We start from the raw sequence: 56,035 nt of genomic DNA on the forward strand, positions 1-56,035 counted from the left end.
TGGGAGAGTAGGACGCCGCCGAACTCCTTTTACAGCTCCGGCTCTTGGGCATCAGCCCGAGAGCCGGAGCTTTTTTGCGTTGGGGTAAAGTCAGGGAGCATCGTCGGCTCGTTTTCCCACAGGAGGCCCCCGGGTGGAGGTCCAGGAGACCCGTGTCCAGACAGACCGGGTCCTCACCATCCCCAACATCCTCAGCATGGCGCGGCTCGTCGGCGTGCCCCTGTTCCTGTGGCTGATCCTCAGGCCGGAGTTCGGGGGCCCCAAGAGCGACGGATGGGCCCTGCTCGTGCTCGCCTTCAGCGGAGTCAGCGACTACCTGGACGGCAAGCTCGCCCGGCGCTGGAACCAGATCAGCAGCCTGGGCCGGCTCCTCGACCCCGCGGCCGACCGGCTCTACGTACTCTCCACGCTGGTCGGTCTCACCTGGCGGGAGATCCTCCCGGTCTGGCTGACCGCCCTGCTGCTCGCCCGGGAACTGATGCTCCTGGTGATGGTGGGCATCCTCCGCCGGCACGGCTACCCGCCGCCCCAGGTCAACTTCCTCGGGAAGGCGGCCACGTTCAACCTCATGTACGCCTTCCCGCTCCTGCTCCTCAGTGACGGAAGTGGTTGGATCGCGTCACTGGCCGCTGTTTTCGGATGGGCGTTCGCAGGTTGGGGTACAACGCTCTACTGGTGGGCAGGAGTGCTCTACGTGGTGCAAGTCCGCCGATTGGTGCGTGCGGACGCCATGGCCGATTGAGCTCGGCGATTGTCCTGACGTATCGCCTCAATGGCCCGCCGTGCAAAAGTGCGGGACAATCTGGACGGGTGAAGTCGGCTAGACCGTCGTCTCTCAGAGGAGGACGCTTCCGACATGAAGGCCGTCGTGATGGCTGGAGGCGAAGGCACCCGCCTTCGCCCCATGACCTCAAGCATGCCCAAGCCGCTCCTGCCCGTGGTGAACCGCCCGATCATGGAGCATGTGCTAAGGCTGCTCAAAAGGCACGGGCTCACCGAGACCGTCGTCACCGTGCAGTTCCTTGCCTCGCTCGTCAAGAACTACTTCGGTGACGGCGAAGAACTCGGTATGGAGCTCACCTACGCCAATGAGGAGAAGCCACTCGGTACCGCCGGAAGCGTCAAGAACGCCGAAGAGGCGTTGAAGGACGATGCCTTCCTCGTCATCTCCGGTGATGCCCTGACGGACTTCGACCTCACGGAGCTGATCAATTTCCACAAGGAGAAGGGCGCGCTCGTCACGGTCTGCCTGACCCGCGTGCCCAACCCCCTGGAATTCGGCATCACCATCGTGGACGAGGAAGGCAAGGTCGAGCGCTTCCTGGAGAAGCCGACCTGGGGGCAGGTCTTCTCCGACACCGTCAACACGGGCATCTATGTGATGGAGCCCGAAGTCTTCAGCTACGTCGAACCCGATGTTCCGGTCGACTGGTCCGGTGATGTCTTCCCGCAGCTGATGAAGGAGGGCAAGCCGATCTACGGCTTCGTCGCCGAGGGCTACTGGGAGGACGTCGGCACGCACGAGAGCTACGTCAAGGCCCAGGCCGACGTCCTCGAAGGCAAGGTCAACGTCGACATCGACGGATTCGAGATCTCCCCGGGCGTATGGGTCGCGGAGGGCGCCGAGGTGCATCCCGACGCCGTACTGCGCGGACCGCTCTACATCGGCGACTACGCCAAGGTGGAGGCCGGCGCGGAGATACGCGAGGACTCCGTCGTCGGCTCGAACGTCGTCGTCAAGAGCGGCGCCTTCCTGCACAAGGCGGTCGTCCACGACAACGTCTACGTCGGCCAGCACAGCAATCTGCGCGGCTGCGTCGTCGGCAAGAACACCGACATCATGCGGGCCGCCCGGATCGAGGACGGCGCGGTCATCGGCGACGAATGCCTGATCGGAGAGGAATCGATCGTCCAGGGCAACGTGCGGGTCTACCCCTTCAAGACGATCGAGGCCGGTGCCTTCGTCAACACCTCGGTCATCTGGGAGTCCAGGGGCCAGGCGCAGCTCTTCGGCGCCCGCGGGGTGTCCGGCATCCTGAACGTGGAGATCACGCCCGAGCTGGCCGTCCGCCTCGCCGGCGCTTACGCGACCACCCTCAAGAAGGGCTCCACGGTCACCACGGCCCGTGACCACTCCCGAGGCGCCCGAGCGCTCAAGCGCGCGGTCATCTCGGCGTTGCAGGCGAGCGCCATCGACGTACGCGACCTGGAGAACGTGCCGCTGCCCGTGGCCCGGCAGCAGACCGCGCGGGGCAGCGCCGGCGGCATCATGATCCGAACCACGCCCGGCGTCCCCGACTCGGTCGACATCATGTTCTTCGACGGACAGGGCGCCGACCTGTCCCAGGGCGGGCAGCGGAAGCTGGACCGGGTGTTCGCGCGCCAGGAGTACCGGCGGGCCTTCCCCGGCGAGATCGGTGACCTGTACTTCCCCTCCAGCGTCTTCGACTCCTACACCGGTTCGCTGCTGCGCAACGTCGACACCACCGGGATCCCGGACTCCGGCATGAAGGTCGTCGTGGACGCCTCCAACGGCAGCGCCGGCCTGGTTCTGCCCAGCCTGCTGGGCAAGCTCGGAGTGGACTCCCTGACCATCAACCCGGGTCTCGACGAGTCCAGGCCCACCGAGACCGCCGAGATGCGGCGCAGCGGTCTGGTGCGCCTCGGTGAGATCGTCGCGTCCTCGGGCGCCGCGTTCGGCGTCCGCTTCGACCCAGTGGGCGAGCGGCTGTCGCTCGTGGACGAGAAGGGCCGGATCATCGAGGACGACCGGGCGCTGCTGGTGATGCTGGACCTGGTGGCCGCGGAGCGGCGCAGCGGCCGGGTGGCGCTGCCGGTCACCACGACCCGCATAGCCGAACAGGTGGCCGCCTACCACGGGACCCAGGTCGAGTGGACGACGACCTCGCCCGACGACCTCACTCGTGTGGGTGGTGAAGAGGGCACGATCTTCGGCGGTGACGGCAAGGGCGGCTTCATCATCCCCGAGTTCGGCAGCGTGTTCGACGGAACGGCCGCGTTCGTCCGGCTGATCGGGCTCGTAGCACGCACCCAGCTCACCCTGAGCCAGATCGACGCGCGGATCCCGCGGGCGCATGTGCTCAAGCGGGACCTGGCGACGCCGTGGGCCGTCAAGGGGCTCGTGATGCGCCGTGTGGTGGAGGCGGCCGGCGACCGCTCGGTCGACACCACCGACGGCGTGCGGGTCGTGGAGACCGACGGGCGCTGGGTGATGGTGCTGCCGGACCCGGCCGAGGCGGTCACCCATCTGTGGGCGGAGGGTCCGGACGACGCCTCGGCGCAGGCCCTGCTCGACGAGTGGTCGGGCATCGTGGACAGCGCCGGGCGGTAGGCCTACGACGGCTGTTCCCACCGCCGCTCCGGAGCCGCCCCCGAGGCCGCCGACGGGCTCCCCATGCCCGCCGCGGACCTTCGGGGCGCTCCGGGGCGGCGCCGTCCTGACTGGTCAGAGCCGTTGAACCGGTGTTCGCGGGGGTGCCGCACCAGTGCCCGCCAGGGGGGTGCGTCCGGCGCGCCGGTGGGGCCATTCGGAGTATCGCGCGCGGCATGCGACGATGTGCGGCATGCCGCAGCAACCCCCCGTTCGGAGCAGCGCCGCGCGGCCGCGCCGTCCGGACGCCTCCATGTCGTTGATCACCAACGTCATGGACCACAGCCTCGACGACGGGTACGCCGAGGCCGCCGCCCGGAAGAAGTCCTGGAGCGAGGGCGGCCTGCCGAAGACCCTCAGGGCGAAGCTGGGCCTCGCGGGCGGACTCGTCCTCGCGGCGCTGGTCGTGACCGTCGGGGCGGCACAGGCGCGGGTGGCGGCGCCCGTGGTGGCCAAGGAGCGCCAGGAGCTGATCGACCGCGTCGACAAGGAGACCGCCGACGCGGACAAGCTCCAGGGGAGCGTCGACAAGCTGCGCGACGACGTCAGCGCGCGCCAGCGGGCCGCCCTGAGGTCGAGCGGCGGCAGCGCCGAGGCGGACCTGGTGGGCATGCTGTCGGGCGCCACCGAGGTGCACGGTCCGGGCGTCAAGCTCGTGGTGAACGACGCCAAGGAGGCCAGTACCGGCGGTGACGGCACCAATCCGCGGGAGACCGCGGGGTTCTCCGACACCGGCCGGGTGCGCGACCGTGACCTCCAGCGCGTGGTCAACGGGCTGTGGGCGTCCGGCGCCGAGGCCGTCTCCGTCAACGGGCAGCGGCTGACCGCCCTGTCCGCCATCAGGGCCGCCGGAGACGCGATCCTGGTCGACAACAGGCCGCTCGTGCCGCCGTACACCGTGCTGGCGGTGGGGGACGGTCCCAGGCTGAGCAGCGACTTCCAGAACAGCGGCGACGGGCTCTACCTGCACGCCCTTGAGCAGAACTACGGCATCCGCGCCACCATCTCCACCGAGCACGACGTCCGGTTGCCCGCCGCGCCGACCGTGATCGTACGCACGGCGCGGCCGGTCCCCGGCGGTGCCGACGCCAAGAGCGGCGAGAACAGCAAGAACACCGAGAACAGCAAGAGCACCGAGAAGACGGAGAAGGGCACATCGTGATCGCCGTACTGGGCCTCGTCGTGGGAGTCGTGGCCGGCCTGTTGGTCCGGCCCGAGGTTCCGGCGGTCGTGGAGCCGTATCTGCCGATCGCCGTCGTGGCGGCGCTGGACGCCGTCTTCGGTGGTCTGCGGGCCATGCTGGACGGAATCTTCGACGACAAGGTCTTCGTCGTGTCGTTCCTGTCGAACGTGGTCGTGGCGGCCCTGATCGTTTTCCTCGGCGACAAGTTGGGCGTGGGCGCCCAGCTGTCCACCGGCGTCGTGGTCGTCCTCGGTATCCGCATCTTCTCCAACGCCGCGGCGATCCGGCGGCACGTCTTCCGGGCATGAGGCGATGAGCGACAACCAGCACAACGACGACCACCAGGATTCCGCGCACGGCGAGCACGCGGCCCGGCCGGGCGACGGGCTGCGCAAGGAACTGCCGGCCGAGGTGCCCGCACCGGCGCCCGGGGCCGGGCAGCCGCCCGCGCCGCGGCCCGACGAGTCGCTGACCGGCCGTCAGCGGCTGGTCAAGGGGCTGTGGCCGCCACGTGTGACCCGGCCCCAACTCATCGTCGCCCTGCTCCTGTTCGGCCTCGGTTTCGGCCTGGCCGTCCAGGTGGCGTCCAACAGCGACACCGACAGCGCGTTGCGCGGCGCACGTCAAGAAGATCTTGTTCGCATCCTGGATGAACTGGATTCGCGTACTCAGCGTCTTGAGGACGAGAAGCAGGGACTCGAAAAGCAGCGGTCGGAGCTGCAGAGCAGCTCCGACCAGGCCGCGGAGGCACGCAAGCAGACCGCCGAGAAGGAACGGCAACTCGGCATCCTCGCGGGCACCGTGGCGGCTCAGGGTCCCGGCATCACCATGACGGTCGAGGACACGAAGGGGACGGTCCAGTCGGACATGCTGCTCGACACCATCCAGGAGCTGCGCGCGGCCGGCGCGGAGGCGATCCAGGTCAACGGCGTGCGCGTGGTGGCGAACACCTACTTCGCGGACGCGGGCAAGAGCGTGAGCGTGGACGGGAACAAGATCAACGCCCCGTATCGTTTCAAGGTCATCGGCAAACCGCAGGATCTCGAGCCGGCGCTGAACATCCCGGGAGGCGTGGTGCAGACTCTGGAGAAGGAGCAGGCCACGGTATCCGTCGCACAGTCGGACAAGATCGTCGTGGACGCCTTGCGACAGGCGAAGCAGCCTGACTACGCTCGGTCGTCCTCCCGGTGAACCGGCGGTGCATGGGGTCGGTCCGGCAAGGGCATGAGGTTGCGGGGGGTCGGCGCACCGACGAGGTGACGCGTGGTGGAAACTGTCTGGCGGGCACGGACGTTGTGAGAGTGTCCGGGTCGGCCGGTGTCGGCAATCAGGGTTCGTCCTGCCCCACGGGCGGGTCTGTTTCGGTCAAGGGGAATCGCCCGTGAAGTTGTTTGGGAAGTGGTTCGGCAAGAGCGCGCGAGAGGGCGGCGACAACGCGACCGCTCGTCATCGCGCACAGCCTGACGCACAGGGTCAGAGGCCGCTGTTCCGGGACCAGGTGGCTGGTCCGGGCGGTGACATTTCGGGAGGCCAGGGCGCGCCGTCAGTTGACCCTGCCCAGTCCCGCGGCATAGGTTTCGGGCAACCGTCAACCTCAAGTACGGGTGGAGACTTTGCTCCCGACCCGTACGCGTCCAACGCCCCGGCGGGGCAGCCGCGGCAGGAGGATCCGTCCATGTCGGTCCTGGTGTGTACGAGGTGCGGTAACCGCAACGCGGAGAACGCCCGCTTCTGTTCCAACTGTGGTGCGCCGCTGCGTCCCGGAGCCGTGCCCGAGCGCGCGTCCGAGACGACGTCCACGATCTCGATCTCCGGTCTCGAGGCCTACGACGCGGAGGTGACCGGCCAGACGCCGATGCCGCTGCTGTCGCCCGAGGCGCAGGCCGCGGTGGACGCGCTGCCGGCGGGCTCGGCCCTGCTGGTGGTGCGCCGGGGACCGAACTCGGGCAGCCGCTTCCTGCTCGACGGCGACCTGACCACGGCCGGCCGTCATCCGCAGAGCGACATCTTCCTGGACGACGTGACCGTCTCGCGTCGCCATGTGGAGTTCCGCCGCTCGCCGGACGGTTCGTTCACCGTCGCCGACGTCGGCAGCCTGAACGGCACGTACGTCAACCGTGAGCCGATCGACCAGGTCGCCCTGCACACCGGTGACGAGGTGCAGATCGGCAAGTACCGGCTGGTGTTCTACCCGAGCCGGCACGGCATCTGACCCGCCCCCGGACGCGTTCCGGGGGTAACCCAGGGAAGGTCCATGCTTCACACACCGAGCGGCGGTGCCGGAAGCGGTACCGCCGCCAGGGACAGCGGGTTGATGAGCATCGGCACGGTGCTGAACGCGCTGCGCGAGGAGTTCCCCGAAGTCACCATCTCCAAGATCCGTTTCCTGGAGGCGGAGGGGCTCATCGAGCCGCAGCGGACCCCTTCGGGGTACCGCAAGTTCAGCCCCGGTGACCTGGAGCGGCTCGGACACGTCCTGAGGATGCAGCGGGACCACTACCTGCCGCTCAAGGTGATCCGTGAGCATCTGGACGCCATGGAGCGGGGCGAGGCCGTCCCGCTGCCCCTGGTCGGGCGCCAGCGCACCGGGGACGACGTCCTGGAGGTGCAGGAAGGGCCCACCGTGGCCCGGGTCGGCCGGTCCGAGCTGCTGGCCGCCGCGGACATCGGCGAGGCCGAACTGGAGGAGTGGGAGTCGTACGGACTCCTGGTGCCGCTCGCCGACGGGACGTACGACGCGGAGGCGGTCACCGTCGCCTCCCTCGTCGCCGAACTGGGGCGTTTCGGGATCGAGCCCCGTCACCTGCGGGTGATGAAGGCGGCCGCCGACCGGGAGGCCGGACTGGTCGAGCAGGTGGTGGCCCCGCTCAAGCGCCACCGCAATCCGCAGACCAGAGCGCTCGCCGAGGCCCGTACGAAGGAGCTGGCGGCGCTCACCATGAAGCTGCACGCGGCCCTTGTGAAAACCGCTCTCGGGGTACGTCTTCCCTGATCCGGGGGTGGGCCGCCGGGGGGAGGACCGGGCGGCCGCTCGGGGCCCCGACTACCCAAACGTCCCGGGCACGGCCTAGGGTTGCTGTGTGAACGAGCTCGATGTCGTAGGTGTCCGGGTCGAAATGCCCTCCAACCAACCGATCGTGCTCCTGCGCGAAGTGGGAGGCGACCGCTACCTCCCCATCTGGATCGGGCCGGGGGAGGCGACGGCGATCGCCTTCGCACAGCAGGGCATGGCCCCGGCCAGGCCGCTGACCCATGACCTGTTCAAGGACGTGCTGGAGGCCGTCGGCCAGGAGCTGACCGAAGTGCGCATCACCGACCTGCGGGAAGGCGTCTTCTACGCGGAGCTGGTCTTCGCCAGCGGGGTCGAGGTCAGCGCCCGTCCCTCCGACGCCATAGCGCTGGCCCTGCGCACCGGCACGCCGATCTACGGCAGCGACACGGTGCTGGACGACGCGGGGATCGCCATCCCGGACGAGCAGGAGGACGAGGTGGAGAAGTTCCGCGAGTTCCTCGACCAGATCTCGCCCGAGGACTTCGGCACCAGCAGTCAGTGAGACGGTCGGCGCGTACGAGCGGTTCACAGGGCCCCGGCCTGCGCGGCCGGGGTTCAGGGGGTCGGTTTCCGCGGCTTGTCGCGGCTGGTTCCCGGGGCATTTGCCAACGGCGATTGAGAGCGTCCCAGGGGTCCCCGCGAGGTCATTCGGCTAGCCTTTCCCCGCGGTGGGACACGGGAAACCACTCCTTGGGTGATTATCACTCGGCGTGCCGAGTGTGGCGATCGTTGACGCACCCCTGGTGACTGCCTACCGTCGAGAAGGCAGGTCAAGGACGGAGGTCGGCGTGAGAACCAGCGGCGACGGTACGGCTGGGGGTGCTCCCGTGCGCGGTTTCGGGGAGAGCGGTCCGTACCCGGTTCACGGCAGCGCGGTGGATCACGTTCCGCAGCGGCCGACGGCGGTGCCGGGCGGCGACGGGGCGGCTTCCACGACGTCCGAGGAGATCGGCTACCGGGGGCCCACGGCCTGCGCGGCGGCCGGCATCACCTATCGGCAGCTCGACTACTGGGCGCGTACGGGCCTGGTCGAGCCGAGCGTGCGGCCCGCGTACGGATCGGGCACCCAGCGGTTGTACAGCTTCCGGGACGTCGTCGTCCTGAAGATCGTCAAGCGGTTCCTGGACACCGGGGTCTCGCTCCAGAACATCCGGTCGGCCGTGCAGCACCTCCGGGAGCGCGGATTCAGCGATCTGGAGCGCATGACGCTCATGAGCGACGGCGCGACCGTGTACGAGTGCACCTCGCCGGACGAGGTGCACGCGCTTCTCCAGGGCGGCCAGGGCGTCTTCGGGATCGCGGTCGGCGTGGTGTGGCGGGACGTGGAGAACGCCCTGTCCCAGCTGCACGGCGAGCGCGTCGACACGGGCGAGACGCTGGTCGGGCACAACCCGGCGGACGAGCTGGCGCGGCGCCGCAACCGGGCGGTCTGAACCGGCCCTGACCCGAAGGTCCGCCGGGCACCGTCGGATTGTCAGTGCCGTGGTGCAGCATCGGAGATGTGAGAAACGCGCCCACGATCCTGCATCTCGACATGGATGCCTTCTACGCCTCGGCGGAGCAGGCGTCCAAGCCGAGCCTGCGCGGGAAGGCGGTCGTGGTGGGCGGGCTCGGACCACGCGGAGTGGTGGCCACGGCGTCGTACGAGGCGCGGGCCCTCGGGGTGCACTCGGCGATGCCCATGGCCCAGGCGCGGCGACTGGCGCCCAACGCGGCGTACCTGGTGCCGCGCTTCAGTCTGTACCGGGCGGTCAGCGAGCAGGTGATGACCCTGCTCCGGGAGCTGTCGCCGCTGGTGGAGCCGCTGAGCCTGGACGAGGCGTTCGTGGATCTGGCGGCCTCGGGGACCGCGGAGGACGCGGAGTCGGCGCGGCGGACGGGTGTGCGGCTGCGCGCGGACATCCGCACCGCCACCGGGCTCACCGGATCGGTGGGACTCGCCGCGTCCAAGATGCTCGCGAAGATCGCCTCCGAGCGGGCCAAGCCCGACGGCCTGGTGCTCATCGAGCCGGGAACCGAGCGGGCTCTGCTGGGGCCGCTGCCGGTGCGGACCCTGCCGGGGGTGGGGCCGGCGACGGGCGACCATCTGCGGCGCGCCGGGATCACGACGGTCGAGGAACTGGCCGAGGCGGGCGAGGACGAACTCGTCCGGCTCCTCGGCAAGGCCCACGGGCAGGCGCTGTACGCCATGGCGCTGGCGCGGGACGAGCGGCCGGTGGTGGCCGAGCGGGAGGCCAAGTCCGTGTCGGTCGAGGACACGTACGACGTGGACATCCACGACCGGCCGCGGATCGGACTGGAGGTACGGCGGCTGGCGGACCGGTGCGTGCGGCGGCTGCGCGAGGCGGGACTGTCCGGGCGGACGATCGTACTGAAGGTGCGGAGGTACGACTTCTCGACGCTGACCCGCTCCGAGACGCTGCGCGGGCCCACGGACGATCCGGCGGTCGTGCGGGAGGCCGCCGAGCGGCTGCTGGAGTCCGTGGACACCACGGGCGGGGTGCGGCTGCTGGGTGTCGGTGTCTCCGGGCTCGCCGACTACACCCAGGAGGACCTGTTCGCGCAGGCGTCCTCACGGGCGGAGCCGGTGCCCGAGGAGGCCGTGGCCGCACCGGTCGTGGTGGCCCGGGAGCCGGTCCCGCCGCACTGGCGGGCCGGCCAGGACGTCCGGCACGCCGAGCACGGGCACGGGTGGGTGCAGGGCAGCGGCGTGGGCCGGGTGACGGTGCGCTTCGAGACCCCGCAGTCGCCCCCTGGGCGGATACGGACCTTCCTGGTCACGGATCCCGCCCTGGAGCCGGCGGAACCCCTGCCCCTGGTCGCCACGGCACCCGCCGCCCCCTCGCCCGCCCCGGGGCCGCCCGCCGCGCCGTGACCACCGGACGGCGCCGGCCCCCCGGCTACGTCTCCTCCGAGCCCGCCAGCCTGCCGAAGTTGTGGTCCGGAGCGGCGTCCGGGGTCACGTCGAGGCCGTAGTGGTGGTAGAGCTGCAGTTCCTGTTCGGGGGAGAGGTGGCGGCCCACGCCGAAGTCGGGGGCGTCCTTGATCAGAGAGCGGTCGAAGGGGACATGGAGGGTGCCCTCGACGAGCTCGCTCGGTTCCAGGGGGACGAACGCGTCGCGGGAGAAGAGGCCGGTGCGTATGGCCGCCCACTCGGGGACACCGGTGGCGTCGTCCAGGTACACCTCGTCGATCGTGCCGATCTTGGTGCCATTGCGGTCGAACGCCTTGCGGCCGATCAGGTTGCGCGGATCGATGTCGGTCTGCACGGTCCCTCTCCCTCCAATTGGTCGCAACTCATCCGTAAGCACTACGAAAGAGCACATTCACCGTGGCGGCCACTTGAGAAATCCGGCCGTTGACCTCGCTGGTAGTCTGATTGCGGCTGCTGACCCCGTGCGGGAGAGTCCTCCGACCCACCTCGGAGGCGCCGAAGGAGCAAATCCTCCCCGGAATCTCTCAGGCTCACGTACCGCACGGACGAGGTCACTCTGGAAAGCAGGGCGGGTGTCGACGGCTTCCGCCCTCACCGACGGTGAAAGCCGGTGCCGCGAGGTGCCCGGTGAAGCTCTCAGGTTGAGATGACAGAGGGGGAGGCCGTCCGGGCACCCGCGCCGTGGTGCCCTTCGAAGGTCGTCAGACCAGGAGGCCTCCGCAATGACCGCCCATCGCATTCCGCTCTCCGAGCTCGAAGCGGGCATCCCCTTCGAACAGCGCCACATCGGGCCCGACCAGGAGGCGCGGGCCAAGATGCTCGCCCAGGTCGGCTACGGCTCCCTGGACGAGCTGACCGCCGCCGCGGTCCCGGATGTGATCAAGAACGCCGACGCCCTCGACCTGCCGGACGCCCGTACCGAGGCCGAGGTGCTGGCCGAGCTGCGTTCGCTCGCGGACCGCAACCAGGTCCTCGGCTCCATGATCGGCCTGGGCTACTACGGCACCTTCACCCCGCCGGTCATCCTGCGCAACGTCCTGGAGAACCCGGCCTGGTACACGGCCTACACGCCCTACCAGCCGGAGATCTCCCAGGGCCGTCTGGAGGCCCTGCTGAACTTCCAGACCATGGTCGCGGAGCTCACCGGTCTGCCCACCTCCGGTGCCTCCCTCCTGGACGAGGGCACGGCCGCCGCCGAGGCCATGGCGCTGTCCCGGCGCATGGGCAAGAACAAGAAGGGCCTCTTCCTGGTCGACGCGGACGCCCTGCCGCAGACCATCGCCGTCATCCGGACCCGCGCCGAGCCGACCGGCGTCGAGGTCGTCGTCGCCGACCTGAGCGCGGGCATCCCGGCCGACATCGCCGCCCGGGACATCAACGGCGTGCTGGTCCAGTACCCCGGTGCCTCCGGCGCCGTACGCGACCTCAAGCCGGTGATCGAGCAGGCGCACGGGCTGGGCGCGCTCGTCACCGTCGCCGCCGATCTGCTCGCCCTCACCCTGCTGACGTCCCCGGGCGAGCTGGGCGCCGACATCGCCGTCGGCACCACCCAGCGCTTCGGCGTCCCGATGGGCTTCGGCGGTCCGCACGCCGGCTACATGGCGGTGCACGAGAAGTTCGCCCGCAGCCTGCCCGGCCGCCTGGTCGGCGTGTCCGTCGACGCCGACGGCGACAAGGCGTACCGCCTGGCCCTCCAGACCCGCGAGCAGCACATCCGCCGTGAGAAGGCCACCAGCAACATCTGCACCGCGCAGGTGCTGCTCGCCGTCATGGCCGGCATGTACGCCGTCTACCACGGCCCCGAGGGCCTCAGGACCATCGCCCGGCGCACCCACCGGTACGCGGCGCTCCTCGCCGAGGGCCTGAAGGCCGGCGGCGTCGAGATCACCCACGGCGCCTTCTTCGACACCGTCACCGCGCGCGTGCCCGGCAAGGCCGCCGAGATCGTCGCCGCCGCCCGGGACAAGGGCGTCAACCTGCACCTGGCCGACGCCGACCACGTCTCCCTGGCCTGCGACGAGACCACCACGCGGGCGCAGCTGGAGGGCGTCTGGTCCGCCTTCGGCGTGGCGGCCGACCTGGAGGCGCTGGACGCGGCCACCGGTGAGTCGCTGCCCGAGGCGCTGCTGCGCGGCGACGACTTCCTCGCCCACCCGGTCTTCCACCAGCACCGCTCCGAGACCGCGATGCTGCGCTACCTGCGCAAGCTGTCCGACCGTGACTACGCGCTCGACCGCGGCATGATCCCGCTGGGCTCCTGCACCATGAAGCTCAACGCGACCACCGAGATGGAGCCCGTCACCTGGCCCGAGTTCGGCGCGCTGCACCCCTTCGCGCCCGCCGAGCAGGCCGCCGGCTTCCTCCAGCTCATCCATGAGCTGGAGGACCGCCTCGCCGAGGTCACCGGTTACGACAAGGTCTCCCTCCAGCCGAACGCCGGCTCCCAGGGCGAGCTGGCCGGTCTGCTGGCCGTCCGCGGCTACCACCGCGCGAACGGCGACGAGCAGCGCACCGTCTGCCTCATCCCGTCCTCCGCGCACGGCACCAACGCGGCCAGCGCCGTGATGGCCGGCATGAAGGTCGTCGTCGTCAAGACGTCCGACGACGGCGAGATCGACGTCGAGGACCTGCGGGCCAAGATCGAGCAGCACCGCGACCAGCTGGCCGTGCTGATGATCACCTACCCGTCCACGCACGGTGTGTTCGAGGAGCACGTCGCCGACATCTGCGCCCAGGTGCACGAGGCCGGCGGGCAGGTGTACGTCGACGGCGCCAACCTCAACGCCCTGGTCGGCCTCGCCAAGCCGGGTCACTTCGGCGGCGACGTCTCGCACCTGAACCTGCACAAGACCTTCTGCATCCCGCACGGCGGCGGCGGCCCCGGCGTCGGCCCGGTCGCGGTGCGCTCGCACCTCGCGCCGTACCTGCCCAACCACCCGCTCCAGCCGGCGGCCGGCCCGGAGACGGGCGTCGGCCCGATCTCCGCGGCGCCGTGGGGCTCGGCGGGCATCCTGCCGATCTCGTGGGCGTACGTCCGGCTGATGGGCGGCGAGGGTCTCAAGCGGGCCACCCAGGTGGCCGTGCTCTCCGCGAACTACATCGCCAAGCGGCTGGAGCCGCACTTCCCGGTGCTCTACACCGGGCCCGGCGGTCTGGTCGCGCACGAGTGCATCATCGACCTGCGCCCGCTGACCAAGGCGACCGGCGTCAGCGTGGACGACGTGGCCAAGCGCCTGATCGACTACGGCTTCCACGCTCCGACCATGTCGTTCCCGGTGGCCGGCACGCTGATGATCGAGCCGACCGAGTCGGAGGACATCATCGAGCTGGACCGGTTCTGCGACGCGATGATCGCCATCCGCGCGGAGATCGAGAAGGTCGGCTCCGGCGAGTGGCCCGCCGAGGACAACCCGCTGTACAACGCCCCGCACACCGCGGGCGCGCTCGGCGGCGAGTGGACGCACGCCTACAGCCGCGAGGAGGCCGTCTTCCCGGCCGGGGTCTCGGTGGCCGACAAGTACTGGCCGCCGGTGCGCCGCATCGACCAGGCGTTCGGCGACCGCAACCTGGTCTGCTCCTGCCCCCCGCTGGACGCGTACGAGGACTGACCGCGCCGCAGCCGTGCCCCGAGGGCCTCGTCCGGACAATCCGGGCGGGGCCCTCGGCCGTGTCGCCGTCGCGGCCGGCCCGGCGGGCGCGGCCCGGTCACCCGGGCCGCCGTCGGGGCCGCAGGGACAGCCGACCGTCTACACCGTCTCCAGCGCCACCTCGGTCGACTTGATCAGGGCGATCACGTCGGAGCCCACGAACAGGCCCAGCTGGATGGCCGCGTCCCGGGTGATGGCGGCGGTCAGCTCGCCGCCCGGGACGGAGACCCGCACGCTCGCCATGGCGGCGCCGGTGGTCAGCCCGACCACCGTGCCGGGCAGCTGGTTGCGGATCGACAGGCCCTCGACACGGCGCGTGGCGACGGAGACCTCGGTCGACTTCACCAGGGCGCGCACCGGCGTGCCCGGGGCGAGGGCCAGGTCCTCGGCGGCCGCCAGGGTGATGGCCGCGGTGAGTTTCTGGCCGCCGTCCAGACGGACCTCGACGGTGGCCATGGCCTCGCCCGGGTGGACCGCGGTGACGCTGCCGGGGAGCTGGTTGCGGATGCTCAGGGTCATGGACACCCACCGTAGGGCGCCCGGCGGCTCAGGCGGGGTATGCGTGGGTCTGGGTCGCTTTGACTGTCGCCCAGACCGGTGCGCCGGGCTGGAGCTCCAGATCGGCGGCCGCCACCGTGGTGAGGTCGGCGGCGAGCGGGAGCTCACCGGTGAGATCGGCGCGGATCTGGTCGCCGTGCGTCTCCAGACCGGCCACCTCGCAGCGCCACAGGTTGCGGGCGCTGGCCCCGGTGGGCCGGTCCCGGAAGAGGGTCACGGCCGAGGGCGGGAAGGCCACGAAGGCCGGTCCGGACAGCTCCTCGGTGGTGGTGATCGAGGGCCCGGCGTCCAGCCGTACCGTGTGGCCCTCGGCCTCGCCCCGGTAGAGGTTGAGGCCGACCAGCTGGGCGATGTAGTCCGTGCGCGGCCGGCGAGCGATGTCGGCGGGGGCGCCCTCCTGGACGACCCGGCCGTGCTCCACCACCACCAGGCGGTCCGCGAGCACCATGGCGTCCAGCGGATCGTGCGTGACGAGGACGGCGACCGCCTCGAACTCGGCCAGGTGGCGGCGGAGCTGGGCGCGGACCTCCAGGCGGGTACGGGCGTCCAGCGCGGCCAGCGGCTCGTCCAGGAGGAGCAGCCGGGGCCGGGTGGCCAGGGCGCGGGCCAGGGCCACGCGCTGGGCCTGGCCGCCGGACAGCCGGCGCGGCTTGACGCCCGCGTGCTCGGCGAGCCCCATCCGCTCCAGCCAGGCCGCGGCCAGCGCACGGGCCTCCGTCTTGCCCCGGCCCTGGCAGCGCGGCCCGAAGGCCACGTTGTCCAGCGCGGACAGGTGCGGGAAGAGGAGGTAGTCCTGGAAGACGACACCGACCGGGCGGGACTCCGGCGGTACCCGCTCCAGCGGGGTGCCGTCGAGCCGGAGATGGCCTTCGCCGAGCGGCACCAGACCGGCGAGGGCGCGCAGCGCGGTGGTCTTGCCCGCGCCGTTGGGGCCCAGCAGCGCGACCACGTCGCCGGGCGCCGCGGTCAGGGCCACGTCCAGCCGGAACCCGCCCCGGTCCACGACCAGCCGGGCGTCGAGGCCCTGCGGGGCCCCCCCTTCCGGGGCCTGGGCGTCGAGGTCCGGGGTGTCCGTCATGAGTGCGGGGTCCTTCGGCCGGGGCTGCTCGGTGGGTGTCGTGCGCCGTCCTCCCGTCATGTCACACCCCTGTCAGCCAGCGGTCGCGCAGTCCCGCCAGCACCGCGATGGAGACGGCCAGCAGGACCAGGCTCAGCGAGATCGCGGCCTCGGGGTCGTTCTGGAGGGCGAGGTAGACCGCGAGGGGCATGGTCTGGGTGCGGCCGGGGAAGTTCCCCGCGAAGGTGATCGTGGCGCCGAACTCGCCGAGCGCCCGCGCCCAGGCCAGTACGGCGCCCGCCGCGACGCCGGGCGCGATCAGCGGCAGCGTGACCCGGCGGAACGCGGTGAAGCGGGAGGCGCCGAGCGTGGTGGCCGCCTCCTCGAAGCGCGGGTCGGCGGCGCGCAAGGTGCCTTCCACGCTGATGACCAGGAACGGCATCGCGACGAATGCCTCCGCGAGCACCACCGCGGTGGTGGTGAAGGGCAGGGTGATCCCGAACCAGGCGTCGAGCCACTTGCCGATGACGCCGTTGCGGCCCAGCGCGAGCAGCAGGGCCACACCGCCGACGACCGGCGGCAGCACCAGCGGCAGGGTCACCAGGGCGCGCACCAGACCCCGCCCGGGGAAGTCCGTGCGGGCCAGCAGCCAGGCCAGCGGCACGCCGAGGACGAGGCTGACGGCCGTCGCCAGGGTGGCGCTGACCAGCGAGAGCTGGAGCGCCTGCCACACCTCGGTGCTGGTCAGCTGGTGCGGCAGGCTCCGCCAGGGCGCGCGGACGAGCAGCGCGAGCAGGGGCAGCAGGAGGAAGGCGAGGGCCAGGACGCCGGGCAACAGGAGGGGCAGGGGGACGCCGCGGCGGCCGGCCGCGCGGATGCGGCGGGGCGCCGTGCCCCCGCCCGTGCCGGAGTCCGCGCCGGTGCGGACTCCCGTACCGGCACGGCGGCGCCGCGGCCGGTCCGTGCGGGGACCGGTCGCGGCGCCGGGCTCGTCGGGCGAGGTCACGGCTTGAGGAACCCGGCCTGGCCCAGCACCCGCTGGCCCTCGGCGGACCGGACCAGGGCGATGAACGCCTTGGCGGTCTCGGCGTGCCCGGCGTTCTTCAGCAGGGCGATCGGGTAGTCGTTGACGGCCTCGGCGGACTCCGGGAACTCCACACCCTCCACCTTGTCACCGGCGGCGTGCACATCGGTCTTGTACACCACCGCCGCGTCGGCCTCCTTCAGCTCGACCTTGTTCAGAGCGGCCTTGACGTCCTGCTCGTAGGAGACCGGGGTGAGCTTGAGGTGACTCGCGTCCAGCGCCTTCTGCGCGGCGGCGCCGCACGGCACCGTCCTGTCGCACAGGACGACCTTCAGACCGGGCTCGGTGAGGTCCTTCAGGGAGGCGACCTTGCCGGGGTTGCCGGGCAGCGTGGCGATCTCCAGCTGGTTGCGCACGAAGGTGACCGGGGCGCCGGCCGTGTCCTTGGCGTTCGTCACGGTGGCCATCGTCCTGGGGCTGGCGGCGGCGAAGACGTCGGCCGGGGCGCCGCCGGTGATGCTCGCGGCGAGGGTGTCGCTGCCGCCGAAGCTGAAGGTGACCTTGGTGCCCGGGTGCTGCTGCTCGAACTCCTTGCCGAGCGCGGTGAAGCTCTCCTGGAGCGAAGCGGCGGCGAACACGGTGACGGTGCCGGACAGCTCGGGTGAGGCGGAACCCGACGTGCCCGACGCCGTGTCCGAGGAGCCGGAGGACGAGGAGCAGGCGCTGAGGGTCAACAGGGCGGCGGCGCCCGCGCCGGCCAGCTCGAGCATCCGCCGGGTCCGGCGCACGGAAGGGGTCATCACGGTTCTGCTCCTCGTGTTGTGCGGTACGACTGTCGCGCCCTGGCACGGTTGTACGAACCTGCCGTGCCGCGATGATACTGCCGCATCTGCCAGCTGTAAGTCCCTTGTCGCATCGCATGAGCTGCGATCTTGCGCAAGGTGGCTGGCATGTGCGTTTGTACGGTGCTCCACCGCGGGTACCGTCCTGCCGGAGGTGGTCGCAGGTGACACTCGCCCGTCTCGCCCTGAGCGGAGATCTCGTACGTCCTTCCCGGCTGACCGTCCCGGACCTGCTGCGCTGGCCGCAGCACCGGGTGGCCGTCGGCTTCGAGTGCGCGACCAGCGGCACGCGGCGCCACCGCTTCACGGGGCCGCGGTTGTACGACGTCCTCGCCGACGCCGGACCCGGCTTCGACCCGCTGCGCCGCAAGGACCGGCTGCGCTTCCTGATCGCCGTCACCGGCACCGACGGCCACCACGCGCTGCTGTCCTGGGCCGAGATCGACCCGGACTTCGCCGACGCGCCCGTCCTGCTGGGCGTGAGTATCGACGGAACCCCCCTGGACGCGAGCGGCCCCCAACTGGTGCTGCCCCAGGACCGGTGCGGGGCCCGGCACATCAGCGGGATCACGGCGATCCGGGTGGACGGCGGCTACCGGTGCGTGCCCCTGGCAGCGGCGGTGGTTCCCTGAGGGGTGGCCCGGCCTGTGGCCGGGGCGGAGCGGGCCGAGGAGGCGGCGCCGGCCGGCCCGGAGGCGGGGCGGCCCCGGGCCTGGAGGCCGGCCAGGAGGGGGGAGCCGGTCAGACGCGGTCGATGTGGACGTTCGTCGACTTCACCCGGGCCGTGGCCTCGACCCCGACCTCCAGGCCGAGTTCCTCCACCGCCTCGCGGGTCAGCAGAGAGACCAGCCGGTGCGGGCCCGCCTGGATCTCCACCTGGGCGGCGACGTCGCCGAGCTTGATGGCGGTGACGATGCCCGGAAAGGCGTTGCGCACGGAGGTGTGGGAGGTCTCCTCCTCGCCGCTGCCGCCCTTGGCCAGCTCGACGGAGAACGCGGCGAGGGCCCGGCCGTCGATCAGCCGCCGCCCCGCCTCGTCGCGATGGGTGGCCACCCGGCCCGCGTCGGCCCAGCGGCGGGCGGTGTCCGGGCTGACGCCGAGCAGCCGCGCCGCCTGGCCGATCGTGTAGGACTGCATGCCGAGAACGATAGGGCGCCGCTCAGCCCGTGTGCACACGCGGCCTGCGGTCCCGGTCGGGCTCGGCCTCGCGCAGCACCTCGCGGGTGACCGGCGCGACCTCGCCCTGCCCGAACAGGAAGAACCGCAGGAAGTTGGCCAGCGGGCTGCCCTCGGTCCACTCGAAGTAGATGTGCGGGGTGCAGCCGGTGACGTCGCGGACATGGAGCAGCAGCGCCGCCAGGGCGTTGGGGATGGATGCGGACTCCAGGGTCAGCACCCGGTAGCGCCCGTGCAGGACCTCGCCGCGCACCGTCAGGCTCGCCTCGAACTCGGACGGGTCGGTGACCGTGACCTCGACGAAGACGAAGTCCTCCTGCTCCGGCATGTCGTTGTCGGCGCGGATCTGATCGACCTTTTCGCGGTACTCGGCCTTGTCCCGGTGGCCGGGCTCGTTCGCGATGAACCGCATCTTGCGGCTGGCCATGTCCCTGATGAATCGTTCCGCCAATGGATCGAGCGTCACACTGGTCACGCGCAGCTCGAAGGCACGGGCCAGCCGGGACAGCAGCGAGACCAGGATGATGCCGACGATGAAGCAGGCGCCGATCTTCACACCGTCGGGACGCTCGATCACGTTGACGACCGTCGTGTACAGGAACACCAGCGAGATCACCGCGAAGCCGATGGTCCAGCGGCGTTGTCCCGCCTTGCGCGCGGCGATGGTCACCGCGATCGCCGCGGAGCTGATCAGCACCAGCACACCGGTGGCGTAGGCGCCGCCCTGCTTGTCCACGTTGGCGTCGAAGATCCAGGTCACCAGGAACGCGATCAGCGTGAAGACCAGGACCATCGGGCGCACCGCGCGCGCCCAGTGCGGGGCCATGCCGTACCGGGGCAGGTAGCGCGGCATCAGATTGAGCAGGCCCGCCATGGCGGACGCGCCGGCGAACCACAGGATGGCGATGGTCGAGACGTCGTAGATCGTGCCGAAGGCGCCGCCGAGGTACTGGTGCGCGAGATAGGCGAGCGCGCGGCCGTTGGCCGGGCCGCCCGGCTTGAAGTCCTTCTCCGGGATCAGCAGCGTGGTGATGAAACTACTGGTGATCAGGAAGCAGCTCATGATGACGGCGGCGGTCGTCAGCAGCTTCTTGGCGTCCCGGATCCGGCCGGTGGGGTGCTCCTCGGTGTCACCCGGGTCGCCCTTGACGTGTGGCATGACCGCGACGCCGGTCTCGAATCCGGACAGACCGAGGGCGAGTTTCGGGAAGACGACCAGGGCCACGCCGATCATCACGAAGACGTTCCCGTGTTGCGTGGTCAGGGCGTTGGCCCAGTCCGTGACCAGGTGCTCGGCGGTGATGACGTGGTACAGGCCGACGATCACCACGACCAGGTTGAGCGCGAGGTAGACACCCACCAGGGCGAAGGCGACACCGATGGCCTCCAGGAAGCCCTTGAGGAACACCGCGCCGAGCAGTGCCACCAGCAGCAGCGTGATCAGCATCTGCTTGCCCTGGAGAGCACTCGTCAGATGCGGGTTCTCCACCAGGTGGGTGGAGGCGTCGGCGGCGGACAGGGTGATGGTGATCAGGAAGTCGGTCGCCGCGAACCCGAGCAGGGTCAGCACGAACAGCTTGCCCTTCCAGAAGGACAGCAGCCGTTCCAGCATCGCGATGGAGCCCTCGCCGTGCGGGCTCTCCTCGGCCACCCGCCGGTAGACCGGCAGCGCGCCCGCCAGGGTGACGAGCACCAGCACGACGGTCGCGATGGGGGAGACCAGGCCGGCCGCGAGCGCCGCGATGCCCGGCTGGTAGCCGAGGGTGGAGAAGTAGTCGACACCCGTCAGACACATCACCCGCCACCAGCTCTGCCCCTTGTGCGGGGGCTCGGGCTGGGCGTGTGGTCCGGTGTGGCCGCCGCTCTTGCCCATGTCGGACAGCCCCTCCAGCATCCAGGCGCGCAGGCGACCGGTACTGGGAGGGTGTTCGGTCGTGGCCATCGGTGTGCTCCTGATGTGGGGCTCAGCTCTTTTCGGCCATCACACGGACGGCGGCACCAGCGTATGCAGAGCGTGACGCCTGGGCCTCCGTATCAGGGGCGGGGAGGCGTCAATCCTGCGTTAAGAATGGCGCGGTGCCATCAATGGCGCATCAAGAAGCCGAGGCAGGAGCGGGTCACCAGGAGCTGGGCCGAACGAGTGGCGGGGTCACCTTGCGGGAGCCGGTGGCCACCGGGTGTCATCGTTCGAGGAGCTCAGGGGGCAGTTCAGGGGCCCTCCGGAACAAGGCCATCACTCCATTCCGGACGCCCGGAAGACCGCCAGGGCCGTCTCCCGGTCGAGACGGCGGGCGAGCTGGTCGAGGGCGGCGGTGCCGCAGCGCAGGGTGCCGCCGGCCCGGGAGCGGCGGGCGCCGTCGTCGAGCCGGTGCCACAGGGCGGGGTTGCGCACCAGCACCTCCGGGTCGATCTCCACCCGGTTCCCCAGGAGGTCGCGCAGCACCAGCCGCTGGTCGACGCCCTCCAGCGGGCGGACCGCGACCAGCAGATCGGTGTGGACCCGGCGGGTGCGCAGCAGCCGCCTGCTGGCCAGCCAGCCGTCACCGGCCGACACCATGGCCGGGAACAGCACGAGGAGCAGGAGCAGGGCCAGGGCGGACCACAGCAGGCCCCGCCACCAGGTGAGGGAGCCGGCCGCGCCGTCGATGCACAGCAGCAGCGCGAGCAGGGCGGCGGCGCAGCGCGCGGCGGTCCGCACCTCGCCGGCCCACTCGCGGTCGTACGCGACGGTGGTGGCGGTGGGCGGCTGCGGGCTCGCAACCCGGCGCCGTGTGTCGTCGCTGTGCTCCATGGCCTCGACGGTAGCCAGTCGGCGGCGGGACGGCACGATCCGTTGACGGCGCTCTGACGGGCGGAGCCGGATTCTTGACGGGTCCCCTACGGCGCTGCGCACCGGGCTCGGCGCGGCCTCGGCGGGACTTCCGCGCGGCCTGCTCACGCGGGCCGGGCCCTCACAGCCCCCGGGTGTCCATCGGCAGGTGCCAGGCGTTGCGCCGGTGGACCGCGAGCAGCTGGGACTCCAGCGGGGACGGCGGTACGGCGAGGACCGGACAGCCGGCGTGGGCGAGGCAGTGCCGGCGCACCCGGCCGGAGAACGCGCGCTGGAGACCGCGCCGGCCCGCGCCCACGACCAGCAGGTCGTCCTCGCGGTCCGCGATCGCCACCAGCGCCCGGCCGGGGGTGCCGCGGACGACGAGGGCGTGTATCGGCACCCCGGGCCCCCGGTCGCCGAAGATCTCCTCCAGCACCGCGACCAGCCGGCCCCCGGCCAGCCGCTGCCATTCCTCGTCGCGCACGGCCGCGGCGGGCGAGCGGCGGGTGGCCGGTTCGCCGCCCGGCGGCTCCCAGGCCAGCACCGGCCACAGCTCGGCCCCCAGCCGACGGGCGAGCGCGCCGGCCCGCCGCAGTGCCGTGACGCTGCCCATGGAGCCGCTGACCCCGACCACCACACGTGCGACCGCCGAGGCGTCGTGACCGGACATGACTCACCGTTCCTCACCGGTGTCCCGCGCCGTCTCCTTCCATCCCACCCCCGTGCCGGGGATACGACCAGCCGGAGACGCGTCGGGGCCGGTCGCGCACCGGGTGGGTGCGGCCGGCCCCTCGGGTCCCCGCAGTCCTCGCGGCGCCGCCGTGATCAGGCGGCGGTCATCACCGCGTCCGCGCCGAGCGGGCGGTGCGGGGCGATGACGCGACCGTCGGGCAGCAGCTCACCGGTGTCCTCGAAGAACAGGACACCGTTGCACAGCAGGCTCCAGCCCTGTTCCGGGTGGTGCGCCACGAGGCGGGCGGACTCCCGGTCGGCGGATTCGGCTGGCGGGCACGGTGGCTGGTGCTGGCACATGAATGGGATCTCTCGCTCTGTGGTGGTCATGGCGTCCCCCGTCATGCAGTCGTGCGGAACCCAGTGTCGTCCCATGGGAGTCGTTCCGCAGGGATTTCGGGGCACCGCTTCCTACAGGTTGAGGACGCGTCACCCGGGCGGACGGTTCAGCCCAACTACCCCGTCAATCGGGGTGGTTCGCTCTGGCCGAGGTGGACTAGTCCGTCCGGGGCCCGGACGGACCGGCGATCCGTTCGGGCCCCCGGGGGCGGGCCGCCGGCCCGTCCGACGTCCCGGGTCAGGCCGCCGGTGAGCCGAGCAGCGGGAGCCGGGTGGCCCGCAGGGTCAGCACCGGGAGCAGATCGGCGACCTGGTGCGGACGGTAGGCCGCGATGCCGGGCGGCGCCGGGGCGAGCGGCACCAGCAGGTCGGTGGCGGCCGGGTGGCCCTCCGCGCCGTCGGCCGCGGTGTCGCCGTGCAGCCACAGGGTGAGCATGTAGAGCCCGGGGACAGACAACAGCCTTGGCTGATACGGGTGTTGGAGCGACTCCGCCTGCTTCAGGGCCAGCTCTGTGGAGGTGACGTACGGCCCCTCGAAGAAGTGCGAGAAGGCCCAGCCGTCGGGGGTGAGCATGCTCTCCGCCGCGGCCACCGCCCGGTCGCCGCAGCGGATCAGGAAGCGCCAGCCCGCCAGCCGGGTGGCGGACAGGCCCTGGGGTGTGATCCGGTCCAGCACATGGACGGGCAACGGGAGTTCGGGCGTCACCGGACCCTGCGCGGCACGCAGGGAGGGGGTGCGGGCCTCACGGACCGCGGTCGGCGAGCCCAGGGCGGCGAGGACGGAGCGCAGGGCGGGCGCGGGGGCAGGGGCAACGTGAAGCGGCATGATGGGTCGCCTCTCAGTCGACAGGCGCGGGGCGCGAGGGAGGGGTGGGGCGGACGGCGCTGTCTGCTCACAAAAGGGCGGAGAGGTGGGGGCCGGTCGGTGAAGAACGAGGGTGCGGCGCGCTCCGCCGCCCGTCAACCGGAGCGGCAGGAATGCGGCAGGACCAGGACCGAGGGCGCCACCCTCCCGCCTTGTGGACGAAGTTTATACGACATGTGTTCAGACGGTGTTTCGTCTAACCCATTGCCGTGGATCCCACAAGGCGTGAATAGGCCGCCGTTTAGCGGAAATTCTCCCGGTTTCCGGGCGGTCACGCGGTGTTGACCTCGCGATACGCTCCGCTCGCGGACGGCCGAAAGTCGTCGGCGTTTTTCACGAGGCGTTCGGGGCACCCGAAGGTGCGCTCGCGACATGCCCCGTGAATGTGCCGCAGGGAACATTACGACAGCGTAGCGGGCGTCCGGGTGGCGCGGGACGTTATCGATCGCTTTCACTGGGCATTACTCCACGTGACCCGGGAGCCCCGGCGGCCGGAACGCCGGCCCGCCCATCCGAGGAGGGACATTTCGATGGGGGAGAAGGTCGTGGCAGGGCAGTTCGACCTGTCCGATCGCCAGCGCTATCGCGAAAAGCTCCAGAAGTGCTTGACGGGGCTGGAGCGGCTGCTGGTCGAGAAGCGTTTCGACCGCCCCAGGAACCTCATGGGTGTCGAGATCGAATTGAATCTCGCCGGTCCGGACGGCATGCCCAAAATGTTGAACGGCCAAGTGCTCGAACGTATCGCGAGCCGTGACTTCCAAACGGAACTCGCGATGTTCAATCTGGAGGTGAACATAGCCCCGCACCGGCTCGGCGGCCGCGTCTTCGACCGCCTCGCCGAGGAGTTGCGGACCTCGCTCGCCTATGCCGACCGCAAGGCCGGGGAGGTCGACGCGGGCATCGTGATGACCGGCATCCTGCCCACCCTCGGCCGGGACGACCTGGTCTCCTCCAACCTCTCCGAGGCCGACCGCTACACCCTGCTCAACGACCAGATCGTGGCCGCGCGCGGGGAGGACTTCCGGCTCGACATCGAGGGCGTGGAACATCTGGTCTGCACCGCCAAGTCCATCGTCCCGGAGGCCGCCTGCACCTCCGTGCAACTGCACCTCCAGGTGACGCCGGGGCGGTTCGCGGACGTGTGGAACGCGGCGCAGGCGGCGAGCGCGGCGCAGATCGCCGTGGGCGCGAACTCGCCGTTCCTGTTCGGCCGCGAGCTGTGGCGGGAGTCTCGTCCGCCGCTGTTCCTCCAGTCCACCGACACCCGGCCGCCCGAACTCCAGGCGCAGGGCGTACGGCCGCGCACCTGGTTCGGCGAGCGGTGGGTGTCCTCGGCGTACGAGCTGTTCGAGGAGAACCTGCGCTACTTCCCGGCCCTGCTGCCGATCTGCGACGAGGAGGAGCCGCTGGAGGTCATCGCCGCGGGCGGCACCCCGAAGCTCGCCGAACTGGTGCTGCACAACGGCACGATCTACCGCTGGAACCGCCCGGTGTACGGCATCGCGGACGGCGTACCGCATCTGCGGGTGGAGAACCGGGTACTGCCGGCCGGGCCGACGATCACCGATGTCATCGCGAACGCGGCCTTCTACTACGGTCTCGTGCGCGCCCTCGCCGAGGAGTCCCGGCCGGTGTGGACCCGGCTGCCGTTCGCCGCGGCGGAGGCCAACTTCGACGCGGCGTGCCGCTACGGCATCGACGCGCGCTTCGTCTGGCCCCGGCGCGGGCGGTACGGCGGCACGGGCGAGGTCGACGCGGTCACCCTGGTCCGCGACGAACTGCTGCCGCTGGCCGCGGCGGGGCTGGACGCGTGGGGCGTCGAGGCGGCCGACCGCGATCTCTACCTCGGAGTCGTCGAGGAGCGTTGCCGGCGCAGGGTCAACGGAGCCTCCTGGCAGGCCGCGACCTTCCACCGCGCCCTGGAGGGGGGTCTGTCCCGGGAGGCCGCGCTGGCCGCGACGACACGGCGGTACGCCGAGCTGATGCATGTGGGAGAGCCGGTGCACATGTGGCCGGTTGGGCTGCCGGAGCCGGTGCCGGCGGGGTGAGCGGGGCGTTCGTGGCGGGCGCGGGGGGAGCGGCGACGCGGTGTGCCGGGACAGGTGGCCCGGTGCGCGGTTCTCCCGGGTGCTTCTGCGATCCTTGCGGGCAATGCGCTGGGCGGCTCGTGAGGTGTGGGAGGCAGGGTGAAGGTGGTGGCCGGGTCGGGGGACGGGCTGGGAGACGGGGTGGAGCGGCCCACGCGGCGGATCCTGCGTGACGAGACGATCCTCGTGCTCGCGCTGTCGCTGGGGGCGAGCGGGGTCTCCGCGCTGATCAGTTTCATCGGCTCGGTGACCAAGCCGGGCGGTCTGAAGGACCAGGCCGCCACCCTCAACGCGTCGGCCGCGCCGGGCCGCCCCTGGCTCGACCTCGCCTGGCAGCTGTTCGGCATCGCCACCGCGCTGGTCCCCGTCGCCCTGGTCGCCCACTTCCTGCTCCGCGAGGGCAGGAGCCTGCGCACCCTGGGCTTCGACCGCACCCGGCCCTGGCCCGACCTGGGCCGGGGCGCGGCGATCGCGGCGGTGATCGGCAGTACCGGCATCGCCTTCTACCTGGCCGCGCGGGGCCTCGGCTTCAACCTCACCGTCGTGCCCGAGGCACTGCCGGGCGTGTGGTGGAAGTACCCGGTCCTGGTCCTGTCCGCGGTGCAGAACGCGGTCCTCGAAGAGGTCATCGTCGTCGGCTATCTGCTGCGCAGGCTGGGCCAGTTGGGCTGGGCGCCGGGCGCCGCGCTGGTGGCCAGCGCGGTCCTTCGCGGCTCGTACCACCTCTACCAGGGCGTCGGCGGCTTCCTCGGCAACATGGTCATGGGCGTGGTGTTCGTCTGGCTCTACCGCCGCTGGGGCCGGGTCGGCCCGCTCGTCGTCGCCCACTCGCTGCTCGACATCGGCGCGTTCGTCGGTTACGCGCTCCTCGCGGGCAAGGTCGGCTGGCTGCCGACGGCGTGAGGCGGACCGGTCGGGTGCGGCCTGCCCGCGAGGGAAGCGGTGGCGTCCGGTCAGGCGAGCAGTTCGCCCTCGATGACGGTGACCGCGCGGCCGGTGAGCAGGGTGCGTTCGCCGCGCAGTCCGGTGCGCACCAGGCCGGTGCGGCCCGACGCCTGCAGGCCGGTGAGGTCGGCGCGGCCGAGCCGGGCGGACCAGTGCGGGGCGAGCGCGGTGTGGGCGCTGCCGGTGACGGGGTCCTCGTCGATGCCGACGTTCGGGAAGAAGCAGCGGGAGAGGTAGTCGTAGCCGCCCGAGGGGTCGTCCGCGCGGGCGGTGGCGATGATCCCGCGCGCGGAGTAGGCGGCGAGCGCCTTGTGGTCCGGGGCGAGTCCGCGGACGGTCTTCTCGTCCGCCAGCTCCACCAGCAGATCACCGACGTTCGCCCCGGTGTCGAGGACGGCGACCGGCTCCGCGCCGAGCGCCCCGGCGACGCCGTCCGGCACGGCGACGGGGGTGAGCGGCGCGGTGGGGAAGTCGAGGGTGATCGCACCGTCCTCGGCGGGCGTGGCGACGAGCACCCCGCTACGGGTGGCGAACCGCACCGGGCCCTCGTGCGCGCCGGTCGTCCGCAGCACATGGGCGGTGGCCAGCGTGGCGTGGCCGCACATCGCCACCTCGGTGACCGGCGTGAACCAGCGCAGCGCCCAGTCCGCGTCGCCGCCCGCGGGCAGCCGGTGCGCGAACGCCGTCTCGGCGTGATTGACCTCCATGGCGACGCTCTGCATCCAGCTTTCGGCCGGGAAGGAGTCGCCGTCCAGGAGCAGTACGCCGGCGGGGTTGCCCGCGAAGGGCCGGTCGGCGAAGGCATCCACGATTCGAATCCGCATGCCCAGAAGCTAGCGCCCCGGCGGCCCCCTGAACCAAGGCCAATTCGGGAGTGCCGGCCCGCTTCACGGTCTCGCCGGTGCCCGGTGGGTGACCGGCGGGGCGTGCGTGGCGCCCTCAGTCGCTGATGGCCGCCTGGTAGCCGGCGGCGTCGAGGAGGTTGTCCAGCTCGGCCTTGTCCGACGGCTTGAGTCTGAAGATCCAGGCCTCGTACGGCTCGTCGTTGACGAGTTCCGGGCTGTCGGCCAGTTCCTCGTTCACCGCGATCACCTCGCCGCCGACCGGCGCGTAAATGTCCGACGCGGCCTTCACCGACTCGACGACGCCGGCGACATCGCCGGCCGCGAGGACCTTGCCGATCTTCGCCGCCTCCACGAACACCACATCGCCGAGCGCACGCTGAGCGTGATCGCTGAGCCCGGTCGTCACCGTGCCGTCCGCCTCCAGCCGAGCCCATTCGTGCGACTCGGCGTACCGCAGCTCAGTCGGGATGTTCGGCATGCCCGCTCCTTATAAGTCCCTTTTGTTCGACAGGCTCAGCATGCCCGACATGGGGCGGGTACGAGTGGATTTCGGCGGCGCCGCCGACGGAGCGTCAGCCGTGTTGCCGAGGCCAGGCTCGCCCTCATCGAACTCGACCCGGCCGCCGACGAGGTTCGTGGGCACCTCATCGTCGTCTCCGCCGCGGACGTGGTTCCGGGCGGTCGCGCCGTAGTACCAGCCAGCCCGATGTGTCCTGTGACAGTGAATCTCGACCGACTGCCACTGAGGTCCGACCGCCTGGAGGCGCTCTACCGGCGGACCGCCGAGATCAGTCCGCCGGGCCGCTCCTCGCGCTGCGGAGGGGTGCTGATCGGGCGGCCGTAGGCGGCAGCGCGCTCGCGCAGGGTGTGACTGTCGGCCTCCCAGCCGTGCCCGGCCAGCCAGCCCACCGGATCGTCGGGCATCTCCGAGACCCACATGGACGCCGCCGATCCCGGCTCGGCATCCGCGCCGAAGCGCTCGATCACGCCGCGCGAGCCCAACGTCAGCCCCATCCGACTGCCTGCCGCCGACTGTGCGCCGATTCGGGCCAGCAGCAGCTCCACCGCGTCCTCGGGCAGATAGATCAGCAGTCCCTCGGCGATCCACACGGTCGGCACCGCCGGGTCGTGCCCTGCGGCGGCCAGCGCTCCTGGCCAGTCCTCACGCAGGTCCGCCGCGACGGTGATCCGCTCGCAGCGTGCGACGGCCCGCTCCTGGCGCAGCACCGAAGCCTTGAAGTCCAGTGGTGCGGCGGTGTCGACCTCGAACAGTCTGGTGCCCTCCGGCCAGTCGATCCGGAAGGCCCGGCTGTCCATGCCGGCGCCGAGCAGCACGACCTGCCGGACCCCGGACGCGGAGGCCTGCTGCAACAGGTCGTCGAGGAACTTCGTCCTGATGACGATGGAGAACGACACGGCCAGTCGGCGGCGGCGCGCGGCCTCGTCGTCGGGCAGCGGTGGCGAAGAGGGCCACAGACCGCCGGCGGTGGCGAAGGCCTGTGCCAGCGGGTCGCGGAACAGCGCGTTCTCCCGCTCGGTCTCCAGCGCCCGCACCCGGGCCACCCCCACCGCCGTGGCCCACACTCCCGACGGCCGCACCCGCTTCTGCTCATCAGTCACCGCGCCAGCCTAGGCGGAGGCCGGCTGCGCCGTGAGCATGTCCGGCGTGCCGCAGAGAGCATCGGGCCGTCGCGGACCGGGCGGACTCGTGGTCCGGACGGATCAGCCGGGCTGCCTCGACTGACCACTTTTCTTCGTGCTTGAGGTGGTTCGCGCGTCGGCGAGTCCCCGGGGCAGGGCGGACGATGCCGCCATGAGCGCTTCCAGAGGTCCTCCAGCGGGTCGAACAGTCCGAGCGGGATCACCTCGGCCACAGACTCCTCACCTTCGCCCGCTTCGTGGTCCGGCTCCGTCTGAGCGCCGGCAACGGACGCCGGAACAAGCTCAGGCGCCTCGCCGGGAAGGGGCTTGGCAGGCGATCGATTCCGATATATCGTTGAGGCATCGCGAACGATACGCGATGCAGACGTAATAGATCAGCGATGGAATGGAGTGATCGCCATGCATGGACATGGATTCGAGCGGCACGAGGGTCGCGGCCGGCGCGGCATGGGCATGGGCGGCTTCGAGGCGCGGCGGGCCGCGTTCGGACCGTTCGGGCCCGGTGGGCCGGGCGGGCCGGGGTTCGGACCCGGCGGGCCCGGGTTCGGACCGGGGTTCGGGCCCTGGGGGCATCGGGGGCGGGGCGGCCCCAGGGGGCGGGCGCGGCGCGGTGACGTGCGGGCGTCGATCCTGGCCCTGCTGACGGAACGGCCCATGCACGGCTACGAGATGATCCAGGAGATCGCCGAACGCAGCGGCGGTGCCTGGAAGCCCAGCCCCGGCTCGGTCTACCCCACCCTCCAGATGCTGGAGGACGAGGGACTGATCGTCAGCGAGAGCGAGGGCGGCAAGAAACTCTTCTCCCTCACCGAAAGCGGCCGAGGCGTGGCCGAGGAGGGTCCGCAGGCGCCCTGGGAGGAGGCCTCGCGCGGGGTCGACTGGGAGGCGCTGGGCGAGATCCGGCAGGCCGGCGCGGGGCTGATGGAAGCCTTCGGCCAGGTCTGGAAGACCGGCAGCAAGGAGCAGCGCGAGAAGGCGCTGGCCGTCGTCAACGAGGCGCGCAAGAAGCTGTACCTCATCCTCGCCGACGAGGACTGAGCCGCCACGAGGGAAGGCGGGAGCCGGGTGCCCCGCGGAGCGATTCCGCGGGGCACCGGCCGCGTCCCCGCCTCGCCTCGCCTCAGCCGACCAGACCGGCCAGCCTGCGCAGCGACTCGGACAGGGCCGTCGTCGCCGAGTCCTTCAGCCGGGCAGCCATCAGCGACACGGCGGCACCGGTGAACTCGCCGTCGATGCGCAGCGCCGTGGCGTCCCCGTCCGGGGTGAGCGTGTAGCGGGTGGCGACGGTGACCGCCATCGGGCCCTTGCCGCGGATCGCGAACACCCGCGCCGGCTCCAGCTCCTCGATCGTCCAGTCGACCTCGGCCGGGAACCCCATCAGCTTCATGTTCTCCCGGAACGTGCCACCCACCGCGAGCGGGCGGGGGCCGCCCGCCGGGAAGTCGGTGTGGGTGGCGTTCCACTCGCCGTACGACGACCAGTCGGTGAGCTGTGCCCACACCTTGTCGGCCGGTGCCTCGATGCGTGCCTCCGCGCTGACTTCGGCCATGCGACCACCCCTTCGGTTCGGGCGAACCCGGCTACGGTGTCGCGGAACGTAGCCGCAGGGCCGTGAACATTCAATACTGATGAACCGTCAGGAACCGGAGGGCGGCGGATGCCGTCAGCCGAGGCGCCGGCCCCCGCCCTCGCCCCCGCCTCCGCCCTCCATGTCCCGGGTGACGTACGGCGGCGTACGGCAGCACCCGGACGAGGGCGCGCGGGCCGGTGCGCGCCCCCGAGGCGGAACGGCTGAGATCTCCTCCCCAAGGATGAGATCGCCGACGGTGATGTCCACTCTGCGTGGGACGCCCAAATGGTTCCGCTCGGGGATGACTCGGTCTGTTGTGACTGATGGGGTGGGGTGGTGCAATCCCGTACCGCCCGTCCGGCCGCCCCCGAGTCCCAGGGGGCGCACCCGCACCAGGACGCCGCGGGGCTCGGCGCCGAGCTCGCGACGGTGGTCGCCGGTGCCCGCCGCCGGGCCGTACGGGACGGTGACCGGCAGGTCGACACCGCCCATCTGCTGCACTCGCTCCTCGAACAGGATCCCGAGGTGCGCGCCGTCGTCGGCGGCCCGCCCCAACTCGCCCGGCTCCTCGGCTACCTGGTGCAGCGCAGCATCGGCTACGGCCTGCGCTGGCAGGGCAGTGTGGAGGACTCCGGCGCCCACCCCGTCGTGCCCCGTCCCGCCGCGGGCGACGCGGGGGACTGGTCCCCGGCGGCGTCCGCCGCCCTGCACCGGGCCCGGGAGCGGGCGCGGCGGCGCGGCGGGTGCGCTGCCGACGCGCCCGACCTGTTCGCCGCGCTCGTCGCCGACCCGGACTCCCGGGCGGTCGAGGTGCTCGGGCGCGCGGGGATCGACGCGCGCGGGCTGTCCGAGCGGGTCTCCGCGCTGACCGCCGAGCGGGGTGCCGAGCGGGGCTCCGCCTGGACCGAGGCCGGTTCAGGAGACCGCGGCGTGGCCGGGTCCGGGGGGTTCGAGCAGGACAGGGCCTTCTGAGACCGTCCCGGACCGCAGGCGGTGCCCCTCCCGGCGTCCATCCCCTGAGACAGGTGTCAACGGGGATGACGCTCCTGTCGCCTCCTGTCATCATGTGCCGGTGCGTACCTCTGAGAGCAGTGACAGCGGCGGCAGAGGCGTCGGGCTGGGCCTCGCGCTCGTCTCCGCGCTGGCCTTCGGCGGGTCCGGAGTGGCGGCCAAGCCGCTGATCGAATCGGGCCTCGACCCGCTGCACGTGGTGTGGCTGCGGGTGGCCGGCGCCGCCCTGGTCATGCTGCCGCTCGCCTGGCGCCATCGCGCCCTGCCGCGGCGTCGTCCCGCGCTGCTCCTCGGGTTCGGACTGTTCGCCGTCGCCGGTGTCCAGGCCTGCTACTTCGCCGCCCTCTCCCGCATACCCGTCGGCGTGGCGCTGCTCGTCGAGTACCTGGCGCCCGCACTGGTGCTCGGCTGGGTGCGCTTCGTGCAGCGGCGGCCCGTCACCCGCGCCGCCGCGCTCGGTGTCGTCCTCGCGGCCGGCGGCCTCGCCTGTGTGGTGGAGGTCTGGTCCGGGCTGAGCTTCGACGCGCTGGGCCTGGCGTTCGCGCTCGCCGCCGCCTGCTGCCAGGTCGGCTACTTCATCCTGTCCGACCAGGGCGGCGACGCGGGCACGGAGGCACCGGACCCGCTCGGCGTCATCGCCTACGGTCTGATCGTGGGCGCCCTCGTGCTCACCGCCGTCGCCCGCCCCTGGGAGATCCACTGGGCCGGACTCACCGGTTCGGCGCGGATGAACGGCACCGCCGTACCCGCCCTCGCCCTGCTCGGCTGGATCGTGCTCGTCGCCACGGTGGCCGCCTACGTCACCGGTGTGCTGTCGGTACGACGGCTGTCCCCGCAGGTCGCCGGGGTAGTGGCCTGTCTGGAGGCGGTGATCGCGACGGTGCTGGCGTGGGTGCTGCTCGGTGAGCACCTGTCCGCGCCGCAGGTCTTCGGCGGTGTCGTCGTCCTGGCCGGCGCGTTCATCGCCCAGTCCGCCGCGCCCGCCAAGAAGTCCCTGGAACCGGTGGCCGCCGGCGGCCCGGAAAGAGCGTTGTCCGGACAGCGCACCTCCGCCTAAAGTGCCGGTCATGCCGTCCACGCTCGTACTTCCGCCCCCGGCCGCCTGAGGCGGGCCCCGGGACACCCGCCCGGCGCGACGAGCGCCGGGCCGGACGGTGCTGCCCGCAGACGAAGTCCGCGCGGCCCGATCGATCGGGCCGCCCTCGAACTTCCGCACCTCCAGGGTGCGTTCCTGCGGAGAGACTTCCTTGTCGAACTCGAACTCGAACTCGAACTCGAACTCGATCGCGACCGCGACCGCGAACGCTTTCGCGCGGTCGAACGCCGCCGGCCTGCCCGTAGGGCGCGGCCTGCTCTATCTGATCGTCACCGGTGCCGCCTGGGGCACCGCCGGGGCCGCCGCCTCCCTGGTGTACCGGACCAGCGACATGGGCGCATTCGGCCTCTCCTTCTGGCGCTGCGCGCTGGGGCTCCTGCTGCTGCTCGCCGGCCGCGGCCTGCGCCCGCGGTCCCGCCCGGTCCCGGCCGAGCCGACGGCGCGCCGGGTGCTGAAGGCCGTTGCCACCGGCCTCGGGCTCGCGGTGTTCCAGACCGCCTACTTCGCGGCCGTGGCGGCCACCGGACTCGCCGTGGCCACCGTCGTCACCCTCGGCGCGGGCCCCGTGCTGATCGCGCTCGGGGCCCGGCTGCTGCTCGGTGAACGGCTCGGCACGGGCGGCGTCCTGTCCGTGGCCGGGGCCCTCGCCGGACTCGGCGTGCTGACCTTCGGCGACTCGGCCGCGGCCGTCCGCCCCGCGGGTGTGCTGCTCGCGCTGCTGTCGGCCGCGGGCTACGGCGCCATGACCCTGCTGACCCGCTGGTGGGGCCGGGACGGTGGCGCCGACGCCTCCGGGACCACCGTATGGGCCTTCGCGGTGACCACCCTGTGCCTGCTGCCGTTCGCGCTGCACGAGGGGCTGCTCCCGCACACCGGCCACCCTGCCCGGCTGCTGTGGCTCCTGTGCTACATCGCCGCCGTGCCCACGGCGCTCGCGTACGCCCTGTACTTCGCGGGCGCGGCCGTCGTGCGGTCCGCCACCGTCTCCGTGATCATGCTCCTCGAACCGGTGACCGCGGCCGTGCTCGCCGTGCTCCTGCTCGGTGAGCGGCTCACGGTCACCACTGTGATCGGCACCTCGCTGATGCTCACGGCGGTGGCGGGCCTGACCGTGGGCGAGACGGTGTCGCGCGGCGGCGGCCGCCCGGCGGAGCCCGGTGGCGACCCGGCCGCGCCGCGGGCCGGTCACTCCCCGGCGAGGTAGTCCGGCAGCCCGATCCCGGACGCCAGGTCGGCGTTCGGGACCGGGGCGTCGTACCCCTTGCGGAGCGGTACGACGCCGGCCCAGTGGGGGAGGGCGAGGTCCTCGGGCTCGTCGTTGGCGCCGCCGCTGCGGATCTTCGCGGAGACCTCGTCCAGGTCCAGCCGGATCACCGCGGTGGCGGCCAGCTCCTTCTTGTTCGCGGGCCGCGAGTCGGCGGCGCGCCCCGCCACGACGTGGTCCACCAGGGCGTCCAGCGCGCGGCGCCGCTCCTCGGGGTCGGTGACCTCGTGCGCGATGCCGTGCACCATCACCGAGCGGTAGTTGATCGAGTGGTGGAAGGCGGAGCGGGCCAGCACCAGACCGTCCACATGGGTCACGGTCAGGCACACCTCCAGGCCCGGGTCGGCGGCGCCGGTCATCCGCAGCGGGCGCGAACCGGTCGAGCCGTGGACGTAGAGCCGCTCGCCCACCCGGCCGTACAGCGTGGGCAGCACCACGGGGGCGCCGTCGCGGACGAAGCCCAGATGGCAGACGTACCCCTCGTCCAATATCGCGTGCACCACCTCCTTGTCGTACGACGCCCGGTCCGCCGCGCGCGTGGGCACGGTGCGGTCGGTCGGGGCGTACTCGGTGGGGTGGGTTCCCGCGGTGGTGCCCGGCATGACGGTCCCTCCAACGCGATGCCGAGAGGCGATCGCTTTTGTACTAGTGCATAATTGGTTTTGTGCTAGGAGAGTATCGGATCGAGGGCCGCGGCGCAGCCGAGATCGCGGCCGATGTCGAGCGCGCGGTGGGTACCGGGGAGCTGCGCCCCGGCCAACCGCTGCCGCCCATGCGGGAACTGGCCACCCGGCTGGGGGTGAACCCCAACACCGTCGCGGCCGCGTACCGCACGCTGCGTGAGCGCGGGGTGATCGAGACCGCCGGGCGGCGCGGCAGCCGGGTGCGGCCCAAGCCGGTCACCACCGGACGCGATCAGCTGCGGGTGGAGGTGCCGCCGGGCGCCCGCGACCTGTCCACCGGCAACCCGGACCCGGACCTGCTGCCCCGGCTCGCCCCGGCGCTCGCCGTGGCGGCCGAGGCGGGGGACCGGCGGCCCGTCCTCTACGGCGACGACCCGGTCGACCCCGGTCTGATCCGCGTGGCCCGCGCCGAACTCGCCGCCGACGGCGTGCCCGCGGGGCCCCTCACCGTCACCTCGGGCTCCCTCGACGCCATCGAACGCGTCCTCGCCGCTCACCTCCGACCGGGTGACGCGGTCGCCGTCGAGGATCCCGGCTGGGGGAGCGTCCTCGACCTGTTGCCGGCGCTCGGCCTGCGCACGGTCCCGGTGGGCGTGGACGACGACGGGCCGTCCCCCGAGGACCTGGCCCGCGCGCTGGCCGGGGGAGCGCGGGCGGTGATCGTCACCGCCCGCGCCCAGAACCCGACCGGCGCCGCCGTGACCGCCGCCCGCGCGCGTGCCCTGCGCGCGGTGCTGCGCGCGCATCCGAACACCCTGCTGATCGAGGACGACCACGGCCACGGCATCGTGGACCTGCCCCCGCACCCCCTCGCGGGCGCCACCCGGCACTGGGCCTTCGCGCGCTCCGCCGCCAAGACCTACGGCCCCGATCTGCGTCTCGCCGTCCTCGCGGGCGACCCGGTGACCGTCGACCGGGTCCGCGGCCGACTGCGCCTCGGACCCGGCTGGGTGAGCCTGCTGCTCCAGCGTGCGGTGGCGCATCTGTGGACGCGGGGGGTGGTGGACCGTACGGCGGTGGCGGAGTCGTACCGCGCCCGGCGGCAGCCGCTGATCGACGCCCTGGCCGCCCGGGGCGTCGAGGCCCGCGGCCGCACCGGCATGAACATCTGGATCCCGGTACCCGACGAGACCACCACCGTCGCCCGCCTGCTCCAGTCGGGCTGGGGCGTCGCCCCGGGCGCCCGCTACCGCCTGACCAGCCCCCCGGCCGTCCGGATCACGGTGTCCCCGCTGACCCCGGCGGACATCGGGCCGCTGGCGGAGGCGATCGAGGCGGCGGTACGACCGTCACCCTCGCGCGCCTATGGCTGACGACGCGCCGCGCGGGGGCACGGGGAACCGCGTGCCGCCAGTACCGGCGGCACGCGGTTCCGCGGTGCCCCGCCCTCAGGCGCGCTTCTTCCCCCGCACCTGGGTGAGCGCCGCCCCGGCGAGCACGATCGCCGCGCCCACGGGCGTGTTCCAGCGCAACGACTCCCCGAGGATCGCCACGCCCGCCGCGGTCGCGATCACCGGAATGAAGTACGTGACCATCTGCGCCGTCGTGGGTCCGACCTCGGCGACCAGTCCGTACTGGAGCAGCACCGCGAGCCCCGTCCCGAGCGCCCCCAGCGCGGCGACGGCCAGCAGCGGCACCGGGGCGAAGTGCTTCGGCATGCCCGTGAACAGCGGTGTGACGACGGCCAGCTGGACCGTGGCCATCAGAAGTTGCCCGCCGGTCATCGAGAGATGGGAGTCGCCCGTGCCCGCCAGCGTCCGCCGGACGTAGATCCAGCCCACCGGATAGCTCAGCGAGGCGAGCAGGGCCATCGCCGTGCCGGTGGCGTCGAGGCCGTGGAAGCCCTGCCAGGCGCCGAGCACCGTCAGCACCCCGAGGAACCCGAGCCCCAGCCCGGCCACCCGGACCCGCGTGGGCCGGTCCTCGGAGAGCGCGACCACGGACAGCGCCATGCCCCACAGCGGAGACGTCGCGTTGCAGATGCCGGCCAGCGTGGACGGGATGGTCAGCTCGGAGTACGCGAAGAGGGAGAACGGCAGGGCGTTCAGGAAGAACGCGGCGACCGCCATGTGCGCCCACAGCCGGCCCCCGCGCGGCAGCCGCTCCCGCTTGACGGCCATCGCCGCCACCAGCACCGCCGTACCGAAGACCAGCCGGCCGAGGGTGACCTGGAACGGGGCGAACCCGCTCGTCCCCACCTTGATCAGCAGAAAGCTGAAGCCCCAGATCAGGGACAGGGCGCCGAAGCGCAGCCGCCAGTCGAGGCGGGGGCGGGGGTGTGACTGGTCAGGGGTGGCGGGGGACTGGGTCCGGGATGCGGTGACCGTGCTCATGACGACAACGATGCGGGACCAGACCTCGTAGCACAATCGAGAAATCTCACCGGGTATCTCGTAGGATCTCTTATATGTTGAACTTGGAGCGCCTGCGCACCCTGGACGCCCTGGCCCGGCACGGCTCGGTCAGCGCGGCCGCCGACGCGCTGCACGTCACCACGTCCGCCGTCTCCCAGCAACTGGGCAAGCTGGAACGAGAGATCAACCAGCAGCTCCTCGCCAAGAACGGCCGGGGCGTGCGGCTCACCGACGCCGGCCGGCTGCTCTCGGAGCACGCGGCGCGCATCCTGTCGCAGGTGGAGCTCGCCGAGTCGGACCTGGAGGCGCACCGCGGGCAGGTCGTCGGCGAACTGCGGCTGTCCGCGTTCCCCACCGCCGCGAGGGGCCTGTTCCCGGTGGCGCTGCGGGCGCTGCGCGTCGAGCACCCGGGGCTGCGGGTGCGCTCCAGCGAGCTGGAGCCGGAACACGGCATCGCCGCCGTGGTGCGCGGCGACCTCGATCTCGCGGTGGTCCTGGACTGGTACAACAAGCCGATGCCGGTGCCCGACGGACTGGTCAAGGCACCCCTCCTGGACGATCCGGCGGGGGTCGCCGTGCCCGCCGGACACCGGCTCGCCGGCCGCGAGGAGGTGGATCTCGCCGAGTTCGCCGAGGACGAGTGGATCACCTGGGGCGAGGGCGAGTTCTGTCACGAGTGGCTGATGTTCACCCTGCGCTCCAAGGGCGTCGAGCCGATCGTCGGTCATCGCGCGGGCGAGACCCACACCCAGCTCCAGCTGGTGGCCGCCGGCCTGGGGGTGTGCATCGCCCCGCTGCTGGGCCGCCATCCGGTGCCGGACGGCGTGGTCCTCGTACCGCTCACCCAGCGCGTGCGCCGGCACGTCTATGTCGTCTGGCGGGCCGACGCCGACCGGCGTCCCTCCATCCGCGCGGCGGTCGAGGCCCTGCGCACGGCCGCGCGGAAGGTCGACTGACCCGGGCTCCAGGGGGTCCCCGGCTTCCCCGGCCGCCTCACAGGGAGCCGAGTTTGCGGAAGTCCCAGGAGACGATCCGCTCCGGAACCAGCCGCGCCCAGGCGTGCCGGCCGTCGTGCGGCAGCTCGTCCAGGCCGAAGTACTTGCGGGCGAACGCCTTCTCCACGGCGGCGAGTTCGGCGCAGGGCCGGCCCGTGCGGGGCGCCTCGCCGACGAACTCCACCCGGCCCGCCAGCTCGGCCCCGCGCAACTCGCCGTACTCCTCGCCCGAGTCCACCACCACCGCCACCCGGGGATCGCGGCCGAGCTGGTTCCAACGGCGGCTGCGCACCAGCGAGTAGAGCCACAGCGCGCCCCCCTCCCAGAGGAACCACAGCGCGCTCGCGTGCGGGGCGCCGTCGGCGGAGACGGTCGCGACCCGGCAGGTGCGCCGCCCGGCCAGGAACGCGTCCAGTTCGCCGGGCGTCATCATGATCCTGCGGCCCCGGCGCTGTGGAGTGACGGGCATGCGGCCCCCTCGTCGTCGTACCGGAAGACACCTTCGACGGCGATCCTCCGACAACACGCCGGCGAAGGGAACGCTCCGGTCCCCTCGTCTTCCCTCTCCCGCGCGCCGCCGCTACTCTCACCGCCCCGGCTCCGGTGAAAGGCAGGCGATGACCGCGTACGAGCGACTGGGCGACGTCCTCGATCCCGCGAGCGCCGTGCTGCTGACCGTGGAGTGCCAGCGGGGTGTGGTGGGACCGGACGCCGCCCTGCCCGAACTCGCCCGCGCGGCCCGCTCCTCGGGCGCCCTCGGCAATGTCGCCCGGCTGGTCGCCGGCGCGCACCGGGCCGGCGTCCAGGTGATCCACGCGATCGCCGAGCGCCGCCCGGACGGCCGGGGCGCGAGCCGCAACGCCCGGCTGTTCCGCGCCGCCGAACGGCTTCCCGTGCACCAGCTGTCCGGCAGCACGGCGGTGCGGGTCGCGCCGCCGATCGAGGTCGCCGAGGAGGACATCGTCGTACGACGGCTGCACGGGCTGTCCCCGTTGCACGGAACCGGCGTCGACGCCCTGCTCCGCAACCTCGGCTGCCACACCCTGATCGTCACCGGCGTCTCGGCCAACGTGGCGATCCCCAACGCGGTGTTCGACGCGGTCAACCTCGGCTACGCCGTCGTCGTCCCGGCCGACGCCGTCGCGGGGGTACCCGCCGACTACACCGCCGCGATGATCCGGCACACCCTCTCCCTGGTCGCCACCGTCACGACCACGGACGAGGTGCTCGGCCGCCTCGCGCCCCCGCGCCACGGCCGGCCCCAGTAACCTGGGGCGATGCTCAAGGAAGTCACCGCGACCCGCTACATCACGCCGCTGCGTGAGGGCGGCTCGCTGCCGGGGCTCGTCGAGGCCGACGACTTCGGGACCTACGTCATGAAGTTCACCGGAGCCGGACAGGGCCGCAAGACCCTGGTCGCCGAGGTGGTGTGCGGCGAACTCGCCCGGCGCCTCGGCTTCCGGACGCCCCGCCTGGTCACCGTCGAACTGGACTCCGTGCTCGGGCTCGGCGAACCCGAGCAGCAGGTGCAGGAGCTGCTGCGGGGCAGCGGCGGCACCAACCTCGGCATGGACTTCCTCTCCGGCGCCCTCGGCTACGACCCGCTCGCCTTCGCCGCGAGCCCCGAGGAGGCCGGACGGATCGTCTGGTTCGACGCGCTGATCAACAACGTGGACCGCTCCTGGCGCAACCCCAACCTCCTGGTCCACCGGGGCGAGCTGTGGCTCATCGACCACGGCGCCACCATGATCTGGCACCACAACTGGCCCTCCGCCGAGAAGTCCGCGGCCCGCCCCTACGATGCCGCCGAGCACGCCCTCGCCGGCTTCGCCCCCGACCTCGCGGCGGCCGCCGCCGACCTCGCGCCCCGCGTCACCGAGGACCTGCTCGCCGAGGTCACCGCCGAGATCCCGGACGTCTGGCTCACCGGCGAACCCGGCTTCGGCAGCCCGGACGAACTGCGCCGGGCCTACGCGCGCCCGCTGCTCGCCCGCGCCGCCGTCATCGCCGACCGCATCACCGGCACCCAGGAGGACAAGTGAGCGAGACCCGCATCCACATGGCCGGCCATGTGACCGAGCGCCACATCACCCGGGCCGGCCAGGGCGGCGACCGTGACGTCTTCGAGTACGCGCTGATCAGGGTCGTACCCCGGATCGAGCGCGGGGAGTGCTTCAACGCGGGCGTGGCCGTCTACTGCCGCGCCCGGGGCTACGTCGGCGCCCGCACCCATCTGGACGAGGAACGGCTGCGCGCCCTGGACCCGGCGGCCGACGCGGCCGGGATCAGGGCGGCGCTCACCGCGATCGAGCGGCACTGCGCGGGCGGCGCGGAGGCCGGGCAGGCGGCCGGGGACGACGCCGGACGGCGGTTCCGCTGGCTGATCGCGCCCCGCTCCACCGTGGTCCAGCCCGGACCGGTGCACACCGGCCTGACCGCCGACCCGGCCGCCGAGACGGAGCGATTGCTGGACCTCCTGGTGAGGTAATGGATCACAACGGCCGGATGAGCCGTTGACACCGGGTGCCAGGGCTTCTAGCGTCGTGTGGGCTGAAGATACTAAGCGGTCGCTCACCGCACCGGAAAGCCCTCGCGAAGGGCCGTACGGGTTCTCTCAAGGGCGAGGAGAAACAGCACATGTCCACCACTGAACAGCGGGTCGCGGTCGTCACCGGCGCCGCGCGCGGCATCGGCGCCGCCACCGCGGTACGGCTGGCCGCCGAGGGCCGCGCCGTCGCCGTGATCGACCTGGACGAGGCCGCCTGCAAGGACACCGTCGAGAAGATCACCGCGGCCGGCGGCAAGGCCGTCGCGGTCGGCGCCGACGTCTCCGACGAGGCGCAGGTCGAGGCCGCCGTCGCCCGGATCGTCGAGGAGCTGGGCGCCCCGACGATCCTGGTCAACAACGCGGGCGTGCTGCGCGACAACCTGCTGTTCAAGATGAGCGTCTCCGACTGGGACACCGTCCTGAACGTGCACCTGCGCGGCTCGTTCCTGATGACCAAGGCCGTGCAGAAGCACATGGTCGACGCCGGCTTCGGGCGTGTCGTCAACCTGTCCTCCTCCTCGGCGCTCGGCAACCGCGGCCAGGCCAACTACTCGGCCGCCAAGGCGGGTCTCCAGGGCTTCACCAAGACCCTCGCCATCGAGCTCGGCAAGTTCGGCATCACCGCCAACGCCGTCGCCCCCGGTTTCATCGCCACCGAGATGACCAAGGCCACCGCCGACCGTGTCGGCATGGGCTTCGAGGACTTCAAGAAGGCCGCCGCGGGCGCCATCCCGGTGCAGCGCGTCGGTGAGCCCGAGGACATCGCCAACGCCATCGCCTTCTTCACCGGCGAGGCGGCCGGATTCGTCTCCGGCCAGGTGCTGTACGTCGCCGGCGGACCGCTCGACTAGGGGACACCGCACATGACTTCCCGAGAACTCCCGCCCCTGTCCGGCAAGGCCGCCCTCGTCACCGGCGCCAGCCGGGGCATCGGCTACGGCGTCGCCGAGGCCCTCGTCGCGCGCGGCGACCGGGTGTGCATCACCGGCCGAAACGAGGACGCGCTCAAGGAGGCCGTCGTCAAGCTCGGCGCCGACCGGGTCATCGGCGTGGCCGGCAAGGCGCACGACCTCGGCCACCAGAGCGAGGCCGTCGAGCGCGCCATGGAGGCCTTCGGCCGCCTCGACCACCTGGTCAACAACGCGGGCACCAACCCGGTGTTCGGGCCCATCGCGGACCTGGACCTGAACGTCGCCCGCAAGGTCTTCGAGACCAACGTGATCTCCGCCCTCGGCTTCGCCCAGAAGACCTGGCACGCCTGGCAGAAGGACAACGGCGGCACGATCGTCAACATCGCCTCGATAGCGGGCCTCGCGCCCTCGCCTTTCATCGGCGCCTACGGCGTCAGCAAGGCCGCGATGATCAACCTGACCCAGCAGCTGGCGCACGAGTTCGCGCCGGGGGTGCGGGTCAACGCGATCGCCCCGGCCGTGGTCAAGACCAAGTTCGCCCAGGCGCTGTACGAGGGCCGCGAGGAGGAGGCCGCCGCCTCCTACCCGCTGGGCCGGCTCGGCGTGCCGTCCGACATCGGCGGCGCCGCGGCTTTCCTCACCTCCGCGCAGTCCGACTGGGTCACCGGTCAGACCCTCGTCGTGGACGGTGGGCTCTTCCTCAACGCCGGGGTGTGAGACCACCTCCCGGGCGCCGGATTCCGGACGGACCGGCGCCCGGGGCACCGCACAGCGGACACCCGTCGGGATGACAACGTCGTCAGTTTCTTTTCGATCAAGTGGCGGTGATACGGGGGAGGTTGGGCGCACTGACGCTGCGGTAAGGTCTGCCGACCTTGGTAGGCGGATCGAGGAGCGTGCGCGTTGTTCAACCGGAACCGATTCCTGGGGAGAGTCGCGGCGATCGCGTCCGTGTCGCTGGTGGCCGGCGGCTGCGGTCTGCTGTCCGACGGGGACTCGGGCGAGGGAGCCCCGATCGTCGTCGGCACCACCAGCGCGCCCAGCACCCTGGACCCGGCCGGTGCCTGGGACGGTTCCTGGGAGCTGTACCGGAACATCTACCAGACGCTGCTCGCCTATCCGAACGGCGCGACGGCCCCCCAGCCCGATGCCGCCCAGAGCTGTTCCTTCGCCGACTCCTCCAGCCGCACCTACCGCTGCACGCTGCGCGCCGGACTGAAGTTCGCCGACGGCGACCCGTTGAACGCCGAGGCGGTCAAGTACTCCGTCGACCGCATCCGCGCCATCAACGCCCCGGCCGGCCCCGCGGGGCTGCTCGGCAGCCTCGACAGCGTGGACACCTCCGGCGACCGCGAGGTCGTCTTCCACCTCGGAAGGTCCGACGCCACCTTCCCGTTCGTACTGGCCACCCCGGCCCTGTCGATCGTGGACCCGAAGGACTACCCGGCCCGCGCCCTGCGCACGGGCTCCGGAGCCGACGGCTCGGGGCCGTACAAGCTCCAGTCGTACCAGGAGGACCGGCAGGCCGTCCTGACCAGCAACGGCAACTACCACGGCTTCGCCCAGCGGCAGAACGACGCGGTGACCATCCGCTACTTCCAGGACTCGGCCGGCATGGTCAAGGCGCTGCGCGACAAGCAGATCGACGTCACCTACCGCGGCCTCGCCGCCGACGACATCCTCGCGCTCCAGCAGCAGGGCAACTCCGACCTCCAGCTCGTGGACGGCGCCGGCACCGACATCAGCTACCTGGTGTTCGACCCCAAGGACCCCTGGGCCGGGCGGCCCGCCGTGCGCAGGGCGATCGCCCAGCTCGTGGACCGGGGCGCGATCGCCCACAAGGTCTACAAGGACACCGTCGACCCGCTGTACTCGATGGTCCCCAAGGGCCTCGTCGGCCACACCACGGCCTTCTTCGACAAGTACGGCGACCCGAGCGCCGGCAAGGCCCGGACGATCCTCCAGGACGCGGGAATCCACCAGAAGGTCCCGCTGACCCTCTGGTACACGACCGACCGCTACGGCTCCGAGACCGCCCTGATGTTCCAGGAGCTGAAGCGGCAGCTGGAGGGCTCCGGCCTGTTCACCGTCACGCTCAGGAGCCGCCCCTGGAAGAGCTACGTGGTCGGCTACCAGAAGGGCGAGTACCCGGTGTTCGGCCGCGGCTGGTCCCCGGACTTCCCCGACGCGGACAACTTCATCGCGCCCTTCACCGGCGAGCACAACGCGCTCGGCACGCCCTACCCGGCCAAGGAGATCACCGACCGGCTGCTGCCGCACTCGCGGGCCCAGAGCGACCGCGCCGGGACGGTCGACGACATGGCGCAGGCCCAGCGGATCATCGCGGGCGACGCCCAGTTGCTCCCGCTGTGGCAGGGCCGGCAGTACGTGGCCGCCAGCGACGACATATCCGGCGGCGAGCAGGCGCTCGACCCCTCGACGATCATGATGATGTGGACGCTGCACCGTAAAACCAGCTGGTGAGCGGCGGGGAGCGGACCTGCGGGGACCTGTTGTCAGTGGTCGCCTGTAGGTTCTGGACCCTGAAGTGACCGCACGCGGTAATTGATCGACATCGTGAGGACGTTGACGTGACCGACATCGCCATGCTGCCCGAGTCCTGGCGCGGGGTTCTGGGCGACGAACTGGAGCAGCCCTACTTCAAGGAGCTGGTCGAGTTCGTCGAGGAGGAGCGGGCGAAGGGCCCCGTCTACCCGCCGCGCGAGGAGGTCTTCGCCGCGCTGGACGCCACGCCCTACGACAAGGTGAAGGTCCTCGTCCTCGGCCAGGACCCGTACCACGGCGAGGGCCAGGGGCACGGGCTGTGCTTCTCGGTCCGCCCCGGTGTGAAGACCCCGCCCTCGCTGCGCAACATCTACAAGGAGATGCAGGCCGAACTGGACCTGCCGGTCCCGGACAACGGCTATCTGATGCCATGGGCCCAGCAGGGCGTGCTGCTGCTCAACGCGGTCCTGACCGTGCGTGCGGGCGAGGCCAACTCGCACAAGGGCAAGGGCTGGGAGAAGTTCACCGACGCCGTGATCCGCGCGGTGGACTCCCGTTCCGACCCGGCCGTGTTCGTGCTGTGGGGCAACTACGCGCAGAAGAAGCTCCCGCTGATCGACGAGGAGCGGCACGTGGTGGTCAAGGGCGCGCACCCCTCCCCGCTGTCCGCGAAGAAGTTCTTCGGCTCCCGCCCCTTCACCCAGATCAACGAGGCGATCGCCCGCCAGGGCCACGAGCCGATCGACTGGCGCATCCCCGACCTGGGCTGACGGTGGCGTCGGCGCCGCCTGACCGGGAAACCGGGCGGCGCCGGTTAGCGTCGGTGCACGACAGCGGACGATCGCCGGAGGACGCGGTGGCGGAGCGACGGGAACAGACGGCCCTGGACGAGGTGCTGACGCGGATCGGCCAGGTCGTGATGCTGCACCACGCCGGCGACCGCGAGGAGGCCCGCAGCCGCTTCCTCGACCTGTGGACCGAGATCGGCGAGGACGGGGACCCGCTGCACCGCTGCACCCTGGCGCACTATCTCGCCGACACCCAGGACGACCCCGCCGACGAACTCGCCTGGGACCTGCGGGCATTGGCGGCGGCCCGGGAACTCCCGGAGGGCGGCCCCCGGGGCGTGCCGGGCTTCTTCCCCTCCCTCCACGTCAACCTGGCCGCGGACTACATCAAACTGGCCCGCCCCGAGGCCGCCCGCACCCACCTCACCGACGCCCGCACCGCCGCGCAGTCCCTCGCGGACGACGGTTACGGGAAAGGGGTCCGGGCGGCGATCGGGCGGCTGGAGTCGCGGTTGGAGGAGAGGGGGCCGGGGGGCGGGGGGCCTTGGGGACCGCCCAGGCAGCGGCCCAGCTGAGGGGAGTGCTGCCGGGCGGGGGCACCGGTGGACGGTCCGCCCGGCGGGGGCTTCGCCGATTTGTTCAGCGGTGTCCGTACGCCTGCTCGCAGATCTTGGATTCCGGGCTGTTGCCGCGCCAGCCGCCGTACTCGCGGCCCAGGTCGCAGACGTCCGCGGGCACGCGCTGGGAGGTGCGCGGCGGGGCCTGGGCGGGGCGGTCGGCCCGGGGCGGCCGGGCGCGCGGGGGAGCGGGCGGGTGCGTGGGCGGTGGGGCGGCCGGATTTCCGGGTGGGGCGGGCTTGGGGGCGGGGGCCGGGTCCCCGGACGGGCCGACCATCTCCAGCGCCTCCCGGGCCGGTGCCTGCACCACCCGTGGTGACGCGCTGCCGTCCGTGCGGGGCACCGGCTGCCGCGGGGGCGCGGCACTCGGCGGCGGTCCCGGGGCCGCCGTGTGCCGTACCGTCACACAGCCGGTGAGGGCCGAGACGGCGACGGTGACCAGAAGCGCTGCGGTGGTCGTCGTTCGATGCACCCGGGCAACGATGCTGGTTCCGGACCCGGTTGGCATCAAGGAGTCGAGCCGGATGCCTCCGCCCGGGTGAACTCCCGCACCGAACGGAGGGTTCCGGCCCCTCGTGGCTGACGGCTCAGGCGCCGGTGCTGCCGTCGATCCGCTCCCGGATCAGATCCGCGTGCCCGTTGTGCCGGGCGTACTCCTCGATCATGTGGGTGTAGATCCAGCGGAGCGTGAAATGCTCCTTGCCGGCCCGGTCGGTGCGCCGGGACAGCTCGTCGAGCGAGCGGCCCGCGGTGTCCCGCCGTGCCCTCTCGACCTCGGCCTGGTGGGTGGCGGAAGCCTCCTTCCAGGTGTCCGCCGGAGCGACGTGGAAGTCGCCGTCCGCGTCGTCCTCGGTGCAGTAGAGGACGCCGAGGTCCTCGTCCAGCAGTACCTCGTGGAACCAGAACCGCTCCACCTCGGCCATGTGCCGCACCAGCCCCAGGAGAGTCAGTTCCGAGGGCGGCACCGAGGCGGTGCGCAGCTGCTCGTCGGTCAGTCCCTCGCACTTCGCGATCAGGGTCCGGCGGTGGAAGTCCAGCCAGCCCTCCAGCATCTCGCGTTCGCCGGCGTTCAGGGCGGGTTCGTCGCGCTCACTCGTCATGCCCCCATCCTCACCGGCCGGGTACGCACGTTTCCAGGGGATTTCCGCGGGCCCGGCCTCCCCGGGAGCGGCTCCCGCCCGCCGGCCCGTGTCCGCCCCGGTCCGGCCCCTCGTCCGTACGTCCCGCGCGGCGGCGCCGGCATCGCCGAGCGGTGGCCCCCGTATGCTGCCGGGGAGGCAGAGGTGGGCGAGCCGCAGGGGAGAGACACGTGAAGGTCGGCTGCATCGGACTCGGGGACATCGCGCGGAAGGCGTATCTGCCGGTGCTGGGTGCGCTGCCCGGGGTCGACCTGCATCTGCACACCCGCACCCCCGCCACCCTGGCCCGGGTCGCCGACGGCCTGCACCTGCCCGCCGGGCAGCGGCACGAGAGCCTCGACTCGCTGCTCGCCGCCGGGCTCGACGCGGCCTTCGTGCACGCGCCGACCGCCGCCCACCCCGAGATCGTCAGCCGGCTGCTCACGGCGGGCGTCCCGACGTACGTCGACAAGCCGCTCGCCTTCCGGCTCACGGACTCCGAGCGGCTGGTGGAGCTGGCCGAGGAGCGCGGCGTCTCCCTCTTCGTCGGCTTCAACCGGCGCTACGCCCCCGGGTACGCGCAGTGCCTGGAGCACCCGCGCGAGCTGATCCTGCTCCAGAAGAACCGGGTCGGGCTGCCCGAGGAGCCCCGCTCGATGATCCTGGACGACTTCGTGCACGTCGTCGACACCCTGCGCTTCCTGGTGCCGGGCCCGGTCGACGACGTCACGGTCCGCGGCCGCGTCCGCGACGGACTGCTGCACCACGTGGTGCTCCAGCTCGCCGGTGACGGCTTCACCGCGCTCGGTGTGATGAACCGGCTCAGCGGCTCCACGGAGGAGATCCTGGAGGTGTCCGGGCAGGACACCAAGCGCCAGGTGCTCAACCTCGCCGAGGTGATCGACCACAAGGGCCAGCCGACCCTGCGCCGACGCGGCGACTGGGTGCCGGTGGCCCGGCAGCGCGGCATCGAACAGGCGGTCCACACCTTCGTCGACGCGGTGCGCGCCGGGCGGCCGCTCAGTGCCCGGGACGCGCTGGCGACCCATGAGCTGTGCGAGCGGGTGGTACGAGCGGTTCAGGACCTCCCCGGCGCGTTCTGAGCGCCCGCACGCCCTCGCCGGCGCACAGCGCGGCCAGCACCAGCAGCGCGGTGTGCACCGGCCAGTCGCCGTAGCGGACGTAAAGCGTGGTGCCGTGCGCGAGCGGCACGTCGTACACCCGGGCGGTGTCGGCACCGGTCCCCAGCCAGGGGCCGAGCCGCTGTCCGCCGGGCCCGTACACGGCGGAGACTCCGGTGAGCGTCGCGTGCACCATCGGGCGTCCGGTCTCGGCGGCACGCAGCGCGGCCAGCGAGGCGTGCTGCTCCGGCGCCCAGCTGTGCTGGAAGGTGGAGGTGGAGGACTGGCCGAGGAGCACGTCCGCGCCGTCCTCGGCGAGATGCCGGCTCATGTCGGGGAACGCGGTCTCGAAGCAGATCAGCGGGCCGATCCGCAGCCCGTGCCCCACGTTCATCACGACCTGCTCGGTGCCGCGCCTGCGGTCCTCGCCGGCCGCCTTGCCCACCGAGGTGGCCCAGCCGAGCACGGAACGGGCAGGTATGTACTCACCGAAGGGGACGAGGCGCATCTTGTCGTAGCGGTCGCCGGTCGGGCCGTTCGGGCCGATCAGTACCGAACTCTTGTAGATGCCGGGCCGGTCGGAGCGGCGGGCGTCCACGTTCACCAGGACGTCGGCGCCGGTGGCGCGGGACAGCGCGGCGATCCGCCGGGACAGGTCGGGCCGGCCGGCGAGGTCGTAACCGACGCTGGACTCGCCCCACACCACCAGGTCGACGTCCTGCCCGACCAGCCGGCGGGTCAGCCGCTCCTCCCGGTCGAAACGCAGCTCCGCGCTGTCCCGTCCGGCCACCACGCCCGGCTGCACGACGGCGATCCGCGTCCTGCCGTCGATCTGCGGCCGGGGTGCCCACGCCCATGCGGCGGTGGTCGCGGCGGCGGTGGCGACCACCGTGGCCACCGCCGGCATCCGCGCCCCGCGCACCGCGATCAGCACGGCCGCCGCCACGTTCACCGCCACCACCAGGAAGCTCAGCAGCCACACCCCGCCGACCGAGGCCAGCCGCAGTGCCGGTGCCACCTGCCACTGGCCGGCGCCCAGGATGCCCCAGGGTCCGCCGAGCCCCTGCCAGGAGCGGACCAGCTCCACCAGCAGCCAGCCCGAGGGCAGTACGAGGAGGGCGACGGCGCACCGGCCGGGGGAGGGGGTGCCGCCCAGGTACCGGCGCACCAGCCAGCCCCAGGGCATCCAGAGCAGCCCGAGCAGCGCGCCGATCAGGAAGATGAACACATGCAGGCTCGGCAGCAGCCAGTGGTGCACCGCCACCAGATATCCGAAGCCGCCGCACCAGCCGTCGTACGCCGCCCGCCGCCCGGTCGGCGCCGAGCGGACCAGCAGCAGCCACGGGACCAGGGCGACGTACGCGAACCACCACAACGAGGGCGCCGGGAACGTGAGCACCGGCAGGGCACCCGCGAGGGCGGCGACGGCGGAGCGCCGCCAGGGGGAGGTCAGCCGGCGCTCGAACATCCTCATACGGAGCCTCCCTACCCCAGGGCTCCAGTGTGCGCGCCGCGAGCGATCTACGACAGGGGTCTTCCGGCCCCGCCGATCACCGGCCGGGGCGTCGCCGCCCAGCCGACGGCCACCCGTGCCAGCGGTCACCGTCGCCCGCGTGCCCCGGCCCGGACCTCACCGTCCCGCCGACGTTCTGCGCCACTTCTCCGTGACCACGACCTGGCCGATCCGCCAGCCGTCGGGTGTGCGCAGCAGCCCGAAGTCGTACCGTCCGCCGCTCTCCAGGTCCGGTGCGGCGGAGCCGTTCCCGTCGGTGAGGCGCATCGGGTTGAAGTAGTCGGCCCGCACCCGCGCGGTGTCCCCGGTGTCATGCTCCAGGACCCCGAACCGCACCCGCCGGTTGACGATCAGGTGCTGCCGTACGGCGAACCGGGCCAGGTTCTCGGCGAGCCACCCGGCGACCTGCCCGGCCTCGCCCTCGATCCCGCCGGACGAGCGGTAGTCGGCTCTCCCTCCGGACGTGAACAGGCCCGGGTACGCCGTCCAGTCACCGTCGTCCACCGTCACCGCGTACGCGGTGACCAGTTCGTCCACGGCCAGCCGGTCCAGAACGGTCGCGAGTTCCGCACGCTGCGTCATCGGCTCAGTCTTGGCCACGGCGGGGGCGGAGCCAAGAGGTGTACGGGGAAATTCGGCGGTTCGGGGGAGCGGGAGAACCGGTGGCGGGGACCTGGTGACGGTCGTGTCGGGTCGCGGCGGGCGGTGATCCGCCGCCGGACACGCGGGGCGGACACCCGACAATGATCTGGACGGGAGTGCCGGGTCGTGTCGGGCGGGAGGCCGGGTTGAGTGTCATGGGTGTGTGGGTCGTCGGCGCGTTGCCCGACCAGACGGTACGGGACCTGCAGCGGGCGGCGGTTCCGGAACCACCGCCCGCACCGCTGACCCCGCACCACCCCGCGTCCGCCGAGCTGGCCTGGTGGCGGAGCAGGGCCCGGCACCCGATGTTCACCGCCTCCAGGACCTGGCCCGGTGGCTGGGACGCCGGCGACGACGCCTTCCGGCTGAGCGCGTTCCTCGACACCTGCTACGACGCGTCCGAAGCGGCGGAGTCTCTGCGGGACACGGTGATGGACCAGTTCCCGCAGGAGTTCGGCGAGAGCCTGTTCGCGGCCGTGGCCCGCAAGGCGGGCCCGTTCTCCGCCCTGGCCTACGCGCTCGGCCCCGAGGCGACGCTGCGGTTCCCGGGCCGGTTCGGGGAGTTCCTGTTCGACGCCGGCCAGGTCCGCGCGCGGCTGCCCGCGGCCGAGGAGGTCCTCGCCCTCACCGGAGCCCGGCGGCGCGACGCGGCCGACCGCGTCCACGCCTGGCTGACCGGCCTGGGCGACGCCCCCGGCCACGACGCCGGCGAACTCCTCGACGGCCCGCTCCGCGTCCTGCGGTACGCCGCCCGCACCGGCCGGGGCGCGGCCGGCCTGGTCCGCTGGTACTGACGTGACGGGAAAACCGGTGGCACGGCCGGGCCCGGTCGCCCAACCTGTCAACCGTGAACGATCAATCCCTCGCCGCCGAACCGAAGTTCCGCGTCCGCGCCCGCTACACGGACACCACGATCACCGTCTACCAGGCGTACCGCCCCGCCATCGGCCTGGCCGCCGCCCGGACCGGCCGATTTCCGGCGGAGTGGAAGCGGGACCGGATGACCTGGATCAAGCCGTCGTTCCTCTGGATGATGTACCGCTGCGGCTGGGGCACCAAGGAGGGGCAGGAGACCGTGCTCGCGGTCGAGATCGACCGGGCGGGCTTCGAGTGGGCGTTGCGGCATGCCTGCCTGTCGCACTACGTGTCCGGGGTGCACACGGACCGGGCTTCCTGGAAGCGGGAGTTGGGGCGGGCGCCGGCGCGGGTGCAGTGGGATCCGGAGCGGGATCTCCATCACAACGCGCTGCCGTACCGCTCGTTGCAACTCGGGCTCGCCGGAGAGGCTTCGCGGCGGTACGCCGATGAGTGGGTCGTCGGCATCGAGGACGTGACGCCGCTCGCCAGGGAGGTGCACGCGTCGGTGCGGGCCGGGCAGCGGGAGCGGGCCGGGGCGTTGCTGCCCGAGGAGCGGGCGTATCCGGTGGGGGAAGACGTGCTCGCCCACCTGAGAGGGTAGTGCTCGGGTCAGGCCGCCTCGATGATCTCCTCGCGGATCGCCTTGGCCCACTCCACGACCAGCAGCTCGTACTCCGTGCGTTCCTGGGCCGAGAGGTAGCCGCCCGTGCGCAGCCACAGCGCCCGGATCTGCTCGTTCACCTCGGCGGCAGACCGTGCGGAACCAGGGGGCGGGAAATGGGGGGACATGCGGAACAGCCTAGGGGCACGGGCTGACACTGCGCTACCGCACCGCTACGCAGAACGTATGTGGTTGGTCACCGGCACCCCGGTCGCGCCCCGTGGTCGGCCCAGTTCAGGTGGCATATGCCTGGCTGTGTTGACGCCGGCCGGTGTCCGGGAGATGGCCGAAACGGGGGTTCGGGACACCCTGTGGGACCGCTGGCGGGGCGGTCGACTTCCCTGTTCGGCGGGGAAGTTCAGGAGGTCGCCGCAGGTCCCCTCACGGTCCAGCCCGGCGTCTGCGGGTGGGCCGTCAGGTCGTCGTGATGGACGGGGGAGCCGCAGGCGCGGCAGGTGACCACCGGGACCAGTTCGTGGCCGCAGCTGTGCTCCATGGCCATCGGCAGGTCGGTGTTGTGGCGCAGGTGGCGGTCGCCCCACTCCTTGAGCGCCATCAGCACCGGCTCCAGCTCCAGGCCCGCCGCGGTCGGCCGGTAGTCGAAGCGCTGGGGGTGCTCGCTGTAGGCGCGCTTGGTCAGGACGCCGGCCTCCACGAGCCGGCGCAGCCTGGCGGCCAGGATGTCGCGCGGCGCGCCGATGTTGCGCACCAGCTGGTCGAAGCGGCCGTTGCCCAGGCACACCTCCCGCAGGACGAGCAGGGAGTACTTCTCTCCCACCACCGCGAGGGTGTCGGCGATGGAGCAGGGGCGCGGGTCCTTCGGTGCGGCCATGCGGCTCAGCTTAGTTGAGAGTTTGGTTTTCCAACCTTTCGGGACGGTGCGGGTTCGTCGGTGCATGGAGGTGGGTTTGATTTTCCAACTCACAGGGTTATGGTGAGTCCGGATTTCCTACTCACTGGTAATCACGCTCGTGAACGAACCCGCTCCGCCGCAGGAGGCCGCACCATGCGAGACGCAGTGATCGTCGAGGCCGTACGCACCCCGATCGGCAAGGGCAAGCCCACCGGCGCCCTCGCGCAGGTCCACCCCGTCCAGCTGCTCGCCCACACGCTGAAGTCCCTGGTCGAGCGCTCCGGCATCGACCCGGCGCTGATCGACGACGTGATCGGCGGCACCGTCGACCAGGTCGGCGAGCAGGCCATGAACACCACCCGGTACGCCGTGCTCGCCGCCGGACTGCCCGACACGGTCCCGGCCACCACGGTGGACCGCCAGTGCGGCTCCTCCCAGCAGGCCGTGCACTTCGCCGCCCAGGGCGTGATCGCCGGAGCCTACGACATGGTCGTCGCCTGCGGTGTGGAGTCGATGAGCCGCGTGCCGATGTGGTCCAACGTGCCCGCCGGCAAGGACCCCTTCGGGCCCGGCGTCGCCGCCCGCTACCCCGAGGGCCTGCTGCCGCAGGGCATCAGCGCCGAACTGATCTCCGCCAAGTGGTCGCTGACCCGCGCGGAGATGGACGCCTTCGCGGTCTCCTCGCACCGCAAGGCCGCCGCGGCCTGGGAGGCCGGGCTGTTCGACGCCGAGACCGCGCCCCTGGAGGGCGTCACCCGCGACGAGTGCGTACGGCCCGACAGCACCCCGGAGATCCTCGCCGGCCTCAGGCCCGCCTACCGCGACCCGAACTTCGCCGAGCGCTTCCCGCAGATCGAGTGGAACATCACCGCGGGCAACACCAGCCCGCTCAACGACGGCGCCTCCGCCGTCCTGATCACCTCCGGCGAGACCGCCGCCCGGCTCGGTCTGCGCCCGCTCGCCCGGCTGCACAGCTTCGCGGTCACCGGCTCCGACCCGCTGCTGATGCTCACCGGGGTCGTCCCGGCCACCGAGAAGGTGCTCGCCCGAGCCGGCCTCTCCCTCGGCGACATCGACCTGTTCGAGGTCAACGAGGCGTTCGCCAGCGTCGTGCTCGCCTGGCGGCAGGAGACCGGCGCCGACCTGGACAAGGTCAACGTGAAGGGCGGTGCCATCGCCCTCGGCCACCCGCTCGGAGCCAGCGGTACCCGGCTGACCACCACCCTGGTGCACGCGATGCGCGAACGGGGCGCCCGCTACGGCCTGCAGACGATGTGCGAGGCGGGCGGCCTCGCCAACGCGATGATTCTGGAGAGCGTCTGAGCCGAGGCCGGCGCACCCCCGGTCGCCGGGCCCCGGTCACCGCCCGCGCAACCGGTGCCGCTGCCGCCACGCCACCACCGTGCCCGCCAGCGCCGGTACGGCGATGCCGGCCATCGCGAACAGGAACGCGGGCGACGTCGGCGCCGAGGCACGGGCGCCCGCGATCGCGTAGGCGGCGGTGTTCGGGACCGACCCGAGCGCCGTCGCCAGCAGGAACGGCAGCCAGCTCATCCGGGAGACCGCGGCGCAGTAGTTCGCCGCCCAGAACGGCACTCCCGGGAAGAGCCGCGCGGCCAGCATGGAACGGAACCCGTGCCGGCTCAGCTGCCCGTCCGCCGCCCGCAGCCAGCGGCCGCGCAGCAACGGGCGCAGCGCGTCCTGCCCGAGCAGCCGCCCGAGCCCGAAGGCCAGACCCGCTCCGAGCACCGTGCCGGCGAGCGCGGTCCCGAGGCCCAGCCCGGAGCCGAACAGCGCGCCCGCCGCCAGATTCAGCAGGGGCCGGGGCACGAACGCCACCGTGCACAGCCCGTACCCCGCGCCGAACGCCAGCGCCGCCACGAGCCCGCCCGCCCGCGGCGGCCAGCCCTGGGTCAGCAGGCGCTGCGGATCGAACAGCAGCACCAGCGCCCCCGCGGCCGCCAGCAGCGCCAGCAGCAGCGACAGCCGCGCCCACGGCGACAGCAGCGCGCGGGTGCAGCGGGTGGTGAACCCCGCGCGGGGCACGGGCGGCGCGGGGACGGTGGTGGCATCGAGCACGTGACCCCCTGGGAGACATCGACGGCCGAGGCCGATGATAGAGGGCGTCCCGAACGGCCCCGGATCTGTGTGGACCGGACCGGTGTGGACCGGACCGGCGTGAACCGGTGCGGCTGACCGGGTGCTGGACGGGGACACGTGGCCCGGCAGCGGACGCTCACGGAGCGTGACTGCTACGTATGCTGCGCATGAAGCGAAAACAATGCTCGTCGCCGTTCGGCGGACCCGTACGGGCCCCCAGGCTCGCCGCCGCGGCACTGGCCCTCGCCTGCGGCGTGGGCGGCTCACTGGCACCGGCCACCGGAGCCTTCGCGCGGCCGCAGCCGCGCCAGGGCGGATCCCCCCTGCTCGACGAGACGTTCACCCAGGCGACGGCGCCCGACTTCACCGGGGTCGGATCGGCCTGTCTCACCGGCGCGCCCCAGGTCGGCGCCCCGCCGGGACCGGGCGACCACCCGCTCGGCGGCTGCACGGAGGGCGTCGGCCCGGTGCCGCCCAACAACGCGGCCCCGCACGGATACCTGCGGCTGACGGACTCCTCGACCGATCAGTCGGGCGCCGTCCTCTACAACCACGCGCTGCCCGCGGGCGAGGGACTCGACGTCACCTTCGACCAGTGGCAGTACGGCACCACCACGGGCAACATCGCCCCGGCCGACGGCATCTCGTTCTTCCTGGTCAACGGCGACACGCAGCTGACCCACCCCGGCGCCTTCGGCGGCAGCCTCGGCTACGCGCAGAAGCTGCCTGACGACGACCCGAGCGCCGAGTTCCAGCCCGGCGTGGACCGCGGCTACCTGGGCGTCGGGCTCGACGTCCTCGGGAACTACTTCGGTGACTGGGAGCACCGCGGCAACGGCTGCCCGCCCGACCAGCGCTCGCCCGCAGGCACGAGCTTCCGCGTGCCCGCCCCCGGGGCCAACATGGTCACGCTGCGCGGTCCCGGCGACGGCATCGACGGCTACTGCTTCCGCACCGCCACGACGAGCAACTTCTCGACCACCGGGCCGTGGCCGTCGACCCTTCCCGGACAGCTCCAGGGGCCGACCACCGAGGTGTCGAGCGACCCCGTCCAGGCCGAGCAGGATCTCGAGCCCTCGCGCCGCCGGGTGCACGTGGTGATCACCCCGGCACCCGACCCGCAGGTCACCGTGTCCGTCGACTTCAACGACGGCAACGGCTTCCAGCAGGTGCTCAGGACGGCCGCGCCGACCCCCGTGCCGCCGACCTACAAGTTCGGATTCGCTGGTTCCACCGGCCTGTTCACGGACACGCACCTCATTCGCAACGTGGTCGTCCGCAGCGAGCGGCCGCTGCCGCGGCTGAACCTCGTGAAGCAGGTCAGGCAGCCACTGCCCGGCGATCTGACGGTCGGCTCGCAGGTTCCGTACGACTTCGTGGTCACCAACTCGGGCGGTACGACCATCGGCGACCTGGCCGTCGACGACCCGAAGACCGGCCCGGTCTCCTGCCCCGTGACCAGCCTCGCGCCCGGTGAGACGGTCACCTGTACGGCCACGTACACGGTCACGGCCGCCGACGCCGCGCACGGCTCGATCGACAACACGGCCACCGCGACCGGCACTTCCGACGGGGAGACGGTCACCTCGCCGCCGTCCTCGCAGAGCGTGCCGATCGAGCGGGTGCCGGGCATCGAGGTCGAGAAGCAGGTGGAGACGCCCGGCCCGTACTCGGT

Annotated in this window: 57 protein-coding genes, 1 pseudogene and 1 riboswitch (1 of these 59 cut by a window edge); of the genes and pseudogenes, 33 read left to right on the plus strand and 25 right to left on the minus strand. The window is 72.1% G+C overall.

The window, feature by feature from the left end; all coding sequences use genetic code 11:
* Positions 1-133: 133 nt before the first annotated feature.
* From clsA to VT52_RS05610, 10 genes and pseudogenes are all read left to right on the plus strand, one after another.
* On the plus strand, positions 134-742 hold the full coding sequence (gene clsA, locus VT52_RS05565; protein ID WP_046421542.1) for a cardiolipin synthase ClsA: 609 nt from the start codon (positions 134-136) through the stop codon (positions 740-742).
* A gap of 114 nt (positions 743-856) precedes the next feature.
* Complete coding sequence (locus VT52_RS05570) at positions 857-3,352, plus strand: mannose-1-phosphate guanyltransferase (RefSeq protein WP_046421541.1); 2,496 nt, start codon at positions 857-859, stop codon at positions 3,350-3,352.
* 292 nt (positions 3,353-3,644) lie between these two features.
* On the plus strand, positions 3,645-4,553 hold the full coding sequence (locus VT52_RS05575) for a DUF881 domain-containing protein (protein ID WP_079174854.1): 909 nt from the start codon (positions 3,645-3,647) through the stop codon (positions 4,551-4,553).
* Entirely contained in the window at positions 4,550-4,882 is a 333-nt protein-coding gene (locus tag VT52_RS05580; RefSeq protein ID WP_003988855.1) for a small basic family protein, read from the plus strand. Before VT52_RS05575 ends, VT52_RS05580 begins: the two co-directional genes overlap by 4 nt.
* 4 nt (positions 4,883-4,886) lie before the next feature.
* A complete protein-coding gene (locus VT52_RS05585) occupies positions 4,887-5,765 on the plus strand; it encodes a DUF881 domain-containing protein (RefSeq protein WP_046421538.1) in 879 nt (292 codons plus the stop codon).
* Positions 5,766-5,955: 190 nt separating this feature from the next.
* Positions 5,956-6,786, plus strand: a complete 831-nt coding sequence (locus VT52_RS35295) for an FHA domain-containing protein (RefSeq protein WP_206306442.1) — start codon at positions 5,956-5,958, stop codon at positions 6,784-6,786.
* A 42-nt stretch (positions 6,787-6,828) separates the two neighbouring features.
* Positions 6,829-7,566 (plus strand): transcriptional regulator FtsR, encoded by a 738-nt coding sequence (gene ftsR / locus VT52_RS05595; protein WP_046421536.1) that lies wholly within the window; start codon positions 6,829-6,831, stop codon positions 7,564-7,566.
* A gap of 88 nt (positions 7,567-7,654) precedes the next feature.
* Positions 7,655-8,128, plus strand: a complete 474-nt coding sequence (locus VT52_RS05600; protein WP_026253112.1) for a bifunctional nuclease family protein — start codon at positions 7,655-7,657, stop codon at positions 8,126-8,128.
* Positions 8,129-8,414: 286 nt separating this feature from the next.
* Positions 8,415-9,059 (plus strand): MerR family transcriptional regulator, encoded by a 645-nt coding sequence (locus VT52_RS05605; RefSeq protein WP_046421534.1) that lies wholly within the window; start codon positions 8,415-8,417, stop codon positions 9,057-9,059.
* 68 nt (positions 9,060-9,127) lie between these two features.
* Positions 9,128-10,602, plus strand: a pseudogene (locus VT52_RS05610) (DNA polymerase IV).
* Here VT52_RS05610 and VT52_RS39650 read toward each other — a convergent pair.
* Positions 10,527-10,895 (minus strand): PRC-barrel domain-containing protein, encoded by a 369-nt coding sequence (locus VT52_RS39650; RefSeq protein ID WP_046421531.1) that lies wholly within the window; start codon positions 10,893-10,895, stop codon positions 10,527-10,529. The pseudogene VT52_RS05610 and the gene VT52_RS39650 overlap by 76 nt on opposite strands.
* A 120-nt stretch (positions 10,896-11,015) precedes the next feature.
* Positions 11,016-11,111: riboswitch (glycine riboswitch) on the plus strand.
* Positions 11,112-11,283: 172 nt separating this feature from the next.
* Between VT52_RS39650 and gcvP the strand changes: the two genes are divergently transcribed.
* A complete protein-coding gene (gcvP, locus tag VT52_RS05620; RefSeq protein WP_046421530.1) occupies positions 11,284-14,169 on the plus strand; it encodes an aminomethyl-transferring glycine dehydrogenase in 2,886 nt (961 codons plus the stop codon).
* A 138-nt stretch (positions 14,170-14,307) separates the two neighbouring features.
* Here gcvP and VT52_RS05625 read toward each other — a convergent pair whose 3' ends face one another.
* From VT52_RS05625 to modA, 4 genes are all read right to left on the minus strand, one after another.
* Positions 14,308-14,727 carry a TOBE domain-containing protein gene (locus VT52_RS05625; RefSeq protein ID WP_046421529.1) on the minus strand — a complete coding sequence of 140 codons (420 nt, stop codon included), beginning with the start codon at positions 14,725-14,727 and terminating at the stop codon, positions 14,308-14,310.
* A gap of 28 nt (positions 14,728-14,755) precedes the next feature.
* Positions 14,756-15,844 carry an ABC transporter ATP-binding protein gene (locus VT52_RS05630; protein ID WP_046421528.1) on the minus strand — a complete coding sequence of 363 codons (1,089 nt, stop codon included), beginning with the start codon at positions 15,842-15,844 and terminating at the stop codon, positions 14,756-14,758.
* Positions 15,845-15,905: 61 nt separating this feature from the next.
* The gene (modB, locus tag VT52_RS05635) at positions 15,906-16,700 is read right to left on the minus strand and encodes a molybdate ABC transporter permease subunit (protein ID WP_240509650.1); all 795 of its coding nucleotides are present in this window, start codon (positions 16,698-16,700) and stop codon (positions 15,906-15,908) included.
* 125 nt (positions 16,701-16,825) lie between these two features.
* Positions 16,826-17,647 carry a molybdate ABC transporter substrate-binding protein gene (gene modA, locus VT52_RS05640; RefSeq protein ID WP_046421525.1) on the minus strand — a complete coding sequence of 274 codons (822 nt, stop codon included), beginning with the start codon at positions 17,645-17,647 and terminating at the stop codon, positions 16,826-16,828.
* Between the two features lie 206 nt (positions 17,648-17,853).
* On the opposite strand from modA, the gene VT52_RS05645 reads away from it, so the two are divergent.
* A complete protein-coding gene (locus tag VT52_RS05645; protein WP_046421523.1) occupies positions 17,854-18,321 on the plus strand; it encodes a molybdopterin-dependent oxidoreductase in 468 nt (155 codons plus the stop codon).
* 109 nt (positions 18,322-18,430) lie between these two features.
* On the opposite strand, the gene VT52_RS05650 is transcribed toward VT52_RS05645, so the two are convergent.
* The 6 genes from VT52_RS05650 to VT52_RS05675 all read right to left on the minus strand — a co-directional run bounded on the left by VT52_RS05650 (position 18,431) and on the right by VT52_RS05675 (position 23,574).
* Entirely contained in the window at positions 18,431-18,826 is a 396-nt protein-coding gene (locus tag VT52_RS05650; protein WP_046421522.1) for a TOBE domain-containing protein, read from the minus strand.
* Positions 18,827-18,848: 22 nt separating this feature from the next.
* Positions 18,849-20,807, minus strand: coding sequence for an APC family permease (locus tag VT52_RS05655; RefSeq protein WP_046421521.1), 1,959 nt, complete (start codon positions 20,805-20,807; stop codon positions 18,849-18,851).
* Positions 20,808-21,098: 291 nt separating this feature from the next.
* Positions 21,099-21,656 carry a hypothetical protein gene (locus VT52_RS05660; RefSeq protein WP_046421519.1) on the minus strand — a complete coding sequence of 186 codons (558 nt, stop codon included), beginning with the start codon at positions 21,654-21,656 and terminating at the stop codon, positions 21,099-21,101.
* Between the two features lie 160 nt (positions 21,657-21,816).
* On the minus strand, positions 21,817-22,347 hold the full coding sequence (locus VT52_RS05665; RefSeq protein ID WP_046421518.1) for a universal stress protein: 531 nt from the start codon (positions 22,345-22,347) through the stop codon (positions 21,817-21,819).
* A 155-nt stretch (positions 22,348-22,502) separates the two neighbouring features.
* Positions 22,503-22,709: a DUF5999 family protein gene (locus tag VT52_RS05670; RefSeq protein ID WP_046421516.1), complete on the minus strand. Its 207-nt coding sequence runs from the start codon at positions 22,707-22,709 to the stop codon at positions 22,503-22,505.
* 277 nt (positions 22,710-22,986) lie between these two features.
* Entirely contained in the window at positions 22,987-23,574 is a 588-nt protein-coding gene (locus VT52_RS05675; RefSeq protein WP_046421515.1) for a hypothetical protein, read from the minus strand.
* Positions 23,575-24,143: 569 nt separating this feature from the next.
* Here VT52_RS05675 and VT52_RS05680 point away from each other — a divergent pair.
* Together VT52_RS05680 and VT52_RS05685 are read left to right on the plus strand one after the other, a co-directional pair.
* On the plus strand, positions 24,144-25,661 hold the full coding sequence (locus tag VT52_RS05680; protein WP_046421513.1) for a glutamate-cysteine ligase family protein: 1,518 nt from the start codon (positions 24,144-24,146) through the stop codon (positions 25,659-25,661).
* A gap of 147 nt (positions 25,662-25,808) precedes the next feature.
* Positions 25,809-26,603 carry a CPBP family intramembrane glutamic endopeptidase gene (locus tag VT52_RS05685; RefSeq protein WP_240509648.1) on the plus strand — a complete coding sequence of 265 codons (795 nt, stop codon included), beginning with the start codon at positions 25,809-25,811 and terminating at the stop codon, positions 26,601-26,603.
* A 50-nt stretch (positions 26,604-26,653) separates the two neighbouring features.
* Here the strand turns inward: VT52_RS05685 and VT52_RS05690 are convergent, their stop codons facing one another.
* From VT52_RS05690 to VT52_RS05700, 3 genes are all read right to left on the minus strand, one after another.
* Positions 26,654-27,469 (minus strand): PhzF family phenazine biosynthesis protein, encoded by an 816-nt coding sequence (locus VT52_RS05690; protein ID WP_046421512.1) that lies wholly within the window; start codon positions 27,467-27,469, stop codon positions 26,654-26,656.
* Between the two features lie 115 nt (positions 27,470-27,584).
* The gene (gcvH, locus tag VT52_RS05695) at positions 27,585-27,968 is read right to left on the minus strand and encodes a glycine cleavage system protein GcvH (protein WP_046421511.1); all 384 of its coding nucleotides are present in this window, start codon (positions 27,966-27,968) and stop codon (positions 27,585-27,587) included.
* Between the two features lie 290 nt (positions 27,969-28,258).
* The gene (locus VT52_RS05700; RefSeq protein WP_046421510.1) at positions 28,259-29,074 is read right to left on the minus strand and encodes a class I SAM-dependent methyltransferase; all 816 of its coding nucleotides are present in this window, start codon (positions 29,072-29,074) and stop codon (positions 28,259-28,261) included.
* A 477-nt stretch (positions 29,075-29,551) separates the two neighbouring features.
* Here VT52_RS05700 and VT52_RS05705 point away from each other — a divergent pair, with 477 nt between their 5' ends.
* Positions 29,552-30,190, plus strand: coding sequence for a PadR family transcriptional regulator (locus VT52_RS05705; RefSeq protein ID WP_046421547.1), 639 nt, complete (start codon positions 29,552-29,554; stop codon positions 30,188-30,190).
* Between the two features lie 82 nt (positions 30,191-30,272).
* On the opposite strand, the gene VT52_RS05710 is transcribed toward VT52_RS05705, so the two are convergent.
* On the minus strand, positions 30,273-30,701 hold the full coding sequence (locus tag VT52_RS05710; RefSeq protein WP_046421508.1) for a type II toxin-antitoxin system Rv0910 family toxin: 429 nt from the start codon (positions 30,699-30,701) through the stop codon (positions 30,273-30,275).
* Between the two features lie 357 nt (positions 30,702-31,058).
* On the opposite strand from VT52_RS05710, the gene VT52_RS05715 reads away from it, so the two are divergent.
* From VT52_RS05715 to VT52_RS05725, 3 genes are all read left to right on the plus strand, one after another.
* Positions 31,059-31,694 carry a Clp protease N-terminal domain-containing protein gene (locus tag VT52_RS05715; protein WP_046421546.1) on the plus strand — a complete coding sequence of 212 codons (636 nt, stop codon included), beginning with the start codon at positions 31,059-31,061 and terminating at the stop codon, positions 31,692-31,694.
* A 94-nt stretch (positions 31,695-31,788) separates the two neighbouring features.
* Positions 31,789-32,790: an EamA family transporter gene (locus VT52_RS05720; RefSeq protein WP_046421507.1), complete on the plus strand. Its 1,002-nt coding sequence runs from the start codon at positions 31,789-31,791 to the stop codon at positions 32,788-32,790.
* Positions 32,791-33,016: 226 nt separating this feature from the next.
* Positions 33,017-34,033: a DMT family transporter gene (locus VT52_RS05725; RefSeq protein ID WP_046421545.1), complete on the plus strand. Its 1,017-nt coding sequence runs from the start codon at positions 33,017-33,019 to the stop codon at positions 34,031-34,033.
* Here the strand turns inward: VT52_RS05725 and VT52_RS05730 are convergent.
* Positions 34,015-34,695, minus strand: coding sequence for a pyridoxamine 5'-phosphate oxidase family protein (locus VT52_RS05730; protein ID WP_046421506.1), 681 nt, complete (start codon positions 34,693-34,695; stop codon positions 34,015-34,017). The genes VT52_RS05725 and VT52_RS05730 overlap by 19 nt on opposite strands.
* A 62-nt stretch (positions 34,696-34,757) precedes the next feature.
* Between VT52_RS05730 and VT52_RS05735 the strand changes: the two genes are divergently transcribed.
* Entirely contained in the window at positions 34,758-36,089 is a 1,332-nt protein-coding gene (locus VT52_RS05735) for an aminotransferase class I/II-fold pyridoxal phosphate-dependent enzyme (RefSeq protein ID WP_079174858.1), read from the plus strand.
* 75 nt (positions 36,090-36,164) lie between these two features.
* On the opposite strand, the gene VT52_RS05740 is transcribed toward VT52_RS05735, so the two are convergent.
* On the minus strand, positions 36,165-37,109 hold the full coding sequence (locus VT52_RS05740) for a DMT family transporter (protein WP_206306443.1): 945 nt from the start codon (positions 37,107-37,109) through the stop codon (positions 36,165-36,167).
* 74 nt (positions 37,110-37,183) lie between these two features.
* Here VT52_RS05740 and VT52_RS05745 point away from each other — a divergent pair, with 74 nt between their 5' ends.
* On the plus strand, positions 37,184-38,086 hold the full coding sequence (locus tag VT52_RS05745; protein ID WP_046421502.1) for a LysR family transcriptional regulator: 903 nt from the start codon (positions 37,184-37,186) through the stop codon (positions 38,084-38,086).
* Positions 38,087-38,123: 37 nt separating this feature from the next.
* Here VT52_RS05745 and VT52_RS05750 read toward each other — a convergent pair whose 3' ends face one another.
* Positions 38,124-38,594 (minus strand): pyridoxamine 5'-phosphate oxidase family protein, encoded by a 471-nt coding sequence (locus tag VT52_RS05750; RefSeq protein WP_046421500.1) that lies wholly within the window; start codon positions 38,592-38,594, stop codon positions 38,124-38,126.
* A 148-nt stretch (positions 38,595-38,742) separates the two neighbouring features.
* Here VT52_RS05750 and VT52_RS05755 point away from each other — a divergent pair, with 148 nt between their 5' ends.
* From VT52_RS05755 to VT52_RS05790, 8 genes are all read left to right on the plus strand, one after another.
* Entirely contained in the window at positions 38,743-39,393 is a 651-nt protein-coding gene (locus VT52_RS05755; RefSeq protein WP_046421499.1) for a cysteine hydrolase family protein, read from the plus strand.
* A 9-nt stretch (positions 39,394-39,402) separates the two neighbouring features.
* Complete coding sequence (locus VT52_RS05760; RefSeq protein ID WP_046421497.1) at positions 39,403-40,167, plus strand: HipA family kinase; 765 nt, start codon at positions 39,403-39,405, stop codon at positions 40,165-40,167.
* A gap of 17 nt (positions 40,168-40,184) precedes the next feature.
* On the plus strand, positions 40,185-40,613 hold the full coding sequence (locus VT52_RS05765; protein WP_206306444.1) for a DUF3037 domain-containing protein: 429 nt from the start codon (positions 40,185-40,187) through the stop codon (positions 40,611-40,613).
* Between the two features lie 149 nt (positions 40,614-40,762).
* Positions 40,763-41,524 carry a 3-oxoacyl-ACP reductase FabG gene (gene fabG, locus VT52_RS05770; protein ID WP_046421494.1) on the plus strand — a complete coding sequence of 254 codons (762 nt, stop codon included), beginning with the start codon at positions 40,763-40,765 and terminating at the stop codon, positions 41,522-41,524.
* A gap of 12 nt (positions 41,525-41,536) precedes the next feature.
* Entirely contained in the window at positions 41,537-42,301 is a 765-nt protein-coding gene (locus VT52_RS05775; RefSeq protein WP_046421493.1) for an SDR family oxidoreductase, read from the plus strand.
* Positions 42,302-42,487: 186 nt separating this feature from the next.
* Positions 42,488-44,068, plus strand: coding sequence for an ABC transporter substrate-binding protein (locus tag VT52_RS05780; RefSeq protein WP_046421492.1), 1,581 nt, complete (start codon positions 42,488-42,490; stop codon positions 44,066-44,068).
* Between the two features lie 107 nt (positions 44,069-44,175).
* Positions 44,176-44,859, plus strand: coding sequence for a uracil-DNA glycosylase (gene ung, locus VT52_RS05785; RefSeq protein WP_046421490.1), 684 nt, complete (start codon positions 44,176-44,178; stop codon positions 44,857-44,859).
* An 86-nt stretch (positions 44,860-44,945) separates the two neighbouring features.
* On the plus strand, positions 44,946-45,452 hold the full coding sequence (locus VT52_RS05790; RefSeq protein ID WP_046421544.1) for a hypothetical protein: 507 nt from the start codon (positions 44,946-44,948) through the stop codon (positions 45,450-45,452).
* Positions 45,453-45,516: 64 nt separating this feature from the next.
* Here VT52_RS05790 and VT52_RS05795 read toward each other — a convergent pair whose 3' ends face one another.
* Complete coding sequence (locus VT52_RS05795) at positions 45,517-45,966, minus strand: hypothetical protein (protein ID WP_071387413.1); 450 nt, start codon at positions 45,964-45,966, stop codon at positions 45,517-45,519.
* A 115-nt stretch (positions 45,967-46,081) separates the two neighbouring features.
* Positions 46,082-46,594 carry a DinB family protein gene (locus VT52_RS05800; protein WP_046419864.1) on the minus strand — a complete coding sequence of 171 codons (513 nt, stop codon included), beginning with the start codon at positions 46,592-46,594 and terminating at the stop codon, positions 46,082-46,084.
* 209 nt (positions 46,595-46,803) lie between these two features.
* On the opposite strand from VT52_RS05800, the gene VT52_RS05805 reads away from it, so the two are divergent.
* Entirely contained in the window at positions 46,804-47,715 is a 912-nt protein-coding gene (locus VT52_RS05805) for a Gfo/Idh/MocA family protein (RefSeq protein ID WP_046419867.1), read from the plus strand.
* On the opposite strand, the gene lnt is transcribed toward VT52_RS05805, so the two are convergent.
* Together lnt and VT52_RS05815 are read right to left on the minus strand one after the other, a co-directional pair.
* Positions 47,633-49,207, minus strand: coding sequence for an apolipoprotein N-acyltransferase (gene lnt, locus VT52_RS05810; protein ID WP_046419869.1), 1,575 nt, complete (start codon positions 49,205-49,207; stop codon positions 47,633-47,635). The genes VT52_RS05805 and lnt overlap by 83 nt on opposite strands.
* A 156-nt stretch (positions 49,208-49,363) precedes the next feature.
* On the minus strand, positions 49,364-49,828 hold the full coding sequence (locus VT52_RS05815; protein WP_046419872.1) for a nuclear transport factor 2 family protein: 465 nt from the start codon (positions 49,826-49,828) through the stop codon (positions 49,364-49,366).
* A 206-nt stretch (positions 49,829-50,034) separates the two neighbouring features.
* Between VT52_RS05815 and VT52_RS05820 the strand changes: the two genes are divergently transcribed.
* Both VT52_RS05820 and VT52_RS05825 read left to right on the plus strand, forming a co-directional pair.
* Positions 50,035-50,682, plus strand: a complete 648-nt coding sequence (locus VT52_RS05820; RefSeq protein WP_167377655.1) for a hypothetical protein — start codon at positions 50,035-50,037, stop codon at positions 50,680-50,682.
* 53 nt (positions 50,683-50,735) lie between these two features.
* Complete coding sequence (locus VT52_RS05825; protein ID WP_420856260.1) at positions 50,736-51,347, plus strand: DUF4291 domain-containing protein; 612 nt, start codon at positions 50,736-50,738, stop codon at positions 51,345-51,347.
* Positions 51,348-51,355: 8 nt separating this feature from the next.
* On the opposite strand, the gene VT52_RS05830 is transcribed toward VT52_RS05825, so the two are convergent.
* Entirely contained in the window at positions 51,356-51,535 is a 180-nt protein-coding gene (locus VT52_RS05830; protein ID WP_046419877.1) for a hypothetical protein, read from the minus strand.
* Positions 51,536-51,765: 230 nt separating this feature from the next.
* Positions 51,766-52,239 (minus strand): winged helix-turn-helix transcriptional regulator, encoded by a 474-nt coding sequence (locus tag VT52_RS05835; RefSeq protein WP_046419878.1) that lies wholly within the window; start codon positions 52,237-52,239, stop codon positions 51,766-51,768.
* A gap of 174 nt (positions 52,240-52,413) precedes the next feature.
* On the opposite strand from VT52_RS05835, the gene VT52_RS05840 reads away from it, so the two are divergent.
* Positions 52,414-53,583, plus strand: coding sequence for a thiolase family protein (locus VT52_RS05840; RefSeq protein WP_046419880.1), 1,170 nt, complete (start codon positions 52,414-52,416; stop codon positions 53,581-53,583).
* Positions 53,584-53,619: 36 nt separating this feature from the next.
* On the opposite strand, the gene VT52_RS05845 is transcribed toward VT52_RS05840, so the two are convergent.
* Positions 53,620-54,339, minus strand: a complete 720-nt coding sequence (locus tag VT52_RS05845) for a TVP38/TMEM64 family protein (protein ID WP_240509649.1) — start codon at positions 54,337-54,339, stop codon at positions 53,620-53,622.
* Between the two features lie 188 nt (positions 54,340-54,527).
* Between VT52_RS05845 and VT52_RS05850 the strand changes: the two genes are divergently transcribed.
* A protein-coding gene (locus VT52_RS05850) for a DUF7507 domain-containing protein (RefSeq protein WP_167377656.1) crosses the window boundary here: on the plus strand, positions 54,528-56,035 show its 5' portion. Its footprint extends 739 nt past the window's final position; 1,508 of the gene's 2,247 nt are visible here — the first part of the coding sequence; it begins with the start codon at positions 54,528-54,530; its stop codon lies off the right edge, out of view.

This window comes from Streptomyces malaysiense (assembly GCF_000980885.2).
Classification (GTDB): domain Bacteria; phylum Actinomycetota; class Actinomycetes; order Streptomycetales; family Streptomycetaceae; genus Streptomyces; species Streptomyces malaysiense.

Coding starts and splice junctions, on each gene's coding strand:
- VT52_RS05670 (WP_046421516.1), bottom strand. CDS start 22,709: ATGTGCCAGCACCAGCCACCGTGCCCGCCAGCCGAATCCGCCGACCGG.
- VT52_RS05650 (WP_046421522.1), bottom strand. CDS start 18,826: ATGCAGTCCTACACGATCGGCCAGGCGGCGCGGCTGCTCGGCGTCAGC.
- VT52_RS05655 (WP_046421521.1), bottom strand. CDS start 20,807: ATGGCCACGACCGAACACCCTCCCAGTACCGGTCGCCTGCGCGCCTGG.
- VT52_RS05660 (WP_046421519.1), bottom strand. CDS start 21,656: ATGGAGCACAGCGACGACACACGGCGCCGGGTTGCGAGCCCGCAGCCG.
- VT52_RS05740 (WP_206306443.1), bottom strand. CDS start 37,109: ATGAGCACGGTCACCGCATCCCGGACCCAGTCCCCCGCCACCCCTGAC.
- VT52_RS05775 (WP_046421493.1), top strand. CDS start 41,537: ATGACTTCCCGAGAACTCCCGCCCCTGTCCGGCAAGGCCGCCCTCGTC.
- VT52_RS05765 (WP_206306444.1), top strand. CDS start 40,185: ATGGCCGGCCATGTGACCGAGCGCCACATCACCCGGGCCGGCCAGGGC.
- gcvH (WP_046421511.1), bottom strand. CDS start 27,968: ATGCCGAACATCCCGACTGAGCTGCGGTACGCCGAGTCGCACGAATGG.
- VT52_RS05665 (WP_046421518.1), bottom strand. CDS start 22,347: ATGTCCGGTCACGACGCCTCGGCGGTCGCACGTGTGGTGGTCGGGGTC.
- VT52_RS05625 (WP_046421529.1), bottom strand. CDS start 14,727: ATGACCCTGAGCATCCGCAACCAGCTCCCCGGCAGCGTCACCGCGGTC.
- VT52_RS05690 (WP_046421512.1), bottom strand. CDS start 27,469: ATGCGGATTCGAATCGTGGATGCCTTCGCCGACCGGCCCTTCGCGGGC.
- VT52_RS05830 (WP_046419877.1), bottom strand. CDS start 51,535: ATGTCCCCCCATTTCCCGCCCCCTGGTTCCGCACGGTCTGCCGCCGAG.
- VT52_RS05575 (WP_079174854.1), top strand. CDS start 3,645: ATGTCGTTGATCACCAACGTCATGGACCACAGCCTCGACGACGGGTAC.
- VT52_RS05835 (WP_046419878.1), bottom strand. CDS start 52,239: ATGGCCGCACCGAAGGACCCGCGCCCCTGCTCCATCGCCGACACCCTC.
- fabG (WP_046421494.1), top strand. CDS start 40,763: ATGTCCACCACTGAACAGCGGGTCGCGGTCGTCACCGGCGCCGCGCGC.
- VT52_RS05840 (WP_046419880.1), top strand. CDS start 52,414: ATGCGAGACGCAGTGATCGTCGAGGCCGTACGCACCCCGATCGGCAAG.
- VT52_RS05800 (WP_046419864.1), bottom strand. CDS start 46,594: ATGACGAGTGAGCGCGACGAACCCGCCCTGAACGCCGGCGAACGCGAG.
- VT52_RS05815 (WP_046419872.1), bottom strand. CDS start 49,828: ATGACGCAGCGTGCGGAACTCGCGACCGTTCTGGACCGGCTGGCCGTG.
- VT52_RS05710 (WP_046421508.1), bottom strand. CDS start 30,701: ATGGCCGAAGTCAGCGCGGAGGCACGCATCGAGGCACCGGCCGACAAG.
- modA (WP_046421525.1), bottom strand. CDS start 17,647: ATGACCCCTTCCGTGCGCCGGACCCGGCGGATGCTCGAGCTGGCCGGC.
- lnt (WP_046419869.1), bottom strand. CDS start 49,207: ATGAGGATGTTCGAGCGCCGGCTGACCTCCCCCTGGCGGCGCTCCGCC.
- VT52_RS05755 (WP_046421499.1), top strand. CDS start 38,743: ATGACCGCGTACGAGCGACTGGGCGACGTCCTCGATCCCGCGAGCGCC.
- VT52_RS05675 (WP_046421515.1), bottom strand. CDS start 23,574: ATGCCGCTTCACGTTGCCCCTGCCCCCGCGCCCGCCCTGCGCTCCGTC.
- VT52_RS05570 (WP_046421541.1), top strand. CDS start 857: ATGAAGGCCGTCGTGATGGCTGGAGGCGAAGGCACCCGCCTTCGCCCC.
- VT52_RS05760 (WP_046421497.1), top strand. CDS start 39,403: ATGCTCAAGGAAGTCACCGCGACCCGCTACATCACGCCGCTGCGTGAG.
- VT52_RS05705 (WP_046421547.1), top strand. CDS start 29,552: ATGCATGGACATGGATTCGAGCGGCACGAGGGTCGCGGCCGGCGCGGC.
- ftsR (WP_046421536.1), top strand. CDS start 6,829: ATGCTTCACACACCGAGCGGCGGTGCCGGAAGCGGTACCGCCGCCAGG.
- VT52_RS05585 (WP_046421538.1), top strand. CDS start 4,887: ATGAGCGACAACCAGCACAACGACGACCACCAGGATTCCGCGCACGGC.
- VT52_RS05745 (WP_046421502.1), top strand. CDS start 37,184: ATGTTGAACTTGGAGCGCCTGCGCACCCTGGACGCCCTGGCCCGGCAC.
- VT52_RS05730 (WP_046421506.1), bottom strand. CDS start 34,695: ATGCCGGGCACCACCGCGGGAACCCACCCCACCGAGTACGCCCCGACC.
- VT52_RS05750 (WP_046421500.1), bottom strand. CDS start 38,594: ATGCCCGTCACTCCACAGCGCCGGGGCCGCAGGATCATGATGACGCCC.
- VT52_RS05630 (WP_046421528.1), bottom strand. CDS start 15,844: ATGACGGACACCCCGGACCTCGACGCCCAGGCCCCGGAAGGGGGGGCC.
- VT52_RS05680 (WP_046421513.1), top strand. CDS start 24,144: ATGGGGGAGAAGGTCGTGGCAGGGCAGTTCGACCTGTCCGATCGCCAG.
- gcvP (WP_046421530.1), top strand. CDS start 11,284: ATGACCGCCCATCGCATTCCGCTCTCCGAGCTCGAAGCGGGCATCCCC.